60 protein-coding genes (2 of these 60 cut by a window edge) are annotated in these 57,671 nt (G+C 41.6%); 44 read left to right on the top strand and 16 right to left on the bottom strand.

The features are described 5' to 3' along the window. The 3 genes from ACQKL0_RS13385 to ACQKL0_RS13375 all read left to right on the top strand — a co-directional run. Positions 1-381, top strand: the 3' end of a protein-coding gene (locus tag ACQKL0_RS13385; protein ID WP_402867535.1) for a GNAT family N-acetyltransferase. 1,167 nt of this gene lie to the left of the window's left edge; the window shows 381 of its 1,548 coding nt (coding positions 1,168-1,548); its start codon lies off the left edge, out of view; the stop codon is at positions 379-381. Between the two features lie 145 nt (positions 382-526). Further along, the gene (locus ACQKL0_RS13380; protein WP_427688053.1) at positions 527-2,257 is read left to right on the top strand and encodes a phospho-sugar mutase; all 1,731 of its coding nucleotides are present in this window, start codon (positions 527-529) and stop codon (positions 2,255-2,257) included. Positions 2,258-2,439: 182 nt separating this feature from the next. Beyond that, a complete protein-coding gene (locus ACQKL0_RS13375; RefSeq protein ID WP_402990656.1) occupies positions 2,440-2,967 on the top strand; it encodes an NADPH-dependent FMN reductase in 528 nt (175 codons plus the stop codon). Between the two features lie 118 nt (positions 2,968-3,085). On the opposite strand, the gene ACQKL0_RS13370 is transcribed toward ACQKL0_RS13375, so the two are convergent. Further along, a complete protein-coding gene (locus ACQKL0_RS13370) occupies positions 3,086-3,334 on the bottom strand; it encodes a YhdB family protein (RefSeq protein ID WP_402867538.1) in 249 nt (82 codons plus the stop codon). 132 nt (positions 3,335-3,466) lie between these two features. Here ACQKL0_RS13370 and ACQKL0_RS13365 point away from each other — a divergent pair, with 132 nt between their 5' ends. From ACQKL0_RS13365 to ACQKL0_RS13285, 17 genes are all read left to right on the top strand, one after another. Beyond that, positions 3,467-4,435 (top strand): M14 family zinc carboxypeptidase, encoded by a 969-nt coding sequence (locus ACQKL0_RS13365; RefSeq protein WP_427688051.1) that lies wholly within the window; start codon positions 3,467-3,469, stop codon positions 4,433-4,435. Between the two features lie 50 nt (positions 4,436-4,485). Then, the gene (locus tag ACQKL0_RS13360) at positions 4,486-4,806 is read left to right on the top strand and encodes a DUF3889 domain-containing protein (RefSeq protein ID WP_427688049.1); all 321 of its coding nucleotides are present in this window, start codon (positions 4,486-4,488) and stop codon (positions 4,804-4,806) included. Positions 4,807-4,966: 160 nt separating this feature from the next. Then, positions 4,967-5,758, top strand: a complete 792-nt coding sequence (locus ACQKL0_RS13355) for a phosphotransferase (RefSeq protein ID WP_427688047.1) — start codon at positions 4,967-4,969, stop codon at positions 5,756-5,758. 155 nt (positions 5,759-5,913) lie between these two features. Next, entirely contained in the window at positions 5,914-6,795 is an 882-nt protein-coding gene (locus ACQKL0_RS13350) for a radical SAM/SPASM domain-containing protein (protein WP_402867542.1), read from the top strand. A gap of 198 nt (positions 6,796-6,993) precedes the next feature. Next, a complete protein-coding gene (locus ACQKL0_RS13345) occupies positions 6,994-7,836 on the top strand; it encodes a MurR/RpiR family transcriptional regulator (protein WP_402990643.1) in 843 nt (280 codons plus the stop codon). A gap of 13 nt (positions 7,837-7,849) precedes the next feature. After that, complete coding sequence (locus ACQKL0_RS13340) at positions 7,850-9,004, top strand: M20 peptidase aminoacylase family protein (RefSeq protein WP_402990640.1); 1,155 nt, start codon at positions 7,850-7,852, stop codon at positions 9,002-9,004. Further along, a complete protein-coding gene (locus ACQKL0_RS13335) occupies positions 8,994-9,788 on the top strand; it encodes a GNAT family N-acetyltransferase (protein ID WP_427688045.1) in 795 nt (264 codons plus the stop codon). Before ACQKL0_RS13340 ends, ACQKL0_RS13335 begins: the two co-directional genes overlap by 11 nt. 15 nt (positions 9,789-9,803) lie before the next feature. Then, a complete protein-coding gene (gene menC, locus ACQKL0_RS13330; protein ID WP_403123386.1) occupies positions 9,804-10,913 on the top strand; it encodes an o-succinylbenzoate synthase in 1,110 nt (369 codons plus the stop codon). Between the two features lie 126 nt (positions 10,914-11,039). Beyond that, the gene (locus ACQKL0_RS13325) at positions 11,040-12,116 is read left to right on the top strand and encodes a YkvI family membrane protein (protein WP_427688042.1); all 1,077 of its coding nucleotides are present in this window, start codon (positions 11,040-11,042) and stop codon (positions 12,114-12,116) included. A 156-nt stretch (positions 12,117-12,272) separates the two neighbouring features. Beyond that, positions 12,273-13,688, top strand: coding sequence for a SpoVR family protein (locus ACQKL0_RS13320; protein ID WP_427688041.1), 1,416 nt, complete (start codon positions 12,273-12,275; stop codon positions 13,686-13,688). A gap of 168 nt (positions 13,689-13,856) precedes the next feature. Further along, the gene (locus ACQKL0_RS13315) at positions 13,857-14,174 is read left to right on the top strand and encodes an ArsR/SmtB family transcription factor (RefSeq protein WP_427688039.1); all 318 of its coding nucleotides are present in this window, start codon (positions 13,857-13,859) and stop codon (positions 14,172-14,174) included. Positions 14,175-14,185: 11 nt separating this feature from the next. After that, positions 14,186-15,244, top strand: coding sequence for an ACR3 family arsenite efflux transporter (arsB, locus tag ACQKL0_RS13310; RefSeq protein WP_427688037.1), 1,059 nt, complete (start codon positions 14,186-14,188; stop codon positions 15,242-15,244). Positions 15,245-15,275: 31 nt separating this feature from the next. Next, complete coding sequence (gene arsC / locus ACQKL0_RS13305) at positions 15,276-15,695, top strand: arsenate reductase (thioredoxin) (protein ID WP_427688035.1); 420 nt, start codon at positions 15,276-15,278, stop codon at positions 15,693-15,695. An 88-nt stretch (positions 15,696-15,783) separates the two neighbouring features. Continuing rightward, the gene (arsD, locus tag ACQKL0_RS13300) at positions 15,784-16,155 is read left to right on the top strand and encodes an arsenite efflux transporter metallochaperone ArsD (RefSeq protein WP_402955379.1); all 372 of its coding nucleotides are present in this window, start codon (positions 15,784-15,786) and stop codon (positions 16,153-16,155) included. A gap of 1 nt (position 16,156) precedes the next feature. Beyond that, positions 16,157-17,926 carry an arsenical pump-driving ATPase gene (gene arsA, locus ACQKL0_RS13295; protein ID WP_402867553.1) on the top strand — a complete coding sequence of 590 codons (1,770 nt, stop codon included), beginning with the start codon at positions 16,157-16,159 and terminating at the stop codon, positions 17,924-17,926. Between the two features lie 34 nt (positions 17,927-17,960). Then, positions 17,961-18,245, top strand: a complete 285-nt coding sequence (locus tag ACQKL0_RS13290; protein ID WP_402867554.1) for an iron-sulfur cluster biosynthesis family protein — start codon at positions 17,961-17,963, stop codon at positions 18,243-18,245. A 26-nt stretch (positions 18,246-18,271) separates the two neighbouring features. Then, positions 18,272-19,075, top strand: a complete 804-nt coding sequence (locus ACQKL0_RS13285; protein ID WP_403123404.1) for an arsenite methyltransferase — start codon at positions 18,272-18,274, stop codon at positions 19,073-19,075. 403 nt (positions 19,076-19,478) lie between these two features. Here ACQKL0_RS13285 and ACQKL0_RS13280 read toward each other — a convergent pair whose 3' ends face one another. The 4 genes from ACQKL0_RS13280 to ACQKL0_RS13265 all read right to left on the bottom strand — a co-directional run bounded on the left by ACQKL0_RS13280 (position 19,479) and on the right by ACQKL0_RS13265 (position 23,771). After that, positions 19,479-20,519 (bottom strand): AbrB family transcriptional regulator, encoded by a 1,041-nt coding sequence (locus tag ACQKL0_RS13280; RefSeq protein ID WP_402956026.1) that lies wholly within the window; start codon positions 20,517-20,519, stop codon positions 19,479-19,481. 90 nt (positions 20,520-20,609) lie between these two features. Next, the gene (locus tag ACQKL0_RS13275; protein WP_402867557.1) at positions 20,610-21,590 is read right to left on the bottom strand and encodes a VOC family protein; all 981 of its coding nucleotides are present in this window, start codon (positions 21,588-21,590) and stop codon (positions 20,610-20,612) included. 90 nt (positions 21,591-21,680) lie between these two features. Continuing rightward, complete coding sequence (locus ACQKL0_RS13270) at positions 21,681-22,850, bottom strand: acyl-CoA dehydrogenase family protein (protein WP_402990616.1); 1,170 nt, start codon at positions 22,848-22,850, stop codon at positions 21,681-21,683. Between the two features lie 24 nt (positions 22,851-22,874). Continuing rightward, positions 22,875-23,771 (bottom strand): alpha/beta fold hydrolase, encoded by an 897-nt coding sequence (locus ACQKL0_RS13265; RefSeq protein WP_402955397.1) that lies wholly within the window; start codon positions 23,769-23,771, stop codon positions 22,875-22,877. 177 nt (positions 23,772-23,948) lie between these two features. Here ACQKL0_RS13265 and ACQKL0_RS13260 point away from each other — a divergent pair, with 177 nt between their 5' ends. Beyond that, a complete protein-coding gene (locus tag ACQKL0_RS13260; RefSeq protein WP_402867560.1) occupies positions 23,949-25,754 on the top strand; it encodes a V4R domain-containing protein in 1,806 nt (601 codons plus the stop codon). A 142-nt stretch (positions 25,755-25,896) separates the two neighbouring features. On the opposite strand, the gene ACQKL0_RS13255 is transcribed toward ACQKL0_RS13260, so the two are convergent. Beyond that, positions 25,897-27,192 (bottom strand): MFS transporter, encoded by a 1,296-nt coding sequence (locus ACQKL0_RS13255; RefSeq protein WP_427688032.1) that lies wholly within the window; start codon positions 27,190-27,192, stop codon positions 25,897-25,899. Between the two features lie 533 nt (positions 27,193-27,725). Here ACQKL0_RS13255 and ACQKL0_RS13250 point away from each other — a divergent pair. From ACQKL0_RS13250 to ACQKL0_RS13200, 11 genes are all read left to right on the top strand, one after another. Then, positions 27,726-28,199, top strand: a complete 474-nt coding sequence (locus ACQKL0_RS13250; RefSeq protein WP_402990613.1) for a flavin reductase family protein — start codon at positions 27,726-27,728, stop codon at positions 28,197-28,199. 14 nt (positions 28,200-28,213) lie between these two features. Beyond that, the gene (locus tag ACQKL0_RS13245; protein WP_402955403.1) at positions 28,214-29,008 is read left to right on the top strand and encodes a 2-keto-4-pentenoate hydratase; all 795 of its coding nucleotides are present in this window, start codon (positions 28,214-28,216) and stop codon (positions 29,006-29,008) included. Next, positions 29,005-29,895, top strand: coding sequence for an acetaldehyde dehydrogenase (acetylating) (locus ACQKL0_RS13240; protein WP_402867564.1), 891 nt, complete (start codon positions 29,005-29,007; stop codon positions 29,893-29,895). The genes ACQKL0_RS13245 and ACQKL0_RS13240 overlap by 4 nt, the downstream gene beginning before the upstream one ends. Then, positions 29,892-30,884, top strand: coding sequence for a 4-hydroxy-2-oxovalerate aldolase (gene dmpG, locus ACQKL0_RS13235; protein ID WP_427688029.1), 993 nt, complete (start codon positions 29,892-29,894; stop codon positions 30,882-30,884). The genes ACQKL0_RS13240 and dmpG overlap by 4 nt, the downstream gene beginning before the upstream one ends. 20 nt (positions 30,885-30,904) lie before the next feature. Beyond that, positions 30,905-31,702: an adenylyltransferase/cytidyltransferase family protein gene (locus tag ACQKL0_RS13230; RefSeq protein WP_402867566.1), complete on the top strand. Its 798-nt coding sequence runs from the start codon at positions 30,905-30,907 to the stop codon at positions 31,700-31,702. Between the two features lie 466 nt (positions 31,703-32,168). Further along, a complete protein-coding gene (locus tag ACQKL0_RS13225; protein ID WP_427688027.1) occupies positions 32,169-32,771 on the top strand; it encodes a YdhK family protein in 603 nt (200 codons plus the stop codon). A 201-nt stretch (positions 32,772-32,972) separates the two neighbouring features. Continuing rightward, the gene (locus ACQKL0_RS13220) at positions 32,973-33,095 is read left to right on the top strand and encodes a hypothetical protein (protein ID WP_402867568.1); all 123 of its coding nucleotides are present in this window, start codon (positions 32,973-32,975) and stop codon (positions 33,093-33,095) included. Positions 33,096-33,261: 166 nt separating this feature from the next. Beyond that, complete coding sequence (locus ACQKL0_RS13215; RefSeq protein ID WP_402955415.1) at positions 33,262-33,987, top strand: hypothetical protein; 726 nt, start codon at positions 33,262-33,264, stop codon at positions 33,985-33,987. Continuing rightward, positions 33,980-34,714 carry a hypothetical protein gene (locus ACQKL0_RS13210; protein ID WP_427688025.1) on the top strand — a complete coding sequence of 245 codons (735 nt, stop codon included), beginning with the start codon at positions 33,980-33,982 and terminating at the stop codon, positions 34,712-34,714. The genes ACQKL0_RS13215 and ACQKL0_RS13210 overlap by 8 nt, the downstream gene beginning before the upstream one ends. Positions 34,715-34,826: 112 nt before the next feature. Continuing rightward, positions 34,827-36,125, top strand: a complete 1,299-nt coding sequence (locus tag ACQKL0_RS13205) for an arsenic transporter (protein ID WP_427688023.1) — start codon at positions 34,827-34,829, stop codon at positions 36,123-36,125. A 106-nt stretch (positions 36,126-36,231) separates the two neighbouring features. Then, positions 36,232-36,708 carry an Lrp/AsnC family transcriptional regulator gene (locus ACQKL0_RS13200; protein ID WP_427688022.1) on the top strand — a complete coding sequence of 159 codons (477 nt, stop codon included), beginning with the start codon at positions 36,232-36,234 and terminating at the stop codon, positions 36,706-36,708. A 94-nt stretch (positions 36,709-36,802) separates the two neighbouring features. Here the strand turns inward: ACQKL0_RS13200 and ACQKL0_RS13195 are convergent, their stop codons facing one another. Further along, positions 36,803-37,624 carry a purine-nucleoside phosphorylase gene (locus ACQKL0_RS13195; protein WP_402955427.1) on the bottom strand — a complete coding sequence of 274 codons (822 nt, stop codon included), beginning with the start codon at positions 37,622-37,624 and terminating at the stop codon, positions 36,803-36,805. Between the two features lie 265 nt (positions 37,625-37,889). Here ACQKL0_RS13195 and ACQKL0_RS13190 point away from each other — a divergent pair, with 265 nt between their 5' ends. Further along, on the top strand, positions 37,890-38,405 hold the full coding sequence (locus ACQKL0_RS13190) for a hypothetical protein (protein WP_427688020.1): 516 nt from the start codon (positions 37,890-37,892) through the stop codon (positions 38,403-38,405). A gap of 76 nt (positions 38,406-38,481) precedes the next feature. On the opposite strand, the gene ACQKL0_RS13185 is transcribed toward ACQKL0_RS13190, so the two are convergent. Next, positions 38,482-39,036: a chromate transporter gene (locus ACQKL0_RS13185; protein WP_403123418.1), complete on the bottom strand. Its 555-nt coding sequence runs from the start codon at positions 39,034-39,036 to the stop codon at positions 38,482-38,484. Beyond that, positions 39,036-39,623, bottom strand: a complete 588-nt coding sequence (locus ACQKL0_RS13180; RefSeq protein WP_402867579.1) for a chromate transporter — start codon at positions 39,621-39,623, stop codon at positions 39,036-39,038. Before ACQKL0_RS13180 ends, ACQKL0_RS13185 begins: the two co-directional genes overlap by 1 nt. Before the next feature lie 269 nt (positions 39,624-39,892). On the opposite strand from ACQKL0_RS13180, the gene ggt reads away from it, so the two are divergent. The 5 genes from ggt (at position 39,893) to sipW (ending at position 45,678) form a co-directional block, all read left to right on the top strand. Next, complete coding sequence (gene ggt / locus ACQKL0_RS13175) at positions 39,893-41,473, top strand: gamma-glutamyltransferase (RefSeq protein ID WP_427688018.1); 1,581 nt, start codon at positions 39,893-39,895, stop codon at positions 41,471-41,473. Between the two features lie 693 nt (positions 41,474-42,166). After that, positions 42,167-42,760, top strand: a complete 594-nt coding sequence (locus ACQKL0_RS13170) for a TasA family protein (RefSeq protein ID WP_427688017.1) — start codon at positions 42,167-42,169, stop codon at positions 42,758-42,760. Positions 42,761-42,837: 77 nt separating this feature from the next. Next, on the top strand, positions 42,838-44,427 hold the full coding sequence (locus tag ACQKL0_RS13165) for a M4 family metallopeptidase (RefSeq protein WP_402990370.1): 1,590 nt from the start codon (positions 42,838-42,840) through the stop codon (positions 44,425-44,427). 230 nt (positions 44,428-44,657) lie between these two features. Further along, positions 44,658-45,131 (top strand): hypothetical protein, encoded by a 474-nt coding sequence (locus ACQKL0_RS13160; protein ID WP_402955444.1) that lies wholly within the window; start codon positions 44,658-44,660, stop codon positions 45,129-45,131. Continuing rightward, the gene (gene sipW, locus ACQKL0_RS13155; protein ID WP_427688015.1) at positions 45,103-45,678 is read left to right on the top strand and encodes a signal peptidase I SipW; all 576 of its coding nucleotides are present in this window, start codon (positions 45,103-45,105) and stop codon (positions 45,676-45,678) included. Before ACQKL0_RS13160 ends, sipW begins: the two co-directional genes overlap by 29 nt. A gap of 106 nt (positions 45,679-45,784) precedes the next feature. Here the strand turns inward: sipW and uraH are convergent, their stop codons facing one another. From uraH to ACQKL0_RS13140, 3 genes are read right to left on the bottom strand one after another with little or no spacing between them, the layout of a single operon-like run. Then, positions 45,785-46,144: a hydroxyisourate hydrolase gene (gene uraH, locus ACQKL0_RS13150; protein ID WP_402867583.1), complete on the bottom strand. Its 360-nt coding sequence runs from the start codon at positions 46,142-46,144 to the stop codon at positions 45,785-45,787. 46 nt (positions 46,145-46,190) lie between these two features. After that, a complete protein-coding gene (gene uraD / locus ACQKL0_RS13145; RefSeq protein ID WP_402990345.1) occupies positions 46,191-46,688 on the bottom strand; it encodes a 2-oxo-4-hydroxy-4-carboxy-5-ureidoimidazoline decarboxylase in 498 nt (165 codons plus the stop codon). 14 nt (positions 46,689-46,702) lie between these two features. Beyond that, the gene (locus ACQKL0_RS13140) at positions 46,703-48,028 is read right to left on the bottom strand and encodes a nucleobase:cation symporter-2 family protein (RefSeq protein ID WP_427688013.1); all 1,326 of its coding nucleotides are present in this window, start codon (positions 48,026-48,028) and stop codon (positions 46,703-46,705) included. Positions 48,029-48,370: 342 nt separating this feature from the next. Between ACQKL0_RS13140 and ACQKL0_RS13135 the strand changes: the two genes are divergently transcribed. The 4 genes from ACQKL0_RS13135 to ACQKL0_RS13120 all read left to right on the top strand — a co-directional run bounded on the left by ACQKL0_RS13135 (position 48,371) and on the right by ACQKL0_RS13120 (position 52,130). Further along, positions 48,371-48,688, top strand: a complete 318-nt coding sequence (locus ACQKL0_RS13135; protein WP_427688011.1) for a DUF3870 domain-containing protein — start codon at positions 48,371-48,373, stop codon at positions 48,686-48,688. Between the two features lie 149 nt (positions 48,689-48,837). After that, positions 48,838-49,998 (top strand): DUF819 domain-containing protein, encoded by a 1,161-nt coding sequence (locus ACQKL0_RS13130; protein WP_402867588.1) that lies wholly within the window; start codon positions 48,838-48,840, stop codon positions 49,996-49,998. 15 nt (positions 49,999-50,013) lie between these two features. Continuing rightward, a complete protein-coding gene (locus tag ACQKL0_RS13125; protein WP_427688009.1) occupies positions 50,014-51,096 on the top strand; it encodes a dipeptide epimerase in 1,083 nt (360 codons plus the stop codon). Between the two features lie 26 nt (positions 51,097-51,122). After that, positions 51,123-52,130, top strand: coding sequence for an NlpC/P60 family protein (locus ACQKL0_RS13120; RefSeq protein ID WP_427688007.1), 1,008 nt, complete (start codon positions 51,123-51,125; stop codon positions 52,128-52,130). A gap of 86 nt (positions 52,131-52,216) precedes the next feature. Here ACQKL0_RS13120 and ACQKL0_RS13115 read toward each other — a convergent pair whose 3' ends face one another. The 4 genes from ACQKL0_RS13115 to ACQKL0_RS13100 all read right to left on the bottom strand — a co-directional run bounded on the left by ACQKL0_RS13115 (position 52,217) and on the right by ACQKL0_RS13100 (position 55,861). Beyond that, entirely contained in the window at positions 52,217-52,726 is a 510-nt protein-coding gene (locus ACQKL0_RS13115) for a DUF2798 domain-containing protein (RefSeq protein ID WP_427688005.1), read from the bottom strand. 151 nt (positions 52,727-52,877) lie between these two features. Further along, entirely contained in the window at positions 52,878-53,438 is a 561-nt protein-coding gene (locus ACQKL0_RS13110; protein ID WP_427688003.1) for a TetR/AcrR family transcriptional regulator, read from the bottom strand. 261 nt (positions 53,439-53,699) lie between these two features. Next, positions 53,700-54,074, bottom strand: coding sequence for a VOC family protein (locus ACQKL0_RS13105; protein ID WP_427688001.1), 375 nt, complete (start codon positions 54,072-54,074; stop codon positions 53,700-53,702). A gap of 170 nt (positions 54,075-54,244) precedes the next feature. Further along, positions 54,245-55,861 (bottom strand): PucR family transcriptional regulator, encoded by a 1,617-nt coding sequence (locus ACQKL0_RS13100; RefSeq protein WP_427688000.1) that lies wholly within the window; start codon positions 55,859-55,861, stop codon positions 54,245-54,247. Between the two features lie 288 nt (positions 55,862-56,149). On the opposite strand from ACQKL0_RS13100, the gene ACQKL0_RS13095 reads away from it, so the two are divergent. Continuing rightward, on the top strand, positions 56,150-57,205 hold the full coding sequence (locus tag ACQKL0_RS13095) for a Rieske 2Fe-2S domain-containing protein (RefSeq protein ID WP_427687998.1): 1,056 nt from the start codon (positions 56,150-56,152) through the stop codon (positions 57,203-57,205). Positions 57,206-57,433: 228 nt separating this feature from the next. Then, positions 57,434-57,671 carry the start of an allantoate deiminase gene (gene allC / locus ACQKL0_RS13090; protein WP_427651183.1) on the top strand. 1,010 nt of this gene lie beyond the right edge of the window, so the window shows 238 of its 1,248 coding nt (coding positions 1-238); its start codon is at positions 57,434-57,436; its stop codon lies beyond the right edge, outside the window.

The following is a 57,671-nucleotide window of genomic DNA, read 5'->3' as shown; positions in this document are numbered from 1 at the left end:
GCGACAGATATGGGTGCCAAGATCATTTTCACACCTTTCTGTACGGAAGACCGACAAGGTTATCTGAGGGTTCGCTATTGTGCCCAGGCACGTGCTGTGGAGAATCAGGTCTACACAGTCATCTCCGGAACTGTCGGGAACTTGCCACAAACGGAAAACATGGATATCCAATATGCACAGTCTGGAATTTTTGCCCCTTCAGACTTCGAGTTTGCCCGTGATGGTATCGTAGGGGAAACGAGCCCTAACCTTGAGATGGTGCTTATCGGCGATGTTGATCTGGAAATCTTACGACGGGAGCGTCAATCCGGTACGGTAAGACAATTAAAAGATCGTCGCCATGACATTTACAAATTGCAATACCAAAAAGGAGATAAATAAGGATTTACATGTGCTCGTGACGAAAAAGCAACAGTTGCTTTTTCGTCACGAGCCTTTACTTCATTTATGGGGAAAAATATGTTAATTTTATAATAGGGTTAATACATAAAATTCAAAATATGGGCGTTGAGAGGAGATGTTGGAGATGGAATGGAAATCTTTCTACACCGCTTGGGCAGGTTACCAGAATTTAAATGGGGAATTACGTGTCCTGCTCGAGGAAATGCAACGGGATGAAGCAAAACTCGAAGATGCCTTTTATAAGAACTTGGATTTTGGGACAGGTGGCATGCGTGGGGAAATTGGAGCTGGAACGAACCGGATGAACCTATATACGGTTCGAAAGGCAACGGTGGGACTGGCACAATATATTTCATCATTCGGGGAAGAGGCAAAAAGTAGAGGGACGGTCATCGCCTATGATTCGAGGCACAAGTCACCGGAATTCGCACTGGAAGCGGCTAAAACATTGGCGACTTTCGGTGTGAAAGCCTACTTATTCGATGAGCTGCGACCAACGCCTGAATTATCGTTTGCCGTCCGGGAGCTGAATGCCTTTGCTGGAATCGTGATTACAGCAAGCCATAACCCTCCTGAATATAACGGATACAAAGTTTACGGACCGGATGGTGCACAGTTGCCTCCAATAGCCGCGGACCAGGTCATTCAGTACGTGAATGCCATTGAAAGTGAACTTGATATACAAATTAAAGAAGTGGAAGCGTTAAAAGAGAAGGGGCTTATCGAGATCATTGGGGAAGAGTTGGATATCGCTTATAATCGACAGCTGTTGACGGTTCCTGAGAATCCGCATTTAGCCGAAGAAATGGATGTGTCACTTGTCTTCACCCCTCTTCATGGGACAGCCAATAAATCGGTTAGGCGCGCACTTAAGGACCTGGGGTATCACAATGTCCATGTCGTCAAGGAACAGGAATTGCCCGATCCGGACTTTTCGACGGTGAAATCTCCTAATCCTGAGGAGCCAGCCGCATTTGAAATGGCCATCGAACTTGGCAATCAGGTGGAAGCCGATCTATTGATTGCAACGGACCCTGATGCCGACCGGTTAGGGATTGCCGTGAAAAACGAAGCGAATCAATATGTCGTTTTAACTGGTAATCAAACGGGAGCCTTGTTCTTGGATTACTTATTGAGTCAGCAAAAGGAAAAAGGGACGATTCCTCAGAATGGAGTGGTCTTGAAAACAATTGTGACTTCGGAAATCGGGAGGACGATTGCAAAGTCCTACGGGTTGGAGACGGTGGATGTTCTGACCGGATTCAAGTTCATTGCCGAGAAAATAAATGAGTATCAGAAAACCGGGGCACATAGCTTCGTGTTCGGGTATGAAGAAAGTTATGGCTATCTAATCAAGGATTTCGCCCGTGATAAAGATGCCATCCAAGCAGCGGTTCTTGCTGTTGAAGTATGTGCTTATTACAAAAAGCAGGGCTTGACCCTTTACCAAGGCTTGATGAATGTCTTTGAAAAATACGGATTCTATTTGGAAGGGCTACGTTCATTAACTCTAAAAGGAATGGAAGGGGCAAAACAGATCCAAGGAATATTGGATCGATTCAGGCAAAACCCACCTATTCAAATCGGGGGTATCCCCGTAGTCATCGCCGAAGATTATCAGAACGGTAAAAAGTACGATTTGAGAACGACTGTTGAGGAAGTGATTGAACTTCCGACATCCAACGTTTTAAAATATTTCCTCGATGATGGAACGTGGGTATGCCTCCGTCCTTCAGGTACCGAACCGAAAATTAAATTCTATTTCGGGGTCCAAGGAAGTTCCCTGCAGGAATCGGAAGATAAGCTTTCCGCCGTCATTAACGATTTCATGAGTGAAATAGAAGCTTTGGTGTAATAAATAAAGGGAGAGCGAAGGCAAGTTCTTCGCTCTTTGTTCCGAAATAGGATAGAAATGGAATGTCTCAAATTCAAGGAAATTACGCATGGACTTTGGTATACTGATTGAGGATAATGGGATATTTTGATGAAATATATTTCAGACCTATCATTTCAAACTTACCAAGGAGGGGAATATCCATGAAATTAGTCATCATTAATGGTTCACCACGTAAACAAGGACGTACAGGGATTGCTTCACGCTTCATATCTAAACAATACGGAGCAGAATTAATCGATTTAAGCAATAGTGACATCCCTTTATATACCGGGGAAGGCGAGCAATACCAATTGAAAGTGATTCAAGATCTTCGCACAAGCATCGAAGAAGCGGATGGTGTCATTTTAACGACGCCGGAATATCACGGTTCTATGAGTGGTGCTTTGAAAAATGCGTTGGATTTCCTAAGCAGCGATCAATTCACACATAAACCAGTCGCGCTTCTTGCCGTTTCAGGCGGAGGTAAAGGTGGAATCAACGCGTTGAATTCCGTGAGAACGGTAGGCCGCAGCCTTTATGCGAACGTGATTCCAAAACAACTAGTACTTGATCCGCACTGCTTCGATTACGAAAATGACGGATTGAATGAAGAATCCGCATTGCTTGTCGACGCTTTGATGGATGAATTGAAAATGTATGCAAGTGCATATGCGACAATAAAGAAATAATGGAAAAAGGGGTCAGGTATGAAAATACCTGACCCCTTCCTTGTTTCCATTAGGGTTTCACCAGCCATAGTTTAATCCCTGATAAGCAACTTGCATAATATTTCCCATTTTGTACAAACTATTGTTGAACTTCCGTTACATATTCATATTCACTCGTCTGTTCAGCAGCATGATCGAGATAACGAAATAGGGCATACAGCTGAGATTGAACGATTTGGTAATCATGCTCAAACCGATATGCGTGTAAAAAATGCTCAATTTTCTTCGAAAGAATGTGATCTTTCGTTCGTACCATCAAAACTAAAAGGCTGTCCCAATCCGATCGGTGTGTGTGAAACAACGCCTGATCATAATCCGCTATCCTCATATCATTCTCCTCCTTACTAAGGAGCTATTTGTATTTTGTACAGAATGGGCAGAAGCTCTCCTTACAATAAGTGGTGATATAGAAAAACCGCGTTTGTTGTTTTTTACCTGAATAATAATCAAAGGTGAGTTCATGAAAAAAATCATTTTGCTTTGGTGGATCTGTTTTCTGCTTTATCCTTCATACGCATTCTCTGAACAGCTATATTCACCTGAAACAATGGAAAAAGATCTTCTGGAAATGGAAAAAAAGTATCAACTAAAAACGGTAACAATCGGTGAAACTGAAAAAGGAAAACCGATAAAGGCCGTTAAACTTGGTAGGGGGCAGAAGTCGATTTTAATGGTCGGTGCCCATCATGGACGGGAATGGCTTAGTACGATGATTCTGATGAAGATGCTACAAAATTATGCCTCCGCCTATCAAACAGGTGAGCCAATCGGTGATATCCCCTCGGACTTATTGGATGAGGTCAGCATCTGGTTCATCCCGATGTTAAATCCTGACGGGGTCAGGATCCAGCAGGGTGATTTCTCTCACTTAAATGTATGGGAGCGAGTGGCGGTCTGGAAAATGAACGACTATAGCACAGAGTGGTCCCGGTGGAAAGCCAATGCGAATGGCATCGATTTAAACAGGCAATATCCAAGTGGTTGGGATGACATAATCAATGAAGCGAAACAACCCACGTATCAGTTTTATAAAGGAAAACGTCCACTGATGGCATCGGAGGCAAAAGCACTTGTGTCCTTCACGAAGAAGCTCGACCCCCTTATTGCTGTTTCCTACCATACGTCTGGACGGGAAATATTTTGGCACTATCACAATAAACCTAAGAACATGGCAAGGGATTACGGCATAGCGAAGAAAACGGCAGAGCTAACCGGTTATGAACTGACCATCCCGGAAAAGGAAGCAATAGGCAGTGGATTTACGGATTGGTTCATTACCGAATTCGAGCGGCCGGCGCTGACCATTGAACTTAGTTATTTAGTGGAGGAAACGAATCCACCCTTGTCCGTATTTCCCGAAGAATGGGACCGGAACCGTCAAGTGGGGATGATGCTTGTCCAAGAAGCGAATCGATTGAATAACTATTGAGATGTTATACATAATAAGACTAACAAGTGAGAATGGTGGGAGGTAAAGGGATGAAAAAACTTCTGATGCTGGTCATGGGGCTCATGATACTAACGCAAATGGCTCCAAGTGCACCACTTGCTGCAACCCCGGATTACGAGAAATACGGGAAGATTGCCATCACTGTCGTTCAGGCCGATTATCCTGGAGACGATGTGACCGACTATCAATATAAAGGACGTAAAAAGTTAGGCAATAAACAAGTGGAAGACGACTTTGTATTCATAGTGGTGGAAAATGGCAAGGAATTCAACGTCATCGTTACCGTCCAGCATGATCTGGAGAATAAAAAGCTTCTGAGCTTGAAGGTCATGGAACAGAAAAGAAAATGAATGCAAAGGAATCAGCACCTTCTTTTTATCGAAGGTGCTTTTTTCTATGTCCGTAGTTGCATCTGCATCCATATCTAGATTGTTTTGGTTCTGACCTATGATACACTAGAATTAACATAGTTTTCCTGTGAATAGTTGCATGATCAGTGGAGGTGTATCTATGCCCGATCTTTCCAATGAGGAAGAGTTAACAGGTGGGAACGTTTCGAAAGTATATCGTGCAGGTGATACCGTCAGACGGGAAATGAAGCCAAATGGCCAAAGGATTCATGCGTTATTAAAGCACCTGGAGGGAAAAGGTTACGAATATGCCCCTAAATTCCTTGGTATCGATGATAAGGGCAGAGAAATTCTATCTTTCATTGAAGGAGAAGCGGGGAATTATCCTCTACAAACATACATGTGGTCAGAAGATGTCTTACGGGAAATCGCGAAGATGCTCCGTCTTTATCATGATGCTGTAAGCGACTTTACATTGGATGATCATTGGCAAGCAATCGATAATACCCCACAGCAAGCGGAGGTGTTATGCCATAATGACTTTGCCTTTTACAACATCATTTTTCAAAATGAACGGCCGATTGGCATTATTGATTTTGACGTGGCTGGACCTGGACCACGACTTTGGGACATCGCGTATACGCTTTACACTTGTGTTCCATTAAGCAGATTGTATCTTACTGAGACGGGTGAGACGGTCCATTATCATTCCGTTCACGATGCTTCCCGCATAAAAAACAGGGTTAGATCATTTTTTGATGCTTACGGTGAAGGAATTGCGGAGAATTATATCGAGATGATCCTGTTACGATTAGAAGGATTATGTAAGACAATCACAAGAAGAGCAAGTGAAGGTGATCTTGCCTTTCAAAAGATGGTGGAGCAAGGTCATCTTGAACATTACCGAAACGAAATGACATTCATTTCTGAGCATAGGAAGGAATGGACGTAAACATAAAAGAAGCTTAATAGAAGATTGAAGGGAACTTCTTAACGAGGAAGTTCCCTTCATTTTGTTCGGAAATCCATTTTTCCATTGCATTTATAAGGAAGGAACAAGTATAGTTAATAACAGATTAAATACAGCAAGATTTTAGGGGAATTATAATGAGAAAGTTTAAAAAAGTATATGTCGAAATAACGAACATATGTAATCTGAAGTGTAATTTTTGTCCGAGTTCTAGCTTGCAGAGGACATTGAAATTTATGAATCCAGAAGGTTTTACGCACGTGATTGAAAAGATAAAACCACATACGGACCATATATATTTCCATCTAATGGGTGAACCATTTTTGAATAAAGATTTGGGCACGTTCCTGGATATTAGCGCCGAGAATGATTTGAAAGTGAATATTACGACAAACGGCACACTGATTCAAAAGGTGAAGGATAAGCTTCTGTCCAAAAAAGCGCTTCGTCAGGTGAATATTTCCCTTCATAGTTTTGAAGCGAACGATACGAGCAATAGCCTGGAAAGTTACGTAAGTAATATAACGGATTTCATTAATGAGGCAAATGCAACGAGTGAAGTGATCTGTGCCATACGACTATGGAATATGGATTCAGATGAACTTAAAGCGAGTAATGGGTTGAATGATGATATTCTTTCGATGTTGGAAGAGAAGCTTTCACTAGACATTCGTTTAAGTGAAGCCCTTCAGGAAAAGAATAATATCAAACTGAAGGATCGGGTTTATATCAATATGGCGGAAAAATTCGAGTGGCCGGAACTTGACCGCGATATCATTGATGAAAATATTTTCTGCTATGCATTGAGAGATCAACTAGGAATCTTGGTGGATGGTACGGTGGTTCCTTGTTGCTTGGATAGTGAAGGAAAGATACCACTTGGGAATATATTCGATTCATCCCTAGAAGAAATCCTGGATGGCGAACGGGCGAAGAATATGTATGATGGCTTCTCGAGAAGATGCGCCGTTGAAGAACTCTGTAAACGATGTGGCTACGCAAAGCGCCACAAAAAATAAAAGATAGATGTAACCCACGGAGATACTCTTCGTGGGTTTTTTCGAATTCATTTTGATTATTTTATTAAAATATTCAGAATATTATTGATTTATCGAAAGGTGGGTGTTAGAATGTTCTCTATTATCAGTGAAGTTAGAACTTCGAATCTATTTAAAAAAAGTATACGATTCATTTTTGTTACTGAAGGGAAGGATTTTATGGATGTTCAGCAAAAAGCAAAAGAGATATTCCCGGCATTAACGACTGGGCAAAAAAAAGTGGCCAAATACTTGTTGACTCATGCCCATACATTTGCCGTCAGTCCAGCTCAAGTGTTAGGGAAAGAAATTGGCGTGAGTGAGACCACGATCATTCGCTTTTGTTATTCGCTAGGGCTAAGTGGTTTTGCTGAACTTCAAAAACTGATTCGCAATCAGCTGATTTTCGAGAGCAGTAGCTTGAATGAATACCATACTTCTAAACTCGAAGTCGCAAACGAGCCAAACTTCATGGCACAAGTGATGGAACAAGATATCGAGAGCATCAAAAAGACCATACATAATCTATCAAATGAGGATTTTACAAAAGCGGTGGACAAAATTACGTCAGCCGATAGTATTTTAATTTCCGGACATCGTTTATCCTTTTCGGCCGCACATTGGCTGACGTTCACACTAAGGCTTGTGAAGGAGGATGTTCATTTATACCGGCCGGATACAGACGATATCTTTTTACAATTGGATAAAATGACGGAACGTTCCGTTTTCATAGCGATATCCTTTCACCGTTATGTGAAAGAAACGGTGAAAATTACGGAGATGGCTAAACAGGCTGGGGCCTTTGTGATCGGGATTACCGACTCCGAACTTGCCCCTCTTGCAGATTTCGCGGATGTCTTATTACCGGTATCAACGCCGAAGACTTCGACCATCGATACAGCACCTGTTTTATTTTCCTTATTGAATAGTTTAGTAGCGGGTGTCTCAATAAAAGACGAACAAGGATTCAAAGATAGAAAGTCTAAATACGACACATTTAAACAGGATGATTTTTTCTTCTGAAGGGGAGTTGGAAATGGATATAACACAATCGCTTGTAAAGTTAAGACCACGGATCATCGAGATATTTGACCATCTGCACGCTCATCCAGAAACGAGTTGGAATGAAGTGAAGACAACAGACTTCATTGCGGACATTTTAACGGAAAACCAATGTACCGTGACAAGATTTTCCGACTGTACCGGCGTGATTGGTGAGATGGGGGAAGGCCGGTTCACGGTGGGCCTACGATCGGATATCGATGCATTATGGCAAGAAGTGAATGACACATTCCAGGCCAACCATTCATGTGGCCACGATGGGCATATGACTCTGGCTCTTGGCGTTTTCCTTGTATTGAAGGAAATGAACTTTCAACCAAAAGGGAAACTCAAATTCCTTTTTCAGCCTGCAGAAGAAAAAGGAACGGGTGCCTTGAAGATGATTGAGGAAAAAGTCGTCGATGATATAGATTTTCTGTATGGCGTGCATGTAAGGCCTGCGGAGGAAGTGAGCGATGGCCAGGCGGCACCAGCCATCGTTCATGGCTCAGCACAGTTCATAAAGGGCGAAATCCTAGGAACGGATGCACATGGTGCAAGGCCCCATCAAGGTCAAAATGCAATCGAGATCGGGGCCTCTTTCATCACATTGTTGAACAGCATCCATCTTAATCCCTCCATCCCTTATTCCGTGAAAATGACGCAGTTTTCTGCAGGCGGGGAAAGTTCGAATATCATTCCAGGGAAGGCTACTTTTTCGCTGGACTTGCGCGCCCAGGATAATGATGTCATGAAGGAATTGACCATGAAGGTGAAGAAAATCGCACAAGCTCTGGCCATTGCCAATGGCGTTGAAATTACCCTTGAACCAAGTGCATATGTAGCCGCTGCACATGTCGACGAACAAGCCCAAGCCATCATGGCAGAAGCCATAACAGATACACTCGGTAAAGAAAATTTGGTGCCTCCCGTCATTACGACTGGTGGAGAGGATTTTCATTTTTATACGTTGAAGAAACCGACCATTAAAGCGACGATGCTTGGATTGGGTTGTGGCTTAACGCCAGGCCTGCATCATCCACTTATGACCTTTAATAAAGAAGCGCTGCTTTCGGGGATCGAAATTGTAACGAAAGCCATCCTTCTTACTTTCGATAAATATGGAGAAGGGGATCGCCATGACTCATGAATTACACATCAAATCATTATCGACATTAGAAGAGTTACAAGAGGTGCAACAATTGGAGACGCTTGTATGGGGGATGGATTCCATACCAACCCACCAGACGCTGACGGCAGTTAAAAACGGGGGGCTTGTCATAGGCGGTTACCTCGATGAGCAGTTAGTGGGCTTTCAATACAGCTTCCCTGGATTTAAGGATGGCAAGGTCTTTCTTTGCTCACACTTGTTGGCGATCCACCCGGAACATCAAAAGAAGGGATACGGAAGATTGCTTAAATTGGCACAAAAAGAAGAAGCACTGAAAAAGGGCTACGACTTAATTTGCTGGACATACGATCCATTGGAAAGCGTGAATGCGAATTTAAATATCGGAAAACTTAAAGCAGTTTGCCGTACCTATATGGAAGATTGCTACGGAAAGCTTGAAGGCTCACTTAATGAAGGGCTGTCGACAGATCGCTTCATGGTGGAATGGACGATCAATCAAGATTTGCAGGCAGATGCGAATCTCCCTAGTGAAGCGGCACAACTAGTGACGGTAGAAAAGGATGAACAAGGTTTTCCAGTCATCACGGAATATAGGCTGGATACATATGCAGACATCATTGCCATTCCGATACCAACGGAGATACAAAAAATGAAGAAGGAAAATCTTTCGTTGGCGATTGATTGGCGTTCGAAAACAAGAGAGATATTCAAATACCTCTTTGCCCAGGGATATGCTGTAGTGGGAATTGAACGGATCAAAGAGGACAACATTCAACATTACATCTTACAAAAACAGAAATAAGTGGGGGAATTAAACATGAAAATAAAAGAAGTGCGTTTACGTCATCTGAATATGGATTTGATTGCTCCATTCACAACTAGCTTTGGTACATTCGTGGATAAAGAGTTTATTTTAGTAGAGGTGAAAAATGAAGCGGGATTATCAGGATGGGCTGAATCTGTAGCTTTTGCCGCGCCATGGTATAACGAAGAAACCATCAAAACGAACTGGACGATGCTGGAGGATTTCCTGATTCCGCTCGTGCTTGATAAAGAAATAGAGCACCCGGGTGAAGTAGCGGAACTGTTCGCTCATATTAGGAAAAATAATATGGCGAAATCGGCAATCGAAGGAGCTATTTGGGATCTGTACGCGAAAGAAAAGAACATTCCACTGAGCACGGCACTAGGTGGAGAGCTGGATAAAATCGATGTCGGCATCAGTATCGGTATCCAAAAAACCGTTCCAGATTTATTGAAAAAAATCGAGAATGGACTGAAAGATGGTTATAAACGAATCAAGATAAAGATTCAGCCGGGCTGGGACGTCGATGTTATCAGGGAAGTACGTAATCGTTATCCGGATGTACCGATCATGGCGGATGCAAACTCGGCTTACCGTTTGAAGGATATCGAATTATTGAAACAGCTGGATCAATTCGATTTAATGATGATCGAGCAGCCTTTGTCATCGGATGATATTGTCGATCATGCGACATTGCAAGCGAGCATCACAACACCGATTTGCTTGGATGAAAGCATACATTCCGTCGAAGATGCCAGAAAGGCGCTGGATTTGGGAAGCTGTAAAATCATCAATATCAAGATTGGTAGAGTGGGTGGCTTAACGGAAGCTAAGAAAATTCATGATTTATGTAAAGAGCGAAACGTGCCAGTATGGTGCGGTGGCATGTTGGAATCTGGGGTCGGTCGTGCACATAATATCGCATTGACCACACTTGATAATTTTACAATGCCTGGAGATACGGCCGCTTCTGCGAATTATTGGCATAAAGACATCATTAAGCCGGAAGTGACGGTGGAAGATGGGGTCATCACCGTGCCAAAGACGGCAGGTATTGGATACGAAGTAGATACGACCATTGTCGATGAATTTACCTCCTATAGTAAACGATACAAAAATTGAGCAGGTTGAGTCCGCCAAGCTTTGGTATTTTCTTACTGAAGATTGGCGGAGCTTTAAACGTGAGGTAGCCAAAAGCTACCCATGCACTAAATTGTCAGAATTATCTTTAAATTTGGGTGGATTTCCATGAAGAACAGTATCAATCTAGCAGGCGCATATATTGGAATCATCATAGGGGCAGGTTTTGCTTCAGGACAAGAAGTATTGCAATTTTTCACGAGCTTTGGAATCTATAGTGTATTGGGAATTGTCGTAGCGACTGTATTATTCGCTTTCCTTGGAATGCAAGTTACGGAGTTAGGGAGCTCGCTTCAAACACGCTCTCATAAAAGCATAATCGATCACCTTTGTGGCCGTCATCTAGGCAGGGTTGTCGATGTGATCATTACCTTTTTCTTATTTGGCGTAACGGTGATCATGATTGCAGGTTCCGGATCTATTTTCGAAGAACAATTTGGCATCCCAAGTATCGTGGGTGCCGCGATCATGACGATCCTCACCATTGGAACGCTTTTGCTTAAAGTCGATAAAATCATGTCGATCATTAGTGCCGTAACGCCATTCTTATTCATCATCATGATTGTCATTGCGGGTTATTCATTCTTTACATCAAATCTTAGCTTCAGTGAAATCATTGCCTCATCCAGTAAAGAAACGGCCGCAACGGGAAATTGGCTAATGGGTTCATTGCTATATGTTTCTTATAATATGACGGCTGGAATCGCGATGTTGGCCGTAATGGGAGGCACAATGAAAAGCAAGAAAGAAGCAGGAATGGGAGGCATTTTAGGCGGGATAGGTTTAGGGATTTTATTACTTCTAATCAATATGGGGATGATGTCCGACCTTAAATCGATTGAGGGAGTAAGCATGCCCACTCTTTATTTAGCAAATGAAATCTCGCCTTGGTTGGGAAATATTCTGTCCGTAGTGCTGTTAGGCATGATTTATAATACGTCAGTTGGTATGCTGTACGCATTTACTGCTAGACTTGTACCTTCCGAAACAAAGAATTTTAAAATCTCGGTCACCGTCGTAGGGATGTTAGCTTTCCTTGCCAGCTTTGTTGGCTTCATTAAATTGGTTGGTACGGTATATCCTCTTACAGGATATTTAGGTTTTGTCATCATTGCAGCTCTTATCATTTCGTGGGTTCGCTCAAAAACGAAAAAACGGGCATTACATGCAGAAATAGCCAAGTAATAGTAAGAAAGAGTGCCTGTTCTACTGATTCCTGACATCTTCCCTTTTGGAGGATGTCTTTTTTCTATGTACGATTGCCCTTTAAGAAGGAACAAAGCATTTTTCCGCCCTTTTTTCATACATTAGACTAAAGACAAAAGACTAGGGGGATATAAGATGAATGGATCGGAGCAGAAGGCTCTGGAATATGCCATCAGTGAAATCACAGAAATAGCCACTGGATTCGGATTGGATTTTTACCCGATGCGTTATGAAATTTGTCCATCGGAAATCATTTATACATTTGGTGCGTATGGAATGCCTACCCGTTTTTCACATTGGAGCTTCGGGAAACAATTTCATAAAATGAAGCTGCAATATGATTTCGGATTAAGCAAAATCTATGAATTGGTCATTAACTCTGATCCATGTTATGCGTTCTTGTTGGATTCCAATTCACTTGTGCAAAACAAATTGATTGTGGCGCATGTTTTGGCGCATTGTGATTTCTTCAAGAATAATGTCCGTTTCCGGAACACCAAGAGGGATATGGTAGAAAGCATGTCGGCCACGGCAGAAAGAATCCGGGAATACGAAGTGTTGCATGGCAAGCGGGAAGTGGAAACATTCCTTGATGCCCTTCTTGCCATCGAGGAACATATCGACCCATCACTGATGAGGCCGAAGCTTGCCTGGACGATGGAGGATGAGGAAGAGGAGGAGGAAATCAAGCCGGCAGCGACGGAGTATGATGATTTATGGAATCTCGAAGACAGAGATGTGAAGAAGCATCCGACCGCTAAAAGGCGTAAGAAGTTCCCGCCACGGCCTGAAAAAGATATCATGCTATTCATTGAACAATACAGCAGGGATTTAACCGATTGGCAGAGAGATATCATGACCATGATCCGTGAGGAAATGCTCTATTTCTGGCCGCAACTCGAAACGAAAATCATGAACGAAGGCTGGGCATCGTACTGGCATCAAAGGATCATGCGTGAACTGGATTTGACCTCTGGCGAATCGATTGAATTTGCGAAACTGAATGCGGGAGTCGTGCAGCCATCACGCACGAGCATCAATCCTTATTATCTAGGGCTGAAGGTGTTTGAAGATATCGAAGAACGCTATGATAACCCGACAGAGGAAATGCTCAAGCTCGGCATCAAGCCAGGAACGGGCCGGGAAAAAATGTTCGAAGTCAGGGAAATAGAATCGGATATTTCCTTCCTCCGTAATTATTTGACCAAAGATCTCGTCATGCGGGAGGATATGTACTTATTTCAAAAGCAAGGCAAAGACTACAAAATCGTTGATAAGGCATGGGAACAGGTGCGCGATCAGCTCGTCAGCATGCGAGTGAATGGCGGATTCCCGTATATCACGGTCAATGACGGCGACTATATGCGAAATGGCGAGCTGTATTTGAAACATTGGTACGAAGATATTGAACTCGACCTGAAATATCTTGAAAAAGTCCTGCCTTATATCCACCAGCTCTGGGGACGTCCCGTGCACATGGAATCGGTCATGGAAGGCAAAGAAGTCATGTTTTCTTATGACGGAAAAGGGATTCACCGCAAATATTTATAAGGAATGGAGGCTGCCGGGAGATCGGCAGTCTTTTTTCATGAAGGCAATTCGAGAAGTACTCTGATAAAATCTCTCCAAGCCAAAACTCTTGCAACGGCCAAACCAATCGTGATAACATAAGTAATATATTATATAAGCATTTAGTTATGTATGGTAGGAGGACACTAGATGAACCAAATCGAGGAGATGTCTCGTCAATTAAAGGCCGTGAGCGACCCGAACCGATTAAAGTTATTGGCATGTCTGAAACAAGGCGAAGTTTGTGTATGTGATTTTGTGGATATCCTGCAGATTTCCCAGCCAGCAGTCAGTCAACAAGTGAAAAAATTAAAAGATGCAGGAATCATTTTAGAAAGAAAAAAGGGAACATGGAAACATTTTCGATTGAATGAGGTTCAACAGCCCTATATTCAAGCCATCATCGATTCTTTAGAACCTGTTCAGGCTCCATGTTGTTCAACGGAATGTAATTCTTCATCATGTTAGGGGAGAAGCGGATGGAAAATAAAAGTTTAACAAAGCGATTATCCTTCTTGGATCGCTATCTTACTCTATGGATATTTGTGGCGATGTTCGTCGGAGTCATGATTGCGGTATGGGTACCCGATTTCAAAAGTGTATTAGATACCTTTTCGGTAGGAACTACTTCTATACCAATCGCAATTGGGTTAATCGTCATGATGTATCCACCGCTTGCAAAAGTGAAGTACGAAGAAATGTGGCGCGTGTTCAAGGATTGGAAAGTGCTTCTGCTCTCCTTGTTTCAAAACTGGCTGTTAGGGCCGGTTTTAATGTTTTTCCTTGCAATTATCTTTTTACACGATTATCCGGAGTATATGGCCGGGTTGATCATGATTGGCTTGGCCCGTTGCATTGCAATGGTCATTGTATGGAATGATCTGGCGCGAGGAGATAGGGAGTATGTAGCGGGACTCGTGGCGTTCAACTCGATATTCCAGATCCTATTCTATTCCGTATTCGCCTACTTTTTCTTGAATGTGTTGCCTGGTGTATTCGGCATGGAAAACCTATCTGTCGTGATATCGATGTGGGAAATCACGAAAAGCGTCATGATATATCTTGGTATTCCATTCGTAGCAGGGATGTTGACTCGATTCATTGGGTTGAAAATTAAGGGGAATGAGTGGTATGAAAATAAGTTCTTACCCAAGATTTCGCCGTTAACTTTGTTTGCTTTATTGTTTACGATCGTCATGATGTTCTCTTTAAAAGGGGACACCATCATTGCCTTGCCCCTTGATGCAGTGCGGATTGCGATACCGCTTTTCATCTATTTTTTAATCATGTTTGCCGTATCGTTTTTTGCATCAAGAAAGGCGGGTGCATCCTATCCGGTTACCGCTTCCCTTTCCTTTACGGCAGCAAGCAATAACTTTGAACTGGCGATTGCCGTGGCTGTTTCCGTATTCGGAATCAACAGCGGTGCGGCGTTTGCGGCGGTCATTGGACCACTCGTGGAAGTGCCGGTACTGATTGCTCTCGTCCATGTCGCTCTACGTTGGGATAAGAAATATTTCCGGACCATTAAATTATAACTGTTTGTTTTCAATACAGGAGGAAACCTTCATGACACATAGAAAAACCATCTACTTCTTATGCACAGGCAATTCATGCCGCAGCCAAATGGCTGAAGGCTGGGCGAAAAGGCTCTTACCGGATTGGATTGTGAAAAGCGCAGGCCTTGAAGCTCACGGATTGAATCCCAATGCTGTTAAGGCGATGAGGGAAGTAAACATCGATATTTCCGATCAAACATCGGATGTGATTGATAGGGGAACCTTGAATCATGCAGATTTAGTGGTTACATTGTGTGGGCATGCAGACGAGCATTGCCCAACCACGCCTCCACAAGTAAAGCGAGTCCACTGGGGTTTTGATGATCCAGCCAAAGCGGAAGGAACCGATGAGGAAAAGTGGTCCTTCTTCCAACGCGTGCGTGATGAAATTGGCGAACGGATCGAAGAATTCGCTGAAATGGGAGAATGAGCCTGCAAATAGCCAAGGAAAATTACTTGGCTATTGATTTATCCGTAATATAGGCATCTGCTTATTTATATAAAAAGGAGTGACTTCAATGAAAGAAATACAGATTTTTGACCCTGCCATGTGTTGCCCTACAGGTGTATGCGGTCCTTCAATCGACCCTGAGCTATTAAGGATGTCTTTTGTGACAAGTAATCTGAAGAAAAAGGATTATCCGATCGAACGATATAATTTAACCAATGATACCGAACAGTTCATGCAACATGAACAAGTTAGTACGTTATTGAACGAAAAGGGTCCGGATGTCTTACCGATTGTTTTCGTTGATGGAAACGTGGTACGAACAGGGAGCTATCCAAGTAATGAGGAGTTGGGAAGGTGGACGGGGTTCTCTGTTGAGGAACTGATCCAAAAGCCGAAAGTGCGATTGTCACTGAAGACGCAAAAAGATGGGGAGAGCTGACATGAAGTTATTCACTGATGAATTCTTCCCACAAACGCGATTTATATTTTTCACAGGCAAAGGTGGAGTGGGGAAAACATCCGTGGCAAGTTCGCTTTCCCTTTCTTTATCGAAGCAAGGACAAAAAGTTCTGTTGATCAGTACAGATCCCGCTTCGAACTTACAAGATGTATTCGGGCAACCGTTAACCAATCATCCCCAATTGATCAAGGGCACATCGAACCTGTATGCCCTGAACTTGGACCCTGTCCAAGCGGCAACCGAATACAAGGAACGGATGGTTGCCCCGTATAGAGGAAAGTTACCAGATGCGGTGCTTGCCACGATGGAAGAGCAAATGTCAGGGGCTTGCACCGTAGAAATTGCGGCATTCAACCAATTCTCGACCCTTTTGACGGATTCAACAATTACGGAGGAATATGACCGGATTGTATTTGATACCGCACCAACTGGTCATACGCTGAGGTTATTGCAACTACCAACTGCATGGTCCGGTTTTTTAGATGTAAATACAAACGGGGCATCTTGCCTGGGTCCGTTAGCGGGATTGGAAAGTCAGAAGCAGATGTATCAGAAGGCCGTCAAGGTGTTGGCGGACAAAGGGCAGACTACACTAGTCCTTGTGAGCCGACCTGAAGAGGGACCATTGAGGGAAGCGGCACGTGCGTCGGATGAGTTGAAGGAAATCGGGATTGCCAATCAACTCTTGATCGTGAACGGTGTCTTCGAACAGACGGATCGAGGTGATCGTTATGCAAATGCCTTGCATGACCGACAACAGCGGGCATTGGAAGACATTCCGAATCCATTGAAAAAACATCCGACTTTTTATTTGCCTCTTGTTTCATTTGCCATCACAGGAATCAATCACATGGAGAAATGGTTCACTCAAACATATGGGGAGTCTGAAAACTTATTAGATGAAATAGAAACGATCTCTCATCACTCTATTAAAGATTTGGTGGATTATTATGAATCAAACTCCCATCGGGTCATCCTTACGATGGGAAAAGGCGGGGTAGGAAAAACGACAGTAGCGTCACTTGTCGCCTTGGGACTCGCCGAAAAAGGGAAAAAGGTCCACTTAACGACCACGGATCCAGCCGCTCACATTGCTTGGACTTTTGATGATAACACCTTATATGACAATCTAACGATAAGCAGCATCGATCCGAAGAAAGTCGTGGAAGAGTATAAAGATGAAGTGCTTTCCAAAGCAAGTGAAACGATGGATGAAGAAGGCTTGGCCTTCATAAAAGAAGACTTGGAATCTCCTTGTACCGAGGAAATCGCCGTTTTCCGGGCACTCGCCAATGTTGTGGCGCAGTCCAAAGATAGCATGGTCGTAATTGATACGGCACCAACAGGTCATACCCTTCTATTATTGGATGCATCTGAAGCCTATCATAAAGAAATTTCCCGTTCTTCTGGTGATATACCAGAGCCGGTACGCGATTTGTTGCCAAAATTAAGAGACGGGTCCTATACGAGCATCATCATTACGACACTTCCTGAGATGACACCTGTTTTGGAAGCAAAACGATTGGCAGCAGATTTGAAACGGGCGAATATATCCATCCATTGGTGGCTCATCAACCAAAGTTTTTTCGTCACGGATACAATGGAACCGATGCTTACCAGGAAAGCAAAGGGAGAGAAGAAATGGATTGAGAAAGTGAAAGAGCTATCCGGCAACCAAACTGTCATTCTCCCTTGGAGCCGGGAAGAGCCAAAGGGAATCAAGCAATTGCATCAAATTCTGGACATGTAAAAATGACATGCGAAACCTATTGGAGGAATAGAACATGAAAATGACCAATCAAGCAAAAGAGTATTTACAAGAAGCGATGAAGGCAAATGACGTATCCACTCTACGATTTTATGGAATTGCAGGGTGTTGCGGAATGAACCTTGGCGTTGCCTTACAAGAAGCAGAAACAAATGATATGGTGGTAGAAGTGAATGGGGTGAACATTGCCATTCAATCTGAGATGAAGGAACAGTTATCAGATGTAACCATAGATGTAGAAGAGGAAAATGGTGAAATGGGCATAGTGCTTACAGGATATAATGAAAACTCTTGCTGCTAAATATGAATAGGAAGGATATGGAGAGAATGAGTGAAATGAAAAAAGATGAAATTCGTGAAAGCGTACGAAGCAATTATAAAAAAATCGCCCTTAAAGTCGTGAACTCTGACAGCTGTTGTGCGCCAAGCTGCTGTACACCCGAAGAAAACCAAAATATTTCCGTCGAAGAGATTTCTAAAAAGATGGGATATACCACAGCAGAGCTTCAAAATATCCCGAATGGCGCAAACATGGGATTAGGCTGTGGAAATCCTCAGGCGATCGCGGACTTAAAAGAGGGGGAGACCGTCCTTGACCTTGGGAGCGGGGGAGGGTTCGATGCTTTCTTGGCTTCTCCTAAAGTGGGGGAAAAAGGAAAAGTCATAGGCGTTGACATGACACCGGAAATGATTAGCAAAGCTCGGAGCAATGCCGAAAAAAATCAATTCGTAAATGTCGAATTTCGTTTAGGGGAAATCGAACATCTGCCTGTTGCGGATCAATTCGTTGATGTGATCATGTCGAATTGCGTCATCAACCTATCCCCGGATAAAGGAAGAGTCTTTCAGGAAGCCTATCGTGTTCTGAAAAAAGGCGGGAGATTAGCGATTTCCGATATCGTGTTGACTGCGAATCTGCCTGAAGCATTGCAAACGGATATGAACCTCTACTCCGGATGCATCGCCGGGGCATCTTCAATTGAAGAATTGTCCGAGACGATGAAACAAGCTGGATTTAAGAACATCTCCATTATCCCTAAAGATGAATCCAAAGAATTCATCAAGGAATGGGCACCGGAACATAAGGTAGAAGAATATATTGTCTCAGCGATTATCCAGGCGGAGAAGTAGAGTGGCTGAATACTAGAAGTTAGTTATATGTAAGCAGTTAAGAAGAACATGACCAACTGCATATAGTCTATTATTGTCGAGGAAGGAACTGATATGCAGTTCCTTGGGCGTGAGTTCGGTATTGTACAGGGCTCATGCCTTTTATTTTTCCCGGTTCGTTCAAGAAATGGTATTCTATCTATTTGAATCTCTAATATCCGTAACCTCATCGCATTTGTAGCAATCTATCCCACAGACTTCCATGTAGATACTTGGTTTTTTTGAACGCGTTTCTACTATTATATGGTAATCAATTTCACCGATTCATCAGATTCGAAAAACGCCCCACTGAATGAATTTCAATCATCGGAGCGTCTTATCCATAGGTATATAGATTTTAACATGAACCATGATCGGTACTTTACTACATGGCTCTTTTGATGCTAGGCAACTTCTTTTTTCCTTGCCAACGGTAATACATCTTCATCAAAGGCATAATTAAAATAAAGATGAACAGGAGCCTGAACGTTTGGAACATTGAAACAAGCGAGACATCTGCATGCACTGCATTCGCTAATAACACCATTTGATCTAAGCCCCCTGGGGCGGTGCTTAGGAAACTTGTAGCGAAGGTTGTATCCAATGCAAAGGACATGAAGAAGCTTGATCCAAATGTTAGCGCAATCAGTGCGAAGGCACTGAAAATGCCCCCTACAAGTATGCGTACCGGCAGTTTGATCATATGCGGCTTGAGCATGAGTCCGATATGGGCACCGATTAGTAACTGAGCAACATCCATGATTATACCAGGTATTTGAGGCATTGCCAGTGGTGTTGTGAGTTGCAATGTAATGAATAAAAGAATGGGTGTAATGAAAAATGCGACTGGCAAATGGATGCGTTTCATTACATGAGAGCAACCCCAAGCAAGTGCAATTAGTAGTACTAAACTGATTGTTAGCTTAGCGTCAGTTGGTGGCTTGCTCATTACTTGGCCAGCGACGATAAATGGTACGAAAACAACGACCAGTAAAAGTCGAATTACTTGAAAATAAGAAATAACGCCGATTTCTTTAACTTTTTCTTCCTCGGCAAAGACGACAATTTGTCCTAAACCGCCTGGGATGGCGCCTAATATGGCAGCTTTCACCGGGATTTTTGTCCATTTGCTCGTTAAGTAGGCGATGCCGATTGAACCGCCGATCAAAATGACGTTTAGGGTTATCATGTAAAGTAAAATGGAGCTCATCATGCCGAATAAATCGGTGTTGAATTGTACACCAATCGCGGTCCCGACCATGACGACACCTAAATCACGCATTTGGCTGGACCATCTAAGCGGTCCTTTATAAACAAATTGAGCTAACATGACGACAACAATTGGGCCAAGCATCCAGGGAATAGGGATGTGCAGCAAGCTAAAAATATAACCGCCAATGAAAGATAAGATTAACACTTTTAACATTGCCTTCAATAGAGACACCCCTTCCTATATAATATTCATCGCATAAGAACCACCAGCATCCTTCATCATGAATGGCTGGTGGTCAATTTATTATGAATTCGCTAATTCCTTAACTTGTGCTTCACGATCTACGTCATCGCGGCGACGGTCGCCCCAGTAGGCAGATCCGTTTTTCAAGTATTCTTCATACGTCCATTTCACTGGCTCCCAGTCTGGCTCGAAGATTAAATAGCTGTTTGTAAAGATCTCAAGACGTAAGCCACTTCCTGGATCTTTTACGTAAATGTACATGGCTTGAGAAATACCGTGTTTACCAGGGCCTACGAATTGTACATCAGCTTCGCATAAAATATCAGCAGCACGTAGTAAGTCTTGGGAGTTGTCTAACCAATAAGCGATATGATGCATTTCGTTTGGTTCTTTTGAACGGGATGTAGACATGATTGCCACGTCATGAACTAAGTTTGTTACGGATAACCAGCTTGCGACTTGTACATCGTCTGGATTTACGAAATATTCACGTAGCTTGAAGCCTAATGCTTGTTGTAAGTAATTTACGATCACAGCGTTATCTTGTGAAGTTTGTAAGTTAACATGGTCGATGCGACGTGGTGATACACCTTTGGCCCAAGATTTATACGTTTGGTTTTTAAGCACTGATTTACGAGATTCATCAGCAGGTGTTTTTTCCATATCGTAATACAGTTCAAAGCGGTGACCACTTGGTAATTCGAAGCGGACTGCTTCCCCTTGGGCTACTTCTTCGCCTGCTTCTATCCAACGTACTTCTGTACCAGCATCTTCTAATAATTTAGCGAAAGTTGCTACGTCCTCACGACGTTTTGTGCGCCAGCCAATGTGATCGATGTAAGAAGTTTCACCAGCTGTAATGGATAATGTATGGTGTTCGAAATCGCCCCAAGCGCGCAAGTAATGTACACCATCTATCACTTCGGTTTCTTCTAACCCGATTGTGTCGCGGAAGAACCATAAAGATTTTTCAAGATCTGCTGATACTAAAGCTACGTGTCCTAATTTTGCAATTTCCGGTGCGTAAAGAAATTTTTCCATTTATATTCACCTCATAGTCATGTTTTTTTAATAAGAGGACAAGGAAAATATGATTTCAATCATTATCCATCATACTTTCCGATGCTGAAATTACCCTTGAATGTTTGTTTGAACGCCGAATAAATTTCTACCGTATCCTAATATGCCGTCTTCATATAAAGAAGTAATGTGTGTGGCGATTGCCATCAGGTCACGAGTGTGCATTTCTACCGGATGACCTTTTAATAATGCGTGCCCACCTAAAGTCAGTAGGGCCTTAACACCGATTTGTGTACACTTATCGATGATTTTTGCACGAATCGCTTTATATTTTGCTCCTTCGTATGGACCACCTTTATCTTCTTCCATCATCCGGATGTATTCGTTCAATAAGCTTTTTGCAGAAATCATTTCTAGCTTTAACTCCGAAAGCACGCGTTGGCTTGTGGGAGAATCCTTTTCGTTTATGCCAGAGAAGCGGACGCGGCCGGCTGTATGCTTTTCGAACTCGTCAACTACACGCTCTGCACCACCAACAGCCATTGCGGCGAACCCTACATAGAAGCCAGGATAGAATGGTGTATTGTAATATAAATAGTCTTGATCGAAATCTTCATATGGCGGTTGGCTCTTTTCGATTATTTTGCTGAAGCGTAAAATGGCATCAGGCTTAACGAAAACATTATCAATGATCAATGTATTACTGCCTGATCCACGAAGACCAAGGGAATCCCAAGTTTTTACCACTTCCAAGTCAGAAACCTTCAATAAAATGCCGACACGTTCGGGCTTGTCATTGTCTTCGAATTTCATCATGGCGCCAACGCCAACCCAATCACAGTAATTGATACCGCTTACAAAATTGTACTTTCCGGAAACGACATAGCCATCTTCAACTGGTTCCACTTTACCGATGGGGGCAAATACGTCAGCTACAAAGCCACCTTGGTTAATGACTTCATCACGAATGTGCTTAGGATAGTAGCAAACCCAAGAGTTATGCACGGAGAAGAAGTAGGTTAACCATGAAGCTGATAAGTTATGGTAACCAACTGTGCTTACCATATCAACGAATGTATGCCAATCGAGTTGTGGATAACCAAACTCTTTCGGTAAAATCAAACGGTGAATGCCTTCCTCACGGATAATTTCCGCGATGCGTGGGGACACGGTCGAATTTCGATCAGCTTCGATTGCTTCTAACTCTGCGGCTTCACCGATGCGCTTTGCTTTTTGCATAATTTCTTCATACAGCCCTTTACTTTCAACTATTGTTACCATTTGATCAATCCTTTCAAAAATAGTTTATTGTGCTGTAACGGCTTGATCTTTTTCCACTGCCAAAAAGTCAACGACAAGTTTGTTCACGATTTCCGGTTGGTCCGTTTGAGCTTGATGACCGCAGTTTTCTATATATTCAAATGATATGTTCGGTAATAATTTCTCGAGTTTATAACCTGTCTCCACTGGTGCAACGGCGTCTTGCTTACCCCAAATGAATAGGCCTGGAATTTTCAATTTTGGTAAGGTATCTTTCATGCAGTAACGATCCCAAAGCTTCGGCTCTTCGTTCATCCTCGCTAAGTAGGCATCGAACGCCTGATTGGATTCTTTAACGCCTGGGCGGGTTGCCGCTTGATGACGTAGTTGAATCAGTTCTTCAGGAATGACCGTGTCTTCGCTTGAATTACGGTACATGAATTTACGTAAGGATTCTTCTGTATAGTCATAACCAATCACTTCTAAGAATGACCGCAGCTTTCTTTCAGGTACTTCATGCATCGCTTGATAGATGGTATTACTACCGATGTAAACAATTTTATTTACTTTTTCGGGGTGGTCTATGGCATATTTAGCTGCAACGTAAGCACCTTGTGAATTGCCGACAAGTGATACTTCGTCGAGGCATAATGCTTCAATGAAATCATGTACATGATCGACTAGGCTTTGATGACCATTTACAGGCCATGCGTGAGGGCGGGCGTCAGTGAAGCCCATTGAAAGTTGGTCTACTGCATATGCTCGGAAGCCAGCTTTAGCTAATGCAGGTAACATAAAACGCCAACCTGCTGCGCCGCATGCTCCAGGTCCTGCACCATGCAGTAAAATTACAGCTGGTCCTTCTGTTCCAGCCCAGGAATAATGTGTACGTACACCGTTTGCCAATATGTAACTATTATGAAACCCTTCAAGAATTGTCATCGCTTTGCCTCCTCATACTGATGTGCTTTTATTTTCTGTTTTGAGTATACCTGTTAATAATTTCAAACGTTATACTGATTTTTATTGAAAGAATAGTGTTAATCTTTAAAATTTATTGAAAAATCAATTTCACTTTTGTAATATGAGGAATAGATAGTCAAAGGGGATGTGATTTTAATGAGCGAAATTGCATTTGATTCCAGCGAAACGAAGAATATTTTAATGTCGGCAAATGCCTTCCATACATTAAAGAACAGCTTGTTCAACAACATTGGTTCTCATAAAACAAAAGGATTTTTATTTCGATTTGGGAAAGAGTTCGGGATGGAATCAGCAAGAAAGATGCTTCAAAATAAAGACTCGATAGATCCAGTCGGTAAGAGACATTCACGCTTAGGTCACGTGAAGGATGTAATTTTCATGGGGGAAATTGTGCGACATCCAGATGGCACGGTTGAATGCATCGATACGTGGGGACAATGGGTAGAATCATTCGAAGCCGCGTTACACCTAAAAAATTATGGTGTAGCAAACGAATGTGTTTGTCATATGTTATGTGGGTTTGCAAGTGGTGCATTGACCTATGAGTATGGTGAATCGATTATTGCCGTTGAGTACAAGTGCGTCGCAAAAGGTGATCCGTGCTGTGAGTTTAAAGTGCGCTTGGAGAGCGATTGGCTCGAAGATGAGGAAGAGCTTATCCACCTTTATCAAAACGACAACATTTTATCTGAACTTGAAATGACTTATGATGCACTTTTACACCATAAGCAAGTGCTCGAGAAAATTTCATTGTTTAATAGTCAGCTCACACAAAAAGTAACAGATAAACATTCGATGGATGAAATTGTTCAGGTTGCGTCCGAGCTGTTGAACATATCGATTTTGATTGAGGATATCCATGGCAATGCGTTAAGCCATTTTGGTTTAACGGAAGAACAGCAACTAGCAATAAAAAAAGATAAGGTGAAATTATCGCATTTCGACGATACGCATAACGTTTCGCATTACAAAGGCGAAACATTCAGGAAGTTGACGGCACCTGTTCTTATTAACAAAAGGAATTATGCCACTTGTTCATTTTTCTACTTTGATGAAAAGGATATGGATGAAAACGACCACTTATTTTTAGAGCGGATTTCTACGGTGGTGGCCTTATGTATTTTATATGAGGAGGCGCAGTTTGAAGAGCAACAAAGGATGCGTAGCTCACTTTTGGAGCGCTTAATTCATAATCGGAAAATTAAAGATATCGAATCTTACTATAAATTTTTACCATTTAAATTTCAGCCGCCGTTCTCTACAGGTATTATCAGTGTCAAAAAGAAAAAGAAAAATAAAGAAATCATCGACATTCATGACCAGTTGACACAGCTGTCCAAGTTGGCAAAAGAGTGGGATTTGCCTTGTATTTTTGCAGTGCTTGGTGAGGAAATTGCGCTCCTCAATTCGCTAAATAGTGATAAGCAAGGCTGGAATAAGAAAATCACGAAAATTTTTCAAAAGATGGAGAAGCAAAATGCCAATTATAAATATTCGATCGGGCTTAGCGGAACATTTAGTAACTTCAAAGATTTCGAGCGTTCGCTACAAGAGGCGCGTGTTGCACAGCGCTTTCCCAACGATAAGCTGCTAACGGATTACGAAGATTTAGGAATGCTTGGGGATATCGTAAAGAACATGAGCATGGAGCATCTGCACGAAATGGCGAAGAAGACGTTAAAAGACTTATACAATTTTGATGATCCCCGTAAAAAGGAATTATTGCATACGCTTTACGTCTATTTATTAAATAGTCAGCGCTTGAAAGAAACGATGGACGAGTTGACGTTATCTATCGGCGGTATCCAATATCGTATCAAGCAAATCGAAGAGCAACTACAAATTTCACTGAAAGACGCATCGACTGCAGCGTATACCTTATTAGTCATTCAGGTACTGATCTTGTCGGATAGCTTAAGCTTCGAGGAATTTGCAAGATAAGAGCGGAGTCTATCAACCATTAGGCTCGAGATGGATGGAAGAGTTACGTAAACCGCTTTTATAAACAAAACAGACTGAAGACAAACTCATTCTTTGAGTTTGTCTTCAGTCTGTTTACATGTGATGAACCCATGGTTGAGTATTATCGCCCTGGGGCGATGTCAAGGTTTATCTGCTCTTCTTCTGTAGCACGACGAGCATCTTCTTTTTCAGTTGCGGTGATTTTTAATTTACGTGTGGCTACTAACACGATGGCCGTAACAACATATAAACTAACGATGACCAACACACCTAAGTTGAAGCCTGACCGCACGTTATCGCCTGCTTGTGTAATCAAGTACCCGGTAATCCATGGCCCGATTACTCCAGCCATACTTGAAATGGATAATGAGACACCCGTTACGCTACCTACTAGATTTTTCGGAATGATCAATGTTTTAATCGCTGTATTTAACGGTAATAAGCAAGTGTTTATGATTAAGCCCATCCCTAGGAACAAACAGGCTAGAACCGGTGAAGCGACAATCGTGGTCATCGCATAAGAAGCAGCGCCGACCAGCAATACTGTAATTAATACACGATCATAAGATTTGATAAGGCTTTTATTTTTCTTGAATAAGTAGTCTGTGAATTTACCTATACAAATTGCGAACACTGTTCCTGAAATGCCCATTGCAGCGAAGATTAAGCCCATACGCTGTGGCTCAAGACCCACGATTTGTGTTAGGTAAGTTGGTGCCCATGTAAGGACCCAAGTTGTAATCCACATGGATACGAAACCTACAACTAAAATCGATAATACATAAGGGTTGATGAATACTTTAAAGATATGTTTGAACGGTACTTCCTTGTTGGAGGCTAAACTTTTTACGTCTTCGATGAGGGGTTGCTTTGGCTCGTCTCTCATGAAGAAGAAGAGGATCGCCCATGCAAAGCTTGCTATCCCTAATAATGCGAAAGTGTGCTGCCAACCAAAATTCGTGATGCCTTTAACTAAAAGTGGTGCAGCCAAGTACGTTCCAACTGTTGTACCAGAAGTCATGATAGCTGCAGCGACGCCACGTTGTGAACTAGTGAACCATCGTGCTAAGTGCACGATGCACAGACCGAGCGTACCACCTTCGAAGAAACCTAAGACAACACGCAGTATAATTAAGTGTGTTAACGTTTCTACAAAATAAGCGCTTGCTAATGAAATGGTCCATCCAGTAGCAATCATCATTAATAAGTATTTTGTGTTGAAGCGATACGTTAAGGTACCTAAAACGATACTTCCGACAGCGTAAGCAGCGAAGAAACTACTTCCTACTAAACCAAACTGATCATAAGATAGATTCAGTTCAGTCATGATTGGTTCTGCGGCTAATCCTAAAACCGATTTATCCGTATAATTTAAAACAGATAGTAAGAATAGAAAAGCTAATACAACCCAACGCATGAAAATCCCCCTTGTATTACCGTATTTTCCCCATCCACAATTGTTTTTCAAAAAAGTATTGGTGGTCTGATACTTCTGTCTTTTTCTGAAAAGTAGTGATAGCGCTTTCAATTTGGCATTGGAATCATCAAACACCTCCATTATTGTAAGTAAAGGCACACATTTCACCATTATTTTCACTTTTCTCTACAAGAATAATAGTGAATGGTGGGAAAATTCGGGAATTTTTCTTCCATGAACAGAATTCTATTTGAAAAAAAAGAGATTTACAAGCAAAAAAATAAGGATACTAATTTGTGTTTTGAAAGAGAACAAAAATGAAAAAGAAAAATTTCCGATTTACAATGTGGAATTTTTAATGGAAGGATATATGATACAGCTGATTTTTTGTAAAAATAATTCACAAAGAATTCAAATTTATTTTCATGTGCAATTTTATTGTTTTTATCTGAATTTTCAATAAAAAATACAATGATAATTTTAAATGGACTGATTTATGATTGAATTATTCAGTTACGAATGGAGGAATTAGGATGGATGATCGTTTATTTAGAGATGCAATGGGAAAGTTTGCGACAGGTGTAACCGTTCTTTTAACAGAAAACGAAGGTGAAACACATGGAATGACGGCAAATGGTTTCGTGTCAATATCATTGGATCCTAAGCTTGTCTTAATTTCCGTTGGACATAAAGCAAAATTCTTAGAGAAAGTTTCACAATCCAAAAAATACACAGTTAATATTTTAGCCGAAGACCAAGAGCATTATTCACGTCATTTCGCTGGGAGACCTGGTGATGCAGTAGAATTCGAAGCATTGGCTGAACAACCTGTATTAAAAGGGGCCATCGCCCAAATTGCATGTGAAGTCGTATCGGAACATGTAGAAGGTGACCATACATTATTCATTGGTAAAGTAATCGACTTACATCTTGAAGATAAAAATCCGTTATTGTTCTTCAGTGGTAAATATCATCAGTTGAATGCGGTAGAAACAGTCAATTCATAAAAGGAGAATGGTCTATGAATACACAAAAAATGGCGGAAGCATTGCTTGAAGCGGAACGTACGAAACAGCCCATTGCACCATTAACTGAAACTTATGAAAAGATTACCCCTGCTGATGCCTATGCCGTGCAATTGGCGCAAATTCGTCAAAAGACGGACAACGGGGCGTCTGTAAAAGGGCTGAAAATTGGGTTGACGAGTAAAGCGATGCAAGAAATGTTGAATGTCTATACACCGGATTACGGCTTCATTTTAGATACGATGGTTTACGACGAGGCTGATGGTTTAAGGACTGAGTCCTTCATTCAACCAAAGGTGGAATTTGAAATCGCATTTGTTTTCAATAAAGAGTTAAAAGGACCTGACGTGACGGTGCAGGATGTAATCGATGCCACGGCATATGTTGTGCCAGCAGTGGAAGTGATCGATAGCCGGATTGCGAATTGGGAAATAAAGTTCGAGGATACAGTGGCGGACAATGGCTCTTCGGCAGGTGCCATTTTAGGAGAAAAGCGGACCCTGCTTGAAGAGATTGAAGACATCACGAATATACCAATGACCGTGCATAAAAATGGTGAATTCTTAGATGAAGCAACGAGCGCGGCCGTGTTAGGCAACCCGCTCCAAGCGGTGGTATGGTTAGCAAATGAAGTGAGTACATATGGGATTTCCATCGAGCCTGGCATGTTTGTTTTATCAGGAGCCCTATCAAAAGCCGTGACCTTTGAAACAGGCGATAAATTCGAAGTGGACTTCGGTCAGCTCGGAAAAGTAAGCGTTAACATTTCTAAGGAAGTGGTGAAAAAATGACGAAGCTTAAAGTGGGAATCATCGGGTCAGGAAATATAGGAACCGACTTAATGTACAAAATCGAGCGCAGTCCCGTATTGGAAATGAGTGTGATGGTAGGCATCGACCCGAATTCCGATGGTTTAAAACGTGCAAAGAAGCGCGGATATGAAATAATTTCAAACGGGATTGACGGACTCATGGAACGTGTTGATTTAGTGGATATCGTTTATGACGCGACAAGTGCGTATGCACATAAGCATAATAGCGATCGATTAACGGCTGCCAATAAAAAAGTAATTGATTTAACACCAGCTGCAATCGGACCATTTACAGTTCCACCAGTAAATTTAAAAGAGCATATCGATAAACCGAATGTGAATATGGTTACGTGTGGCGGTCAGGCGACAATTCCCATCATTCATGCCATAAATCGGATTGTTTCCGTAGAGTATGCTGAAATTGTCGCAACCATTTCAAGCCTTTCTGCCGGTCCTGGTACACGCGCAAATATCGATGAATTCACAAGTACAACTTCTAAAGCGATCGAAGTGGTAGGAGGTGCGAAAAAAGGGAAAGCCATTATCATTTTGAATCCTGCGGACCCACCAGTTATTATGCGTGATACCATCCATGCTTTGGTCGAAGAAGAAGGTCATGAAGAAGCGATCACCAAGTCGATTCACGACATGGTAGCGGAAGTGCAAGCTTACGTACCAGGTTATACATTAAAAGTGTCGCCGATTTTTGAAGGTAGGAAAGTATCCGTATTTGTCGAAGTGAATGGGGCAGCAGACTATCTACCGGCTTACGCTGGTAATTTGGATATTATGACGGCAGCTGCCGTGCAAGTCGGCAATGAAATGGCACGTCATTTACAAAGAGGGAAGGAGGAGGTCATCTCATGACATTAAATATTCTAGATGTAACGTTACGTGATGGAAGTCACTCTGTCCGCCATATGTTTACAGAGGAACAAGTACGTGCTGCATCAAAAGGTTTAAATGCGGCGGGTGTTCGCTATTTTGAAGTATCACATGGAGATGGCTTGGGTGGTTCTTCCTTACAATATGGTTTGTCAGCAACTGATGAATTGAAACTGATTGAAGTGGCTGTATCAGAATGTACGACTTCAGAAGTCGCTGTATTATTGATTCCTGGAATCGGTACAAAACATGACTTGGAAAATGCAGCGAACTTAGGGGCGAAAATGGTTCGTGTAGCAACGCACGTAACAGAAGCCGATGTAGCTGCCCAACATATTGAATTAGCACGCAAACTCGACTTGAAAACAGCTGGATTCTTAATGATGAGCCATATGGCACCTGTTGAAAAAATCGTGGAGCAGGCAAAATTATTTGAAAGTTACGGAGCAGAGATCGTATATGTAACAGATTCGGCTGGAGCCATGTTACCAAAAGATGTAACCGAGCGAATTACAGCGCTTAAACAAACTTTACAATGTGATATCGGTTTTCATGCCCATAACAATTTATCGATGGCCATGGCTAATACAGTTGCAGCGGTGGAGGCTGGAGCCACTTATATTGATGGAAGCATGCGTGCATTAGGTGCAGGGGCCGGTAATACACAAACAGAAGTAATGGTCGCTGTTTTAGAAAAACTAGGTTTTGAAACGGGCATCGATTTATATACATTAATGGACACGGCGAATGATGTAATTGCGCCCATCATGCAACAATCACAAGAAATAACTGGCGGTAGCTTAACCTTAGGGTATGCTGGCGTGTACTCAAGCTTCTTATTGCATGCACAAAAGGCCGCAAAACAATTTGGTGTCGACGAACGGGACCTTTTAATGAAAATCGGCCAAATGAAAGCGGTTGGTGGGCAAGAAGATTTAATTTATGAAGTGGCACAAAATCTAGCAAGATAAAGAAAAAGGAGAGAATCGCAATGAAGGTAATCTATGTGAATGCGAATAATTTACAAGAGATTAAGCAAACCGCTCCCCATGTAGCGATGGCCCTTGGTTATTTTGATGGTGTGCATTTAGGGCATCAAAAAGTTATTCGAACCGCTAAAGAAAAAGCAAAAGCACAAAACTTATCACTAGCGGTTCTCTCTTTTTTTCCGCATCCTAAAAGTGTGCTATTTTCGGATAAAGAAGTTTCCTATCTTGAGCCGCTAGAACAAAAGGTTGAGAAACTAGAAAGGCTTGAAGTGGATATTTTTTATATCGTGGAATTCACAAAGGAATTAGCTAAAGTAGAAGCGAACGATTTTTTAGATGATTATATTATTGGGTTGAATGCTAAGGAAATCATTTGCGGTTTCGATTACACATATGGGGCAAAAGCGAGTGGAACTGTTCATACCCTGGCAACTTATGCAGCAATCCAGCAAGTAGGCCTCTCAGTTGTCGAAGAGCTAAAGTGGAATGATCAAAAAATCAGTTCGACCTTGATTCGGAGGTATTTATCAGAACGGAAGCTTAGTGAATTACCGAGGCTATTGGGACGCTTTTATAAAACGAAATATTGTCAGAAGAATGGTCTACTACCTAATTATTCGTTACCGAATGTAGGTAGCTATAAAGTATTGATAGAAGATCAACATTCTATTATTGAGTGTGTTGCGACAGTGAAGTGCAAAAAATATATTCAGATTCATCATGAACTGTCGACTCTGCCGAATTTATTAACGATACAATGGGTTGATCAAGTTGATCGACTAGAAACAATACCTAGCTAGCTGTATACTCTTTGAATCATGTGGCAGAACCATTACTGAAATTGTTCTGCTTTTAGTTTTTTTGAATGCAGATCCCCTAAAAACACTTATTTCAAATCTCTCCTCATGGACGACTTTCTTCTATTATATATTAACTGCAAACGCTTCCGATTTTCCCATATGAACTTTCCCTTTCAAGAATTCCGCAGACTCTAACCATCTCGGAATAGGGGCTGGAAACTATTGAGATTGCTATAAACAAACGAATCAATTTTAGTCCGAACAATCGGGTTAAGGAATCAATATAAAGAGATAGTGTTGTTCATCATGTCATATAATCCATGTTTATGGTGATTCTAATGGGGTAAAAATATAAGAGAGACAGGATACTTACACATGTAGTAAGGGTGAGCAGAGTACATACATATATTTTAGGCTAGCATTCTGTTTCGACTTATTAAATAATCTATTAGGAGTGACTACAACTATGAAAAGCAAAAAATTAGCAATTGGTTTGGTTTCTTTGGCATCAGCTTTCGCATTATCCGCATGTAATGATGATAATGAAGAGAAAAGCACGGATCAAACACCGAAAACGGAACAAAGTACGGATACAGATACGACTAAAGAGGAAACGAATCATATGGACCATGCTAAAGATACTTCCAATGAGGCAGAGGTTCCTGATGGTTTGAAAGCTGCAGAGAATCCAAAGTATGAAGTGGGAAGTAAAGCAACGATTAAATCAGATCATATGGAAGGCATGGATGGCGCCGAAGCAACAATTGTCGGAGCCTATGATACGACAGCTTATTCCGTTACGTATACACCTACAACAGAGGATAAAAAAGTTGAAAATCATAAATGGGTGATCCATGAAGAAATCGAGGATGCTGGGGAAGTTCCTTTAGAACCAGGTACTGAAGTGACTCTTGATACTGATCATATGGAGGGTATGGAAGGCGCAAAAGGTATCATTGAGGAAGCCGATACCACTACCGTTTATATGGTTGATTACAAACCTACAGATGGTGGGATTGAAGTGAAAAACCATCAATGGGTAACAGAAAGTGAACTATCATCTAAATAATGATGATGAGCTGTCAGAAGACCTTATCCCTTTACCGGTAAGGTCTTTTTGGCGTTGAGTTCATTTAGTCATTCATGATATTTAAAAAAACATGTCCTGCTAATGGAGGACATGTTTTTTATTTTAGTTTGTACAAATTATTTTGCCTTAAGGAAACATTTTGTCGGAATTGCATAGATTATAAAAAAGGAGAGGATTCATATGAATTTTACGAACCGTACCCAAAAGAAAATCATTGGATATTCCACCTTGTTCAAGAAGTTGGGAATCATCAATGATAAGGAATATAAAAATATAATGAATACTGTTCAATCGAAGGATTAAGCTGTGGATACCTATAACCGCGGTTTTCAATAAAAGGTAAGACCCCATCTTTATTACTAAGTAAGGTGGGGGAGGCTGCGGTTACAAAAGAGATGGGATATGGTAGAGTGATTATATTACATTTAATAGGTAAACATCCGTTAAGTGGTGGGAGGATGAGTTGAAAATGAAGCAGAACGTGTTTGTACATATGCCCTCTTTTATTCTATTAGTCTTCAGTTATTTACTTATTGCCCTACTATTCTTTGTTGTTTACAAAAAACAACAGAATCCGCCAAAGGTATGGAAAGGGCTCCTAGTTATGCTCATTGGGATTTTTTCTTTCAGTATTCATTTTAATTTATCAAGTGAAGTGACAAAGATACCAATATTGCCATTAGGGGTCGTCTTTTTATATTGGTTTTTGAGAAGAAAGGACAATACAGAGCGTTGGCCGCGGTACCGTCGTTATGCTTGGCTAGGGTTTTGCGTGAATTTCATCTTTTTTGCTTCTTCATTCTTAAACTCGCCGCTTGAACATTTAATGTTCCCAAAAGATCAACCCTCGACCTATATGCAGGACGTTGAAAAAGCTTCCCTGATTATCACTCACCCAGCTGGCAAGGATGTCACATTGAATAATGAAGTGTTGCAAGTACAGGTGGACAAGATGAAACAAAATCAAATCAAAAGTGAATCTTGGTATTATAAAATTAATGAAAAGAACGGGTATAAAGAACGGTTCCCTTATCTTTTGATAGGAACGGTTCCTGAAAAGGGCAGCGGACTTAAAACAGTCATTTATGTAGAAGATGATGGAAAGGGTTTCCTCATTACACCGAATAATGGAGGCCAGGTTTACTTCCGGTCTGAAGAATCTGTGTTGATCGGAGGTGCTGAAAGAAATGAATAAAAAAACGAAAACCATCATTTTATTGATCGTGATTTTCCTTATAGTGGGTGTCCTTTTTATCATTCGAGCTCCTAGAGAACCTGAAGCATTTCTTACGGATAAACAAGTGATTAAACGAATCAATTCTTTTTTTCCTGAAGCAGAACCCAAGGTTATTCAAGACGTTCTTTACTTAGATGAAACCCATGTTTTTGTCCCTTTCATCAATGAAAGCAAAGAATACGGGATGAGTTTCTGGGTATGGAAGGACAAAAAATGGAGAGCGGCTTCCGTGGATAATGGGGGCGAGCTAAAGGGCTGGAATGGAGAAGGAGATTCATTCATCATGTGGAATCTAAATCCAAAGGACGAAGTGTCTGAAATTAAGGCGTTTATGAAAAAAGATAGGAATTTCAGTGTATCAGGGGATGAGGCGACCTATGAACCCGGTTTGGAAATGATGCACAGCATTACGGTTGAGGATAAATCATATGGAGTGGAAAAATATCCGGATAGCTGGCGGACTCTTATGGATCAGTATGCAGAAGTACAGAAAGAATCCAGTTTTGATGAATTCTTTGAGGATAGACAAGCATTAAAACTAGCAAATCGGTTTTATGATAAGGACGGCAAGGAAGTTTTTCCGACGGTGCCTACTGATGGAATCGGGTATTCAACAGGGAATGATTATGTGGATGTGCCTTATCTAATGGATTTGGTAGATGATGAATTGGAAGGCTCTTATTGACAGGGGGCTGCCAAGAAATTGGTGGCCTTTGTGCGTTGTGTAAAAACTAGTATTCTTATATAGTTAAGGGAAGAAAGTTTTATAGAAGGAGTGGCTTAGAGGTGCTGGCATCATGAGTTCGACGTTTTTAGCTCTACTTATTTTTATGATTACATTAGTGTTGGTCATCTGGCAGCCAAAGGGTCTGGGAATTGGCTCGAGTGCCTGCGGAGGGGCGATCATCGCTCTTTTGTTCGGTGTTGTTTCATTCCAGGATGTAAGTGATGTGACGCAGATTGTTTGGAATGCGACATTGACGTTCGTGGCCCTGATTATCATTTCGTTAATTTTAGATGAAATTGGATTTTTTGAATGGGCTGCGCTTCACATGGCCCAATATGCAGATGGTAAAGGCTTCCGTCTCTTCATTTTGGTGATGATTCTAGGAGCCATCGTTTCGGCGCTTTTTGCAAACGATGGGGCGGCATTGATCTTGACGCCGATTGTGCTAGCGATGGTGCGAGCATTGAAGTTCGACGATAAGATGGTGCTCCCATTCATCATGGCGAGCGGATTCATTGCCGATACAACTTCCTTGCCATTCGTCATCAGTAATCTGGTGAATATTGTGTCAGCGGACTTTTTCGGGATCGGTTTTGGCGAATATGCCAGCCGGATGATCGTTCCGACTTTATTCAGTTTAGGAGCTAGCATTCTCGTATTGTATTTGTTTTTCAAAAAGGATCTACCTGTAACCTATGATTCCTCTCATTTGAAGCGTCCTGCAGAAGCGGTAAAGGATCCTCGTATGTTCAAGATTTCCTGGTTCGTCCTGGCTATTCTTCTAGTCGGCTATTTTTCAAGTGAGTTTGTAGGTGTACCTGTTTCGTTTGTGGCTGGTGCAATCGCCATTGTCCTTTTGATTTTGGCAAGAAGAAGTCCAGCCGTGAAAATCCGTACCGTCCTAAACGGTGCCCCATGGAATATCGTATTCTTCTCGATTGGGATGTATGTGGTCGTATATGGACTGCGAAATGTAGGACTGACTAGTTTGTTAGCTGACGTCATTAAGGCAACGGCCAATCAAGGTTTGTTTTCGGCGACGATTATCATGGGATTCATTGCGGCTATTCTATCTTCATTCATGAATAATCTGCCAACGGTCATGATTAATGCCTTGGCCATTGCAGAAGTTCAAACAACGGCGCCTATTAAGGATGCTCTGATTTATGCCAACGTCATCGGTTCCGATTTAGGACCAAAGATCACGCCAATCGGCTCTTTGGCCACACTTTTGTGGCTCCATGTATTAAAGCTAAAAGGTGTCCGGATCACATGGGGATATTATTTTAAAGTAGGAATCATCCTGACTGTTCCAACACTATTCATCACTCTGTTTGGACTATATATTTGGCTATTGATTCTTCATTAACGAAACTGCCGGTTTTCTGGCAGTTTTTCTTTTGCATGAAAATAATTGGTGAAGGGCCCTATCCTTTGAGATAATAGAATAAATGATTCGAAAAGGAGTTACATAGATGGCAGAGGACTTTAGCATTCCAAGCACCAAGTTGGATGAAATCGATAAGAAAATCATTTCGATCTTGCATGAAGATGCGCGGATTTCGTATACGGATTTAGCAAAGCAAGTGGAACTGTCGAGAGTGGCGGTTCAAACAAGAATCAATCATTTAGTGGAAAAAGGGGTGATTGAACGTTTTACCGCTGTCATCAATCCGGCTAAGATAGGCATTCATGTTTCTGCATTTTTCAATGTCGAGGTGGAGCCTAAATATTTGGAATCGGTGGCACAACAACTGGAGGATGAGCCTGCAGTAACGAGTTTGTATCATATGACGGGGCCTAGTAAGCTGCATATGCATGGAATCTTCACGGATAATCAGGAGATGGAACGCTTCCTCAATGAAAAGTTATATCCGGTCGTCGGGGTTGTCAGCGTCGATTGCCAACTTCTTATTAAACGCTATAAGAGCCGGATGGGAATGAAGCTCTAGGAAAAGCTCCATGTAGAGATAAAAAAAGATTGTCGAGAAGATATAGTTATCTCGGCAATCTTTTTTTGGGCGCATAATGCCTACAATTCTATTACTATTCCATTTCTTCCACAATTCCTTTGACCAATCCAACGAATTGCGTTCTAACTTTACTTGCAACTTCAATCACTTCATCATGACTTAATGGTTGATCTAAAATCCCGCAAGCCATATTCGTTAAGCAGGAAATCCCTAGCACTTTCATCTTGCCATGGACGGCTACAATGGCTTCCGGAACGGTTGACATCCCTACAGCGTCTGCCCCTAGCGTACGAATCATTCGAATTTCCGCTGGTGTTTCATATGCGGGACCACTCCACCAAGCATAGACGCCCTGTTGCAAGGAAATGTTCTTTTCCTTAGCTACTTTGGACGCAATGTTTCGCAAGTCAGGATGATAAGTTTGGGAAAGGTCAGGGAAGCGAGTACCCAATTCATCATTATTAGGTCCTATGAGAGGATTTGTACCAACTAAATTGATATGGTCGGTAATGAGCATTAAATCACCTGGATTAAAGTCTGTATTAACTGCGCCACAAGCATTGGTAATGATCAATTGCTCCACCCCTAATGCCTTCATGACACGTACGGGAAATGTCACTTCATCTAGTGTATATCCTTCATAATAATGAAAGCGTCCTTTCATAGCCACTACAGTCTTACCTTTCAATTGCCCGATTACTAGTTCGTTTGCGTGTCCGATTGCTTCGGATTTTGCAAAGTGAGGAATTTCACTATATGGGATTTTGAACGGGTTCTCAATTTCATCAGCAAGAGATCCTAACCCCGATCCTAAAATCATACCGATTTTTGGCTGATTGTCCGTTTTGCTCATAATAAAATCTCTGGTCTCTAAAATTTCTTGTAATCTTTGCATACAAAATTCCTCCTCGATAAATGAAAATCCAAGTACTCTATTTGAATATGGATGGTAACCAAAAGTTTAAGGGCTTTACTGGCTAATGTAAATAAAATATTTAGATAAATGGTAATATTAAAATAACTTTTTTTAAAATGAACGGGGGAGTTGTTGATCATATTTGCTAAAGAATAACTAGAAATTATTAGTGAAATTAAAACTGAACAAGCAGATCAAATCTAAAACTCAATGGCTATCAACTAATTTATAAGGAGACAATTTAATGTTTGGATTTTTCCGTATGTATCGATTTACATTATCAATTTTACTATTATCAATTATTGTATTAAGTGGTTGTGGAACCACTAATAAAATGGATTTCTATGAAAATACTGATAGCACAAGTTTGTCAGAGGAAGTAAATACAATTTCTTTAAATTCAACAGAAGATAAGATTAAAGAAGTTTTAGGAGAACCAGACTTTGTTGAAGAGGTAGAAAAGTCAAAATCCACCTATTTAATATATGGGAAAGATAGAGATAATAGTGATATAGAATTTCAAATAGTTAATGGGCAAGTTGCTAGTTATTTTTTTTCAAGCAATACATATAAAACATCAAAGAAAATAACAAAGGGCAGTTCAAAGGAAGATGTTATACAAGAATATGGAGAAAATTACTACGAAAGAGATGATTCTGGTGCGAAAATAATGGGTTACTTTGATAAAACCCAAAAGGTTAATATGGAATTTTCTTTTAATGAAACGATAGAGGGGATAATCATATCAAAAATTAATTAATTTAGTAGTTTAGTTATTGTATCAAATGGTTTTCTTGTCACCTTAATAAAAAAAACCACCTTTAAGGTGGATTTTTTTATGTGATCGGGAGGATGAACCCTCCATAGGCAAAGGCAAAAATGATGACGAAGGCAGGGTGAATCTTGAATTTCCCCAATGCTAGGAAGGCAATTCCAGCAATGATTAAGGAATGAATATATCCAATGGAGCCGACAGCGTCAGCAGCCATCTGCCATGTAAGCAATAGCATCATGATGGCGATCACGGGCTGAACGAGTAAGGACATGCCTTTTACGATGGGCGACTGCTTGTATTTTCGCAAGATTTTCAATAAATAAATCAAGGCCACGGCAGAAGGAATGATCGTCCCCGCCAAAGCGACGAAGAACCCGGGCCATCCGTAAACATCGTAACCGACATAGGCGGCGATTTTTGTAGCAATCGGTCCTGGGAGGGAGTTTCCAAGCGCAAGCATTTGTGAGAATTCCGTATTAGAAAGCCAACCATAGCGGGTGACAATTTGGTCGTACATAAGCGGAATCGAAGCTGGACCTCCTCCATAGCCAAGGATATTCGCTATGAAAAATGCCAAGAACACAGCTACACCAATCGGGATGAAAATGGCACCCATTATGCTGATTCCTCCTTCTTATCCTGTTTCTTATTTTTCAATCTGTTCTTCAATTTAAAATGAAAGGCACCGTATAAAAGGAAAATCATGATGACGATACCAGGATGCAGGGAAACGACCTGAAGAAGTAAGAAGGAGATGGAAAAAAATAAGATGCCAAGCACTTTCCCTAACCCTTTAACGGCCTTTTCACCAAACTCATACGCCATTTGTCCAAGCATGACAGCAACGACTGGCATCACGGCAGCAATCATATTGGTAATCATCGCCGAATTACTGAGGACGTTTATGAAGGCGATCAAGAATACCATGGCAAAGGCAGATGGTAAGATATGCGCCGCCACACTTACGATGGCACCAGGCCATCCTTTCAGTTTGTACCCCAGATAGGCGGCCATCTTTGTGGCAATCGGACCAGGGAGTGTATTGGCAATGGCCAATGTATCACCGAATTCGTCATCATCTAGCCAATGATAACGGGAAACTGCTTCATGCCGGATGAGTGGAATGACCGAGGGACCACCACCGAACCCTAAAATCCCCGTCCGCATCATTCCCACGGTTAATTCGCCATATGGATTGTTCACATTGGTTCCTCCTCTGTTCGAATAATAATTTCCATGATTATCTATTAATCATAACAAAATAGGTTTCGAAATGCTCATAAAATTTTAATAAAAGTATCGAATTGTATGTAATTATATAACTTATTAGTTCAATAGATGATTTAAAGATGAAAATGATTTCTATTTGTTAATAAAAACAAAAAAGTGGATTACGTATTGTGAGTTAATGGTTTATAATACAAATATAGTTAATTTTCAGAAAAAATAAAATAAATGAAAGGAGCAACTGTATGACACAATCGATTATCGGAACGAAGAGCATGGTAGTGAGCCCCCACTATTTAGCATCGATGGCGGGAAATCATATTCTCGAAAAAGGAGGCAATGCTTTTGATGCAGCGGTGGCTGTCAGCGCCTGCCTGGGTGTTGTTTATCCGCATATGACGGGACTTGGCGGTGATATGTTCTGGCTGAATTATGAAAACAGTGACGGGAAAATAAGTGTTTATAATGGTAGCGGACGATCTGGGGAAAATGTCAGCCGTGAAACGTATGCAGGGGAAGCGGCCATTCCCTTTCGTGGCATAAGGAGTGCCATCACCGTTCCGGGAATGGTAGATAGCTGGGATGCTATATTAAAAGAATTAGGTACCTTATCATTGGCTGAAGTTCTTGTACCGGCAATCGACTATGCGGAAAATGGTTTTCCCATTACAAAGAACCAAGTGGACTATACAAAGCAGAACTGGGACTGGCTTTCAAAGATTCCGATCACGGCTGATATCTATGCGCCAGGAGGAATAATTCCGGAAGTGGGGGAACGCTTTTTCCAAAAAGACTTGGCCCGTAGTTTAATCTTGATTGCTGAACGGGGGAGGGATGTTTTTTATCATGGCGAACTTGGTCAATCCATCGTTACTTATTTGCAGGAACAAGGTGGACTTTTAACCGCTGCTGACTTTGCCAACCATGAAGGTAACTGGGTCGAGCCTATATCCACTACCTACCGCGACTATACCATTTATCAAGTCCCACCTAACTCTCAAGGGTTCGTCGGTCTGCTGGCGTTGAATATTCTAGAGAACTTTGACTTGGAAAGCATGGAGCATGGTTCTGCCGATTATTATCATCTATTGGCGGAGGCATTAAAAGCAGGGTTTCGTGACAGAAACGAGGTATTAACGGATCCTGAATTCTCTGAGATTCCCCTGGGTAAGCTCCTTGATAAGCGATATGCTGCCAAGATCGGGGCAGCCATTCAACGAACGAAGGCAGAAAGGGTAGCCAGCCCGCCGATGGGCAGTGACACCGCTTATGCCGCCGTTGTAGATAAGGATGGGAATTCCGTATCATTCATTCAGAGCCTGTACTTCGAGTTCGGATCGGGTGTCGTTGCCGGGGATACAGGAGTGATTCTTCAAAACCGGGGGTCCTTTTTCTCGCTAGATTCCAACCATGTCAATACATTGGAACCTAACAAGCGTTCCTTCCATACCCTGATGCCGGCAATGGCCTGTAAGGATGGAAAACCTAGCATTATTTACGGAACGCAAGGTGGGGAAGGTCAACCGCAGACGCAAACCGCGATCATTACCCGGATGATCGATTATGGGATGGATCCCCAAACGGCCATCAATGAGCCTCGTTTTGTCTGGGGCAGGACCTGGGGAGAATCTAGTGAGGCGTTACGCATCGAAAGTCGTGTCGAAAAAGATACCATTAAGGAACTCCAAGAAAAAGGGCATCTTGTCGAAGTCGTGGATGAGTTTGATGGGGCAATGGGACATGCGCAGGCCATCCGGATCGATGAGCATGGGTTCCTTAAAGGTGGAGTCGACCCACGGGGAGACGGTGCAGCCGTCGGATCTTGAAAGAGTACGAACGTAACCTCGATATAACCTGATTTTATTTCATAAAAAACGTAGGGCCTAGGATTTTAAGCCGGGGCCCTACGTTTTTTACTATTACTTTTTTAAAGTTACCAACTTTTTAGTATTCACTCTCACTATATATATTTTAAATGAATAAGATGTTAGTTAGTTCCTACAGAAAATACTACTTTAGTCTAGTGATATATTGAATATAGGAAAATAATACCATTTTAACCATTGCTGACTATCATTAAATATACGGACCTAGCAATTCCAGCGTCATTTTAAGATGGCAGTCGGAAGCTCTTTCTCGCTATTTTCCTACTTCTATACAAGGATTAACCTTGGGAAAGTGTCGAAGACTAAAGGTAAAGTGGATAATTTAAAAGATAATATTTTTTGAAATCCTAAAAAGATTATAAACATATAAGACTATATACAATAATATGTAAAATTAGGTAATATTATGTAAATACATTCTTTATTGAGAACAAATAAATCTTAATAAGGAATATTATGGAGTGAATGTACTCCTAGATTAGTATTGTAAGGTTGCTTCAAGGGTACTCATACGAGTTAAAAAATAAAAGGGAGGAGATAATTTACTTTATATTCCATATTATATAACTTGCAACATGAAGAAGGCTACTAAAGATTTTTAGAAGTAAAAATAGAAATGCGGGGGGAATTGAAGTGGGTATGAAGAAAAAGTTAGGTTTAGGTATTGCATCAGCAGCATTAGGACTATCACTGATTGGTGGGGGTACATATGCTTATTTCAGCGATCAAGAAGTAACCAATAATACGTTCGCAGCCGGTACATTGGATTTGTCCATTAATCCACAAACAATCGTCAATCTTGAGAATATGAAACCTGGTGACTCGAAAACAACTGAATTTAAATTAGCGAATAATGGTTCGTTGAAAATTAAAAACGTCAATCTAAAAACAGCGTATTCGGTTGTCGATGCGAAGGGTGACAATGGTTCTGAGGATTTCGGGAAGCATATCCGAGTGAACTTCTTATGGAATTGGGACAAAGAGAATGAACCTATTTTTGAGACAACACTGCAAGAATTGAAAAATATGGATCCAGACCTTGTTAAAAAGAGTGTTCTAGACCCTTTCTTTGCAAAAAATGGTGGGCTTGAACCGGGTGCTGTAAATGATCTTTGGGTACAGTTTGAATTTATCGATAACGGTGAAGATCAAAATGTATTACAAGGCGATCAACTTAAACTTGACTGGACATTTATCGCCAATCAAACGGCTGGTGAAGCTAAGTAAAATTTCTCATATACCTATGAGAAGTAATTTAAAAACTATTTATCAGGGAGATGAGATAATTGAAAGTAAATAAGAAAATGGTTTCTACTACTTTAGCTCTATCCGTTTTTTTAGGGACGTTCGGTACAGGTGGATCGCTTGTAGGTGCTCAGGATAATATTAAATATAATGATGAATATAAAACTCCTTCTTTTATCGGGGAAACTTGGTCCCCAAAAGGGAAAAGTGGCTTAAGCAAGAAGGAAATCGCCTATTCTTTCCTTAATGAGAATAGTAAGAAGTTTAAATTAAAAGGTGATATGAAAAAAAACTTTAAAGTAATAGATGAACAAGCTGATAAAGAAGTTGGAACCCATCACTTTAGACTGGTTGAACAGTATAAAGGAATTCCTATATACGGATCGGATTCGACGATAGCGATTGACGAGAATAATAATGTTACGTCTTTCTTCGGTGAAGTAGTACCTGATCTAGAGAATGAAAATATCAAGACAGAGGTTGCCATTTCTGAAACAGAGGCGATTGAAGCAGCAAAACAGGATATTGAAAAGAAAATTGGCAAGGTGGATCAGTACGATGGTGACATTGCCGTTGAACAGTATATTTATGAATTCGATGGAGCATTTCATAATACGTTTCTAGTTAAAGCTTCAACTATTGAACCAGAGGTTGGATACTGGCATTATTTCATTGATTCTACCAATGGAAAAATTGTAGATAACTATAATGCTGCCCATGAAGTTACGGCATTCGGTAATGGCGTATTTAATAACAAGCAGATGTTTGAAGCGCAATTTGCTAACGGAGTGTATGGACTCACTGATGTGACAAGAGGAAAAGGCGTAGTCACCAATGATGCAAAGAATGGCAATCGACTAGTCACAAGTCTTATTAAAATGTTTAAAGACGGTGCTGCTGTAGATGCACACGCAAATGCACAAAAAACCTATGATTATTTCAAAGGCACATTTGGGCGTAATTCGGTGGATGATAATGGCCAACAGTTAATTTCTTCGGTCCATGTGAATAATAATTGGAATAATGCATCCTGGAATGGAAGAACGATGTCATATGGTGATGGTGATGGCATCGCCTATCATAATTTCGCTGGAGGGTTGGATGTTGCTGCGCATGAGATGGCGCATGGTGTGACTCAACATACAGCAAATCTAGTCTATCGAAATGAATCCGGGGCATTGAACGAATCCATGTCAGATATATTTGCTGCCATGGTAGACAGAAGTGATGAAGAATGGCTAATTGGAGAAATGATCGTTAAGGATGGAAGAAAGGGACTGCGTTCCATGAGTAATCCTGCAGAAATCGTTGACGTCAGAACGGATAGCGGATTTTCTCCAGATCATTGGAGTAAAAGGTATACAGGTACTTTAGATAGTGGTGGCGTTCATATCAACAGTAGTATCAATAACAAGGCCGCTTACCTGATCTCAGAGGGTGGAACCCATTATGGGGTTACCGTGAGTGGGGTTGGACGTGAAGCGACAGAACAAATTTATTACCGCGCCCTTTCAAAATACCTGACAGCCAGTTCAAACTTTACAATGATGAAAGAAGCCGCCATTCAGGCTGCAACGGATTTATATGGAGCTAGCTCAAAAGAAGTTAGAGCTGTAAAAGCCGCATATATCGCTGTTGGTGTGAACTAAGGATTTAAAAAGTGGAGGTGTCCCAAAAGTGTTCTTTTGGGCACTTCTTTTATATCGAATACTTGAAGTACATTCTATACATAGGAGTTCCAGAGCATTAGTCTAGGAATCGTAAATCTGAAAGGCAGCAAGCACTATAAAGAATGAAGCCTAGGAAGAAGGGGTTTCCAATACTAAATAAAAAGGGAATTTGGAAGAGAAAAAAACTATTATGGACATTAACCAAGCTGGTGGCTATATGGTATTTATTTTTAGGAACAGTGGTGGCTGTTACGGGGCAAACGAATGCCTATTACACCGACATGGAACTAGTAAACCAAGAGATTCAAATTGGGACTTGGGAGATAGCCGAGGACATGGATTGCTCTAACGCAAAAGAGAATGAAAATCATGAAGAATGTGAAGAAGTGAAGGAACCGATCGACGATGAGCCAGATCCAAATGAAAATCAGGAGAATGAGAGTGCTGAGCCCGAAACTGAGGAGAATGAAGAAGCAAAGGACTCTGATGAAAAAGTAGAGGATTCCACTAAAGACGAAATTGAAAATAAGCCTAAAGAAAACGAGGCTATCGATAAAGAAAAAGAAGAAAGTGAGTTACCGATTAAAAAGGACCCTATTACAGAGGATGAGAACACAGATGGTAAGGTAGATAATAAGTCAGGAGGCGAAGAGTTTGAAAAGAACGCTGAAAGTAATAAGTAATTTGATTACAGTGGTACTATTTTTAAACTTAATGGTAATGGTATTTCTTATCATATCTTCAAAAGCGTCTGGGGGGGAACCCCAGGTTTTGGGGTATCAGCTTAAAACTGTTTTGTCCGGATCGATGGAACCTACCTTTCAAACCGGGTCAGTTATTGCTGTCAAGCCGCTAAGTTCAGACGAGAAACTAGCCCTTAAAAAAGGGGACATCATCACATTCCAAACAAGTGAGGAAATACTCATAACGCATAGGATTGCCAAGGTGAACAGTAGCGGAGAGCACGTTCTTTACGATACGAAAGGTGATAATAATAAAACGATAGATGCCGATCCGGTTCTATCCGATAATATTGTAGCTCTATACTCTGGATTCACTATTCCTTATGTAGGATATTTCATCGATTTCACCCAATCAAAAGAAGGTGCTGCTCTCTTACTGATTGGTCCGGGTTTATTGCTCTTAGCTTACTCAGGTTTTTGCATCTATCAAGGATTAAGAGAAATGGAATCAACTGAAAAACTAACACCCAAGAAAAAAATAGTGTGATGGTGTATGGGCTTAAAAAGTCTAATCAATAAGCAGGAAACCCCCGGCAAAGGGACAATGCATATGCCTCTTTGCCGGGGGTTTGTTTGTAGTATTCCTAAATTCATTAACTTCCCCGGTATACCTGATAGCCCCATGGGGAGACGAGTAAAGGCACATGATAGTGGGAAGCGGGGGACGCTAGACCGAAGCGGATAGGAACTTGGTCCAAAAAGGGAGGGTCAGGTAGCTCAATTGATTGACCGCGGAAGTAATCGCCGATATGAAAGACGATTTCGTACTGTCCGGTTTTTGCCTCTTCCCCGGTGAGGAGAGGGGCATCGAGCCGCCCATCCGCGTTCGTGACAGCTGTTTGGAGTAGCTGCCAGGTAGAGGATGATGATTCGGAGTAATATAATTCAATCGTGACGTTTGCAGCGGGTTTCCCGTGTGTTAAGTCCAAGATATGCGTTGTTAAACCAGACATATATGTCTCCTTATCCCTTGCATTCTTCGGCCAAGGCCGAGACTATTTAGCTTTTGATTTTTTCCTGTAAACGAAAGAACGCTATTTGATAAATCTCTGCTAAGGCCGTTTCAAACTCGGTTTCTTCTGTATGGTGAATCCTCAATTCCATTGCTTCATATATGTCATGCTTATCCTTGCCGCGTACTGCGAGGATGAAGGGGAAGTTAAACTTTTTTTGATAACGTCTATTTAATGAAAGGAAATTTTCGTATTCTAAAACGGTAAGGTCCTTTAATCCCGCTCCTCGTTGTTCCTTGGTCGAGTCAGCTGTCATTTCGACTTTGTCACCTAGGTTTGGGTGCTTCCTTATTAAATCCATTTGCATTTCCTTAGGTGCGTGGTTCACGATATCGACCATGCATTGATGAAGGCTTAATAAGGAAGAAAACGGCCTGGACGCTGAGGCTTGCTCTGGAATCCAAGGTGAGTGCTCGAAAGTATCCCCGAGAATCTCCGTGAATTCCTTATGGCTTTTTTTCTGTAACATCTCCAATGTGATCATGTTCTAGACTCCTTTTATACGCTTTTGGCTAAGAGTTGGTCCGTTTCAGGCACCACTCTAGGATCTGATTTTTTATCCCGGGGAGTTAAAATTAAGTTCAGGATGATGGCTGTCAGGCTACCGGTAATGATTCCATCGCCGACAACAATACGAATCGCTTCCGGCAGGCTCGAGAACAATTCGGGAACGACCGTTGCGCCGAGACCCAATGATACCGAACATGCGATGACCAATAAATTCGAGTTATCGGAAAAGTCTACATCGCCTAACATCTTGATTCCTGAGGATACAACCATCCCGAACATGACGACGGTAGCTCCACCAAGAACGGCTGTAGGAATCAATGTAGCGAGTGCTGCAATTTTTGGAACCACTCCAAGCCCGATTAAAATGAAACCTGCCGCGATGGTGATGGATCGTTTTTTCACGCCGGACAATTGAACCAGTCCGACATTTTGTGCGAATGTGCTATAGGGAAAGGCGTTGAAGATTCCTCCTAAAGTGAAGGCAAGCCCTTCTGCACGATAGCCCCGTACAATATCCCGTTCCTTTAAGTCACGCCCGGTTATTTTTCCAAGGGCAAGGAAGGCACCGGTCGATTCGATTAGGATGACCGTTCCGACTAGCATCATCGTCAGGATAGGCGCGATTTCAAAGGTGGGTACGCCGAAGTAGAATGGAGCTGGGACATGAAACCACGAGGCTTCCATGACGGTGGAAAAATCCATTTTTCCTGTAAATGCGGAAACGACCGTTCCTGCGATGATGCCGACCAATACGGAAATGGCACGGATGAATCCAGTGAAATACCGATTCATCAGTAAAATGATGGAAAGGACACCGAATGAGAGCATAAGGTTTTCAGCTGAACCAAAGTCTTTGCTTCCTGCACCGCCAGCCATGTTTTTAATGCCGGTGGGAACTAAGGATAATCCAATGATGATGACGACTGTCCCAGTCACGACAGGAGGAAATAACTTTAGTAGCTTGCCAAAGATATTGGAGAAAAAAATGATGAACAGACCTGCTGCGATGATCGATCCATATATGGCGGAAATGCCATAGTTACTTCCTATGGAAATCATGGGAGTGACCGCTACGAAGGAAGTCCCTAAAACAATCGGGAGCCCAATGCCGAAGAATTTGTTTTTCCATGCTTGGAGTAACGTCGCGATTCCACAGGTTAATAAGTCAATGGCAATGAGGTAAGCAAGCTGTTGAGGAGTGAAGCCTAAGGCGCCTCCGACGATGATGGGCACCAGGATTGCCCCTGCATACATGGCGAGGACATGCTGTAGGCCTAAGGAGAAGACCTTGGACTTGCCAACTTTTTCATTCATATAAGTAAAACTCCCTTCTTGAAAAAAATGTCATATAATATAACGCATGCTTGTTATGATTAATATCATCATAATAAATATTCTGATAATTGTCATTGGGTATTGTAACTAATTTTCAGAGGGGATTATGGACAGACTATATAAAGAGAGAACAAGGTAGTCCAAAGGATGATAGAGTATTTTCCTGCTGGCTTACTTGAAAAGTGGGAATTTGTCGTAATATGCGAAATATATTGACAGATTCATAATGAACATATTAGTATATATGTAATCATTTGGTTGGGATTTAGATATCTTCATATATACCTGTTGGATGTCTGTAATGACAGGAGGCCACTAAGGATGTTTCAGGAAAATACAGTGTACATAGTGGGCGAGTCAAAGGCGGCGTCCAATAATCCGATTACTCAGCAGTTTAACTGCTTTTTTATTGGATTGGTCATTGATAGTGATACACATGAGATCGTGGATGTGGAATGTTCGACTACAGTATCGCTTACATCCAAGTTCATTCGCTCCATGTTGAATGGACATTCCATTCTTCAACCTGATGTGTTGGAGAAGGAAATTGAGAAACGGTATTTTGGTTCTTCTCAGAAAGCTCTGACCGTTGCCATAAGGAATGCAAGTATTAAATATCTTCAACTTAATAAGATATAGCTGCTTCTTTTGTTAGACGCAATTGAAATCCAGCTGTTAAAGAGTGTATTCGTGCGCTCTTTGGCAGCTGGATTTTTTTTATTAGGGACATGTTGACTAAATCGTAGTTTAGTAGAACGGAATCCCTTGAATATAAGGAGGTATGGGAAATGATTCAAGATGGTGTGATGTTTGTCTGTTTTTTATTGGCATTTACTGCTGCGATTGCCGTAGTGGAGAAGAAAGTAGGAGGAAAGTTCTTCAAGTATGTACCTGGCATTGTCCTCATTTATATTGGAGCGGCCTTGATGAAGACATTTGGGCTCTTTTCAGACAGTGAATCAGTCGAAAATGCATATGGTACTGTCAGGGGTCTCCTGCTTCCAGCCATGCTGATGCTCATGTTGTTGCAATGTGATATGCGTAAAATACTGAGACTTGGACCGAAGATGCTTTTAACTTTTTTTGCGGCGTCAATCAGTATCATAGGAGGGTTCACTCTAACTTACGTCTTGATGAATGGTTTTTATGCGGAAGGAACTTGGAAGGCATTTTCGGCTTTGAGTGCAAGTTGGACAGGGGGATCGGCCAACATGGTGATCCTGCAAGGGATATTGGATGTACCTGAAAATATCTTTGGTTATGCGTTAATCATGGATACAGTCAATTACTCCATTTGGGTTATGTTTTTGTTCTGGTTGGTACCTCTAGCCGGGAAATTCAATTTTTGGACCAAAGCGGATACTTCTTTCATTGAACAAATGACCTCCGAGCTTGAAGCGGGAGAAACGACAAAGACGGAATTTGGCTTCGTGGAATTGATCGGTTTCTTGGCGCTCGCTTTAATCGTATCAGCAGGGGCAACGAAAATCGGGGAAAATCTTCCAGTGTTGGGTGCTGCAGTGAATGGGACGACGTGGACCATCATCATCGCGTCGACTGTAGGGTTGCTTCTGGCCGTCACGAAGGTTGGGCGCATCGCGGGCTCCATGGAAATTTCCAAAGTCATGCTGTATATAGTCATTGGTTTAATTGCCTCCCATGCCGATTTTTCACAGCTGTTTCAAGCACCTGTGTATATTCTATCCGGTTTCATGATTCTATTCTTCCATGGATTGATCATGGTCATTTTGGCAAAAGTCTTCAAGTTGGATCTATTTACAATGGGAGTTGCCTCATTGGCAAATATAGGAGGGGTTGCTTCAGCTCCGATATTGGCGGGCGCATTTAACCGGGCTCTAATACCTGTCGGAATCCTGATGGCTGTTTTGGGTAGTCTTCTGGGTACCTATTTTGGAATATTTACGTCATATATACTATCAAGCTTTTAAGGAAGGAATGTTACGATGAAGATTGAAAGTTTACAAGTATCAGTGGAAACTCTACCACTGGTCAAACCATTCAAGACTGCCTTGCGCACTGCAATGGAAATTGAGAACATCATGGTTTCCGTGAAGTTGGAGGATGGTACGGAAGGATTGGGTGCAGCAGCCCCGACGGTTGCCATCACAGGAGATTCCACTAATGGAATCATGACGGTCATTGAAGAAGTGATCGCGCCACATCTCATTGGCCGTGACATTGAGAGTATTCATGTATTGTCTCAGGTAATCCAACAATCCTGTGTAGGCAATACAAGTGCAAAAGCTGCTGTTGAAATCGCTTTGTATGATGCAGTCAGCAAAAGGTGGCAGCTCCCTTTATATCAATATCTAGGTGGGAAATCGAATGAGCTGAAAAACGATATGACAATCAGTATTGATACACCTGATGAAATGGCAAAGGCGGCCTTGTCTCTAATAGAAGGTGGATTTTCAACGATGAAAATCAAGCTGGGGAAGGATTGGAAGAGTGATGTGGAACGGGTCTCCCGCATTCGAGAAGCTGTGGGGGATCAAATCATCATCCGGGTCGACGCGAATCAAGGATGGACAACAAAACAAGCAATCTCCATCATTCATGAAATCGAGGAGAGGAAGCTGAACGTTGATTTGGTGGAACAGCCTGTGCAAGCACATGACATCGATGGTTTGAAAGAAATAAAGAGGTCGGTGAACGTGCCGATCATGGCCGACGAAAGTCTGTTTTCCCCTCGTGATGCCTTGAGACTTTTAAGTGAACGGGCTGTTGATTTACTGAATATTAAATTAATGAAAACCGGAGGAATTCGGCGTGCACTTCAGATCGCGGATATGGCAGAAGTAGCCGGGGTTGAATGCATGATCGGAAGTATGATGGAATCAACCATAAGTGTAGCGGCCGCAGCACATCTGGCAACCGCACATCCAAACATCACGAAGATTGATCTGGATGCACCATTATGGATTAAGGATGAACCATTTGAAGGACTTCAATTTAAGAAAGACCAACTCTTCATTACCGATAAACCTGGACTAGGGGTCAAGAGGAGATCCTCTTTTACTCAATAAAACTTTTTGGAAGGGTGATTATGTAGATGGAAAGAAAAAAGGTATTGGTTTTAGTTCTATCTTTCTTTGCACTTAGTATTTTACTATTCAGTTCAAGTGAAGCAAGCGCAAAAGAAAAAGTGAGAAGTGCCTATGTAGATGTAGCGGTTGCCACTCTGTGGACGGAGCCGGACCTATTAAGACAATTGGATGCTCCTTCTGCGTCGAACCCCGTTGATTTGAATGCCTGGATCAAGTCCATGAAGTATGAGGACAAGCTGTGGCTTGTGGGTAACCTGGAAACACAGGCGTTATATGGGTCAAAAGTGACCATACTCGAAGAACGAGGAAATTGGGTGAAAGTAGCAGTAGCCAATCAGTTGACACCCCGAAATGAAGCGGGTTATCCAGGATGGATGCCAAAAGGGCAATTGAAGACAGCAAAGGCCTTTGAAAAACAACTCTCTAAAGGGTTAGTCCTTGTGGATGCTCCCAAGACTTGGCTTTATTCGGATTCGAAACAGCGGTCGAAATTCATGGAAGTCAGCTTTGATACACGCCTTCCACTTTTACAGGTGAAAAAAGATAAGGTAAAAGTTATGACACCAAGTGATGGAGTCAAATGGATAGATAAGAAAGACGTAGAGATCTATCAAAATGAAAATCAAATTCCAAAACCGACGGGTACGGACATCGTGCAATCGGGCAAAGGGTTTTTAGGTCTTCCTTATCTATGGGCCGGAATGTCCGGTTTTGGATTTGACTGTTCCGGGTTTACCTATACGATGTACCACGCTAATGGAATAACGATTCCAAGGGACTCTTCCGTTCAGGCGCAACAGGGGGAAATGGTGAAACGGGAAAACCTTGAACCAGGTGATTTACTCTTTTTTGCCTATGATAAAGGAAAAGGGAAGGTCCACCATGTAGGGATGTATATAGGAAAAGGGAAGATGATTCATTCACCAAACACCTCTACACATGTAAGGATAGATGAAATCGATACATCGGGTTACGGTGAAGAATATGCTGGGGCAAGAAGATATCTAGATTGACTTAAGGAGTTATGATAGTCAAAAGGGGTTCGAAATGAAGATTTCGAACCCCTTTTATTTTGATATTCAGTTCGTCATCCTGGGCATTATTTTATAATGGCAACCTCAGGATCTTTTTTATCTTGATTAGCATGTATTTTTACCATGGCCATTCTTGCAAGGGGTTGAATGACTAAACTCTCAGCAATAAGAACGATGAAGAAGTTTCTTGGCCAATATGAAATAAAGTTGCTAAAGGTATCCGAATTAAAACCGTTACCGATGATTCCGCCAATGAAAGTCATGCACATGGACATGCCGAATACAGTGAATACGATACGGAATAAAATCTTTGCGTTAAAGCTATCTGTTGGTTGAGTGAACTTTTTAACCATGTTTTCTGCAATGCGTCCTACAAGGACTGGCTCAATGACCATGGCGATAACAAACATGATTGGCCAAATTTTGATAATATCCATTGCAATTTCCCCGTTAAATTCACCAGTTACTGTAATGATACTGAATGACGACATGAATAAAGAGGTAAGAAAACAGATGATACCTCCGTATAATGCGCCCTCTTTGCCGTTTCTTGGTAATCTAGTTTCGTTTTTCAATGTTTTCTTCCTTCCGAAAATACATATTTAGACGTTGTGGCTACGTGATCAACACACGTAAAAGGTATTTACACTAACTGATTTCTAAGGCGTAATGAAAATCCCTCAACAAGCAAGTCGAGGGGCTTTGTATGGACGTGATTATATTACATTAATACGCCTTTAATAAATTGGGCAATCCCTTTGAAATCGTTCTTAATGGTTCGCTCGAGTTTTTTGTTAAACAAAGCATGATCCCACCTTCGATGGTAGCGGTCAGCATTAATGCCAGTGCCTGAGCTGCTTCTTTGGAAAAGCCATCTTCTATTAATTTGATTGAATAAATATCTTGAATCTTTGTGAAAGTGAGAGCACAAGTGGTTCTCACTGGTTCGCTTAGCGATCCCATTTCGCTTACCATACTACTGAATGTATAACCAGTAATCATCCCATCACGATCATACTGAACGGCCAGTTTTTCAATCATCGATTGAGTAGCCATTTGTGTAGTTGGATGTTGTTGGAAAATTTCTTTCATGTCCGAAGTGATAATAGTATTCAAAGATTGAAGACAAGCGATGAGTAATTCTTCTTTTCCGTTGGGAAAATGGTGATAAAGTGAGCCTTTTGAAATGTTACATTTCTTTAAGATTTCGTTTAATCCTACGCCTAAGTATCCTTTTTTCTGAAAAAGGTTTGTAGCGATGTCAATGATCAGTGATTTTGTATCCAATCGCAGTAAACCTCCTCTAAACCAACCGGTCTGTTTTTAAATATATCAAAATAATGTTTTATAAGTCAAGATAATTATAAATTCTCATTTATTACAAATTAAAATTTATCCCCATTCCATAATCCTACTAGGATAACGCATATGTGGATGGTGGAAACAACGGTATTCTTTCGTTCCATAAAAAAGAGAGCCTTTAACAGGCTCCTGAATACTCCCAATCATTCTTATTCTTTGTAAGTTCGGTCGAATTTTGGAAGGTATTTAGCTTTTTACCCGTTCAAGCAATTCCATGCGGTTACCGAAAGGGTCGGAAATGAAGAATCTTTTAACACCTGGGATTCTATCGTCCTCCATGACATCGATTCCATTTGTTACTAAATGCTGTTTTAAAGCTTCTATATTCTCTACTTCAAAAGCGGGATGAGCTTTTTTCGCCGGATAAAATGGTTCTTCGATTCCGATATGTATTTGGTGATTGGCGAATTCAAACCAAACGCCACCGTGTTTCTTTAGGGCTTCAGGTTTCTCGACTTCATCAAAGCCTAGCAGGTCCTTGAAAAATGTTCTTGTCTTGTCCTCGCTGCCTTTAGGGGCGGCGAGCTGAATATGGTCAATGGACTTAAAAGTAAATGGCATGTAAATCAATCCCCTCTGGATCCAAATGGATAGTATGTTCTTGATTCAAATCTTACACCTGTTGTAATAATAAGGAAATTACAAAGTTGTTATTTAAGCCGATAAGTCTTGCTTATGGTTAACGATCCTAACGTGTTTGTAATGGAAGGATGTAATTGGAAAGATGGAATCTAAGTAGTTAGCAGGGTGTTGATCCTTAGGGCAAGTCGTATTTGCAGTGTGGTTTCAGGGTCTTTCAAGCTCTTCCCAAGTAGTTCCTCGCATTTCTCGAGTCTGTATACAACGGTGTTCCGATGAACAAATAATCTCTTGGCTGTTTCGGAAATTTGGCAATGGGTCTCCAGGTAGACGGATAGTGTCTGCAATAATGGTTCTTGCTCTTCGTTCTTTATTTTCGAAAATCCTTGTAGGGCGAAGTGGTTAAAGTTCTTTAGGTCTTCTTCAGGGATGATTCGTAGTAATTCCATGATGTCTTTTGTCCGGAATGTCTGGATATACCCAGCCCTTTTAGATAGACCGCCTTCCTTAAGGGAGTCATTCGCTTCCTTGAAGGCGTGTTTGATCTGAAGAAATTTCGGGGCCATATGGCTGACTCCGAACGACATGGTACAGTCAAATTGTTTATTCACTGTTCTTTGCAAGGCATGTAAGGAGGATTCTACATATTGAAGGGAACGGTTTGAATCTTCGTTTACCTCATATAAAAGAATGCACTTCTTTCCTTTTGTAAAGAGGTGGATAGGGAGTGTTGAGTCGAGAAGTTCCTCTTCTAAAAATGCATAAACCGAATCGGCTTTTTCCTGTTGCTGTGTATAGTTTTTACTTTCATGGGTTTCGTCCATTTTCCCAACGACGCATATATATGTTTGTTCGTTATGTAAGGAGAACTCTTTTGCCCGGTTTATGATTTCCTCCTGTGAGGAGAAGCTGCCATCAAGGACATGGAGGAAGAATTCATTTCGTATATTTCGATCATGTTGTTTGAGTGCGTGCTCTTTCATTAATGCGAAGGAGATGACGTTTGTGGCCTGTTCGATTGTTAAGGTAATCAAATTGTCGCTAGACTTGATTTCTCCTGAAATGGTCAAATATCCAAATGTTTTTCCATCCAGATAGATGGGGAAAACAGTATAGGTTTGCTGATTGGATAGGACTGAAAATGAGAAAAAAGGAGACTTGGTTAGTTGAAAATTGTATCCTTCACTGATCATTTTTTTGATTATTGAAAAAACTGAAGAGGTGCGATATGGATGAATCATCGGTTTAAGGTATTGATCAACCAATGTGATGGGAAATTCAATCATATTGGATAAATGATCAAGTAATTTCTGAATTCCTTTTCCACGCATAATGAGATTGGTGAATTGTTTATGTGTCTCCATCGCGTGCGTTAATTCATTGGCGCGTTGATCGAGAATTTGCCGGAGTATGAGATTGGTGATTTCACCGAGAGACAAGTCTGCGGGAAGATCGATTATAGGAAGAGAGAGTTCGTTGGCAACTTGAAGTATCTCCTCAGGTACTTCCTTCAAGTACCGTCGAGTCTTGATGCCGAGTGCGGCACAACCTTGTTTGGCCATGCCTTCGATGAGAGTCTTGAATAAGAGGGGCTGGTCCTTCAGGTGGTACGCGGTCGTTACGAGAAATTCATTCGGTTTTAGAAAATGGATGATATCCGGGGCATCCATCATGTTGACCGTTTGTACTTCCCCATCCAATCCTAATTCTCCAGCGATAACGTGCATGCCGGGTAAAAACGGCAAATGTAAAAGTTCGGCTACCTTCATCTAAACACACCTCATTCTTTAAGATTTTGATTATCTAGGGGTGTGCGAGTGTAATAGTCTGTTCCTTGAGAACGTGCTGTGGACTATTTCCTTATCGCCTTCATGATGTGATTTTTTACTATCATATCATACAATTCCTTTGACAATCTTTACAAATTTTCCATTTTGTTTTGTTGAGGTATCCAAAATTATATTTTTATGTAAGGTTTTATAACATTGGTGGTGACATAATGTCTGAATATTGTTACTATTTATAAAAAGCGATGATGAAAAAGGGGAGATGAAGGAATGAAGGAAATCAATGTTGCTACGAAGAAGAAAAAAAGAGTGACGCCCTATCCTAAAGAGTGCACGTTCAGTAAAGAGGATTGGGATGTATTGACGCAGTATTGGTTTCCGGTGGCGGCGGTCGAGGAAGTGACGGAAAAGCCCCTCGGCATTAAATTGCTGGATGTCCATCTTGTGCTTTACCGTGCGAATGGAAAAATCATTGTGGCTAGGGATCTTTGTCTGCACCGGGGGGTTCCGCTAAGCATGGGTTGGGTGGAAGAAGACAATATCGTTTGTCCTTATCATGGATTTAGATACGGGCCAGAGGGGAACTGCACGGGAATTCCCGCACACCCTAATGCGAAAATATCTCCTCGTCTTTGCATTACCATCTATCCAACGGTAGAACGTTATGGATTGGTCTGGACTTCGATAGCAAGTGATGTTGAGGATATCCCGCCATTGCCGGCATGGGACGATCAGGCATACCTGAATATTCTTCCTCCGTTCATCGACATTGCTGGTTCTGCAGGAAGACAGATGGAAGGATTTTTGGATGTATCCCATTTTGCCTGGGTCCATTCAGAAAGCTTCGCTGATCGTGATAACCCCGTTGTGCCAAGCTATAAAGTGGATAAAACGGAATACGGCTTACATGTCGAGTATAGAAGTTCGGTCAGCAATTATGGAAAAGACCTGAAACATTTGGAACCGCCGAATTTTGAGTGGCTACGCGTGTTCGACATTTACCCGCCTTTAGCAGCGAGGTTGACGGTCCATTTTCCGGAAGGTGGGAAACTATTTATCCTGAACTGCGCTAGTCCAGTTTCGGCTAGGAAAACCAGGATGTTTTCCCCGATGGCGCGAAATTTTGATTTAGATGCACCTCTTGAAGACACATACGAATTCAATTTACAGATTTTTAATGAAGATAAGGAAATGGTCGAAAATCAAAAGCCGGAGGAGTTGCCGCTCGATCTTCAGGCAGAAGCCCATATCGCGGCGGATAAGACTTCGATTGCTTACCGTGAGCTATTGAGGGAATTGGGGTTAGGCTCAAATTATACAAGTTGATGTGTGAGGGTGTCCTTTTTGTGGACGCTCTCGCTTTTTTTTCTACATCACACTCATTATGAATGCCTCAAATAAGTTTGTCGTTTAGTGATGGTGTACAAAAATATCTTTGATTTCTAACAGAATTGTCAATGAAGTTCATCATGTAAGCAAGTAAAATAATCCATATAACATAATTTGTGAAGATTCATAACATACAATAGGGCTGAATAAGAGGAGGTAAACGTGATGGCCATGCAAATCAAGGAATCTCTTTATGAAAAAGATGATGTTGCTTCTATGATTGAATGGTTGGCTTCTTACGGGTTAACGGAGAAGCAGGGAGTAACTCGGTTATTATATTCCAAGGCATGGGTGCAGGCCCAGCGAGCATTGAAAATGGAAATGGAAAAAGTGGGTTTACGGACGCATTTTGATAGCGTAGGTAACTTGTTTGGAAGATTGGAAGGGACGAATCCCGGAAGTA

It is taken from the genome of Peribacillus sp. NPDC097264 (assembly GCF_050277925.1).
Classification (GTDB): domain Bacteria; phylum Bacillota; class Bacilli; order Bacillales; family DSM-1321; genus Peribacillus.
Note: the sequence above shows the minus strand (reverse complement) of the source record. Positions and strands in the feature narration are given on the sequence as shown.

What these genes read in the sequence shown, in the direction of transcription:
- ACQKL0_RS13380 (WP_427688053.1), top strand. Translation starts at nt 527, where the DNA reads ATGGAATGGAAATCTTTCTACACCGCTTGGGCAGGTTACCAGAATTTA.
- ACQKL0_RS13375 (WP_402990656.1), top strand. Translation starts at nt 2,440, where the DNA reads ATGAAATTAGTCATCATTAATGGTTCACCACGTAAACAAGGACGTACA.
- ACQKL0_RS13370 (WP_402867538.1), bottom strand. Translation starts at nt 3,334, where the DNA reads ATGAGGATAGCGGATTATGATCAGGCGTTGTTTCACACACACCGATCG.
- ACQKL0_RS13365 (WP_427688051.1), top strand. Translation starts at nt 3,467, where the DNA reads ATGAAAAAAATCATTTTGCTTTGGTGGATCTGTTTTCTGCTTTATCCT.
- ACQKL0_RS13360 (WP_427688049.1), top strand. Translation starts at nt 4,486, where the DNA reads ATGAAAAAACTTCTGATGCTGGTCATGGGGCTCATGATACTAACGCAA.
- ACQKL0_RS13355 (WP_427688047.1), top strand. Translation starts at nt 4,967, where the DNA reads ATGCCCGATCTTTCCAATGAGGAAGAGTTAACAGGTGGGAACGTTTCG.
- ACQKL0_RS13350 (WP_402867542.1), top strand. Translation starts at nt 5,914, where the DNA reads ATGAGAAAGTTTAAAAAAGTATATGTCGAAATAACGAACATATGTAAT.
- ACQKL0_RS13345 (WP_402990643.1), top strand. Translation starts at nt 6,994, where the DNA reads ATGGATGTTCAGCAAAAAGCAAAAGAGATATTCCCGGCATTAACGACT.
- ACQKL0_RS13340 (WP_402990640.1), top strand. Translation starts at nt 7,850, where the DNA reads ATGGATATAACACAATCGCTTGTAAAGTTAAGACCACGGATCATCGAG.
- ACQKL0_RS13335 (WP_427688045.1), top strand. Translation starts at nt 8,994, where the DNA reads ATGACTCATGAATTACACATCAAATCATTATCGACATTAGAAGAGTTA.
- menC (WP_403123386.1), top strand. Translation starts at nt 9,804, where the DNA reads ATGAAAATAAAAGAAGTGCGTTTACGTCATCTGAATATGGATTTGATT.
- ACQKL0_RS13325 (WP_427688042.1), top strand. Translation starts at nt 11,040, where the DNA reads ATGAAGAACAGTATCAATCTAGCAGGCGCATATATTGGAATCATCATA.
- ACQKL0_RS13320 (WP_427688041.1), top strand. Translation starts at nt 12,273, where the DNA reads ATGAATGGATCGGAGCAGAAGGCTCTGGAATATGCCATCAGTGAAATC.
- ACQKL0_RS13315 (WP_427688039.1), top strand. Translation starts at nt 13,857, where the DNA reads ATGAACCAAATCGAGGAGATGTCTCGTCAATTAAAGGCCGTGAGCGAC.
- arsB (WP_427688037.1), top strand. Translation starts at nt 14,186, where the DNA reads ATGGAAAATAAAAGTTTAACAAAGCGATTATCCTTCTTGGATCGCTAT.
- arsC (WP_427688035.1), top strand. Translation starts at nt 15,276, where the DNA reads ATGACACATAGAAAAACCATCTACTTCTTATGCACAGGCAATTCATGC.
- arsD (WP_402955379.1), top strand. Translation starts at nt 15,784, where the DNA reads ATGAAAGAAATACAGATTTTTGACCCTGCCATGTGTTGCCCTACAGGT.
- arsA (WP_402867553.1), top strand. Translation starts at nt 16,157, where the DNA reads ATGAAGTTATTCACTGATGAATTCTTCCCACAAACGCGATTTATATTT.
- ACQKL0_RS13290 (WP_402867554.1), top strand. Translation starts at nt 17,961, where the DNA reads ATGAAAATGACCAATCAAGCAAAAGAGTATTTACAAGAAGCGATGAAG.
- ACQKL0_RS13285 (WP_403123404.1), top strand. Translation starts at nt 18,272, where the DNA reads ATGAGTGAAATGAAAAAAGATGAAATTCGTGAAAGCGTACGAAGCAAT.
- ACQKL0_RS13280 (WP_402956026.1), bottom strand. Translation starts at nt 20,519, where the DNA reads ATGTTAAAAGTGTTAATCTTATCTTTCATTGGCGGTTATATTTTTAGC.
- ACQKL0_RS13275 (WP_402867557.1), bottom strand. Translation starts at nt 21,590, where the DNA reads ATGGAAAAATTTCTTTACGCACCGGAAATTGCAAAATTAGGACACGTA.
- ACQKL0_RS13270 (WP_402990616.1), bottom strand. Translation starts at nt 22,850, where the DNA reads ATGGTAACAATAGTTGAAAGTAAAGGGCTGTATGAAGAAATTATGCAA.
- ACQKL0_RS13265 (WP_402955397.1), bottom strand. Translation starts at nt 23,771, where the DNA reads ATGACAATTCTTGAAGGGTTTCATAATAGTTACATATTGGCAAACGGT.
- ACQKL0_RS13260 (WP_402867560.1), top strand. Translation starts at nt 23,949, where the DNA reads ATGAGCGAAATTGCATTTGATTCCAGCGAAACGAAGAATATTTTAATG.
- ACQKL0_RS13255 (WP_427688032.1), bottom strand. Translation starts at nt 27,192, where the DNA reads ATGCGTTGGGTTGTATTAGCTTTTCTATTCTTACTATCTGTTTTAAAT.
- ACQKL0_RS13250 (WP_402990613.1), top strand. Translation starts at nt 27,726, where the DNA reads ATGGATGATCGTTTATTTAGAGATGCAATGGGAAAGTTTGCGACAGGT.
- ACQKL0_RS13245 (WP_402955403.1), top strand. Translation starts at nt 28,214, where the DNA reads ATGAATACACAAAAAATGGCGGAAGCATTGCTTGAAGCGGAACGTACG.
- ACQKL0_RS13240 (WP_402867564.1), top strand. Translation starts at nt 29,005, where the DNA reads ATGACGAAGCTTAAAGTGGGAATCATCGGGTCAGGAAATATAGGAACC.
- dmpG (WP_427688029.1), top strand. Translation starts at nt 29,892, where the DNA reads ATGACATTAAATATTCTAGATGTAACGTTACGTGATGGAAGTCACTCT.
- ACQKL0_RS13230 (WP_402867566.1), top strand. Translation starts at nt 30,905, where the DNA reads ATGAAGGTAATCTATGTGAATGCGAATAATTTACAAGAGATTAAGCAA.
- ACQKL0_RS13225 (WP_427688027.1), top strand. Translation starts at nt 32,169, where the DNA reads ATGAAAAGCAAAAAATTAGCAATTGGTTTGGTTTCTTTGGCATCAGCT.
- ACQKL0_RS13220 (WP_402867568.1), top strand. Translation starts at nt 32,973, where the DNA reads ATGAATTTTACGAACCGTACCCAAAAGAAAATCATTGGATATTCCACC.
- ACQKL0_RS13215 (WP_402955415.1), top strand. Translation starts at nt 33,262, where the DNA reads ATGAAGCAGAACGTGTTTGTACATATGCCCTCTTTTATTCTATTAGTC.
- ACQKL0_RS13210 (WP_427688025.1), top strand. Translation starts at nt 33,980, where the DNA reads ATGAATAAAAAAACGAAAACCATCATTTTATTGATCGTGATTTTCCTT.
- ACQKL0_RS13205 (WP_427688023.1), top strand. Translation starts at nt 34,827, where the DNA reads ATGAGTTCGACGTTTTTAGCTCTACTTATTTTTATGATTACATTAGTG.
- ACQKL0_RS13200 (WP_427688022.1), top strand. Translation starts at nt 36,232, where the DNA reads ATGGCAGAGGACTTTAGCATTCCAAGCACCAAGTTGGATGAAATCGAT.
- ACQKL0_RS13195 (WP_402955427.1), bottom strand. Translation starts at nt 37,624, where the DNA reads ATGCAAAGATTACAAGAAATTTTAGAGACCAGAGATTTTATTATGAGC.
- ACQKL0_RS13190 (WP_427688020.1), top strand. Translation starts at nt 37,890, where the DNA reads ATGTTTGGATTTTTCCGTATGTATCGATTTACATTATCAATTTTACTA.
- ACQKL0_RS13185 (WP_403123418.1), bottom strand. Translation starts at nt 39,036, where the DNA reads ATGGGTGCCATTTTCATCCCGATTGGTGTAGCTGTGTTCTTGGCATTT.
- ggt (WP_427688018.1), top strand. Translation starts at nt 39,893, where the DNA reads ATGACACAATCGATTATCGGAACGAAGAGCATGGTAGTGAGCCCCCAC.
- ACQKL0_RS13165 (WP_402990370.1), top strand. Translation starts at nt 42,838, where the DNA reads ATGGTTTCTACTACTTTAGCTCTATCCGTTTTTTTAGGGACGTTCGGT.
- uraH (WP_402867583.1), bottom strand. Translation starts at nt 46,144, where the DNA reads ATGTCTGGTTTAACAACGCATATCTTGGACTTAACACACGGGAAACCC.
- uraD (WP_402990345.1), bottom strand. Translation starts at nt 46,688, where the DNA reads ATGATCACATTGGAGATGTTACAGAAAAAAAGCCATAAGGAATTCACG.
- ACQKL0_RS13140 (WP_427688013.1), bottom strand. Translation starts at nt 48,028, where the DNA reads ATGAATGAAAAAGTTGGCAAGTCCAAGGTCTTCTCCTTAGGCCTACAG.
- ACQKL0_RS13135 (WP_427688011.1), top strand. Translation starts at nt 48,371, where the DNA reads ATGTTTCAGGAAAATACAGTGTACATAGTGGGCGAGTCAAAGGCGGCG.
- ACQKL0_RS13130 (WP_402867588.1), top strand. Translation starts at nt 48,838, where the DNA reads ATGATTCAAGATGGTGTGATGTTTGTCTGTTTTTTATTGGCATTTACT.
- ACQKL0_RS13125 (WP_427688009.1), top strand. Translation starts at nt 50,014, where the DNA reads ATGAAGATTGAAAGTTTACAAGTATCAGTGGAAACTCTACCACTGGTC.
- ACQKL0_RS13120 (WP_427688007.1), top strand. Translation starts at nt 51,123, where the DNA reads ATGGAAAGAAAAAAGGTATTGGTTTTAGTTCTATCTTTCTTTGCACTT.
- ACQKL0_RS13105 (WP_427688001.1), bottom strand. Translation starts at nt 54,074, where the DNA reads ATGCCATTTACTTTTAAGTCCATTGACCATATTCAGCTCGCCGCCCCT.
- ACQKL0_RS13100 (WP_427688000.1), bottom strand. Translation starts at nt 55,861, where the DNA reads ATGAAGGTAGCCGAACTTTTACATTTGCCGTTTTTACCCGGCATGCAC.
- ACQKL0_RS13095 (WP_427687998.1), top strand. Translation starts at nt 56,150, where the DNA reads ATGAAGGAAATCAATGTTGCTACGAAGAAGAAAAAAAGAGTGACGCCC.